The following is a 57,671-nucleotide window of genomic DNA, read 5'->3' as shown; positions in this document are numbered from 1 at the left end:
AAGAAATTCAATGTTGGGCTGATGGTCATATTACCGCTGAGGAAATTCAAAAAGATGAGGACAAACAAAAAGATTAACGATACAGGCGCTTCAAAAAACAGGCTGTTGCGAGCAACAGCCTGTTTCATTCGGAATTCAGAATTCCAATTTTATTCCATTGCATATTTTGTACCAAAGGTTGCAGCCAGTTCTTGAGAATGCCGTCTTCTTTCTCCCCTGCGCTTTGCTCGCAGTGCTGCATTTTCATGGAGCATTTTTTCCAAATCTGTTTCTGGATAAACAGACGGTACAGGAACAGGCTTTCCATTTTCATCAATCGCTACAAACGTCATAAATGCAGTGGCACTGACTCTTCTTTCCCCTGTTACTAAATCCTCGGTTACTGCTTTCGCAAAAACCTCCATCGATGTATGATGTGTCCATGTAACAAATGACTCGATTGAAATCGAATGGCCGACTTTTACAGGAGCCAGAAAATCCACGGAATCCGTCGATGCAGTTACAACAGGATTCCTAGCATGCTTCACTGCCGCTATTGCTGCGATATCATCAATATGCGCCATTAATTTTCCGCCAAATAGTGTACCAAAAGCATTTGTATCTGGCGGGAGTACATGTGTTGTTTTTATTGCTAATGAGTTTGAGCATGGTTTTGCTTCCATATTTTTTTCCTCCTGATGACTTTCCGCCGTTTACTATAAGTTATTCCTGCTTCCGAATGCCCTATAGCACTGGCGAAATTAGTCTGGAAATTGATTCTTTAAATCGAATACCAATTGTTCTTTGGTCATACAGTTTCTTCGTCATCTGTGTCGATAGCTCAATATCATCGTTAAACCTTTGAACTAGTCGTTCAGCTATTTCGGTATCATATAAAAATGCATTCACCTCAAAGTTGAGACGGAAACTGCGAACATCAATGTTTGCAGTCCCTACTGATGCAATTTTCCCATCAACAACAATTGTTTTTGCATGAAGAAAACCGTTTTGATAAATAAACACCTCAGCACCAGCTGTTAATAGTTCCCCACTGCTGGATAACGTTGCCCAGTACACGAATGGATGATCTGGTTTATTTGGAATCATAATTTTCACATCTACACCGGATAATGCAGCAATTCGCAATGCATCTTTCACACTTTCATCTGGTATAAAATAAGGTGTTTGAATGTAAATATAGTCCTTGGCCGCCATAATCATCTTAATGTAGCCATTTTTTATTTGTTCCCATTCCGTATCCGGACCGCTTGAAACTATCTGGATCCCTACGTCTCCACTTGGACTCGTGTTATAATAGCGATCATCATATAGAATATCATTTTTGGATGCTTGATTCCAATCGAGAATAAAGCGAGTTTGCAAACTTTGAACAGCCTCCCCCATTACACGTAAATGTGTGTCACGCCAATATCCAAATTTCCTGCTTTTTCCAAGATATTCATCACCAACATTGAATCCGCCAATATAGCCAATCTTCCCATCTATAATCGTTAGCTTACGATGATTTCGATAGTTTATTTTAAAATTAATGATAAGCTTAGATGGAAAAAATGACTCCACCATAACACCCGCGTTCTTTAATCGCTTTACATAGCTTCTTTTTAAAGAACGCGACCCCATATCATCATAGAGAACCCGGACATCAACACCCTCATTCGCTTTTTTAATGAGAACCTCTGCCAGACGCTGACCAAGCTCATCACTTCGCATAATATAGTATTGCATGTGAATGTGGTCCTTTGCCTTTTGCAGATCCTGAATCAGCGCTTCAAATTTTTCTTGCCCATCAGTATAAATTCCTATCTTATTATCTTGCGAAAAAATAGCATCATCATTCCGCAATAGAAGGTACACTAGGTCGCTATATTCACGCATCGCCTCATCATTAAAGTGAAAATCCTTATCCTCCAAGGTGCGCAGCTGTGATTGAACAGTCGTTTTTACACCCATCATGCTTTTTTTATCCCATGTGAAAATTCTTCTGTTGCTTATTGGCTTACCAAAAATTAAGTATAGAATAAATCCTGCGATTGGAATAAACAGCAATACCATTAACCATGCCCATGAAGAGGTTGGATCTTTCCTTTCCAAAAATACAATAGAAATACCCAATGCAATATTTAAAACGATTATAAGTCCGAGTAAAAACGACAGTATTCCCATCGTATCAATCTCCCTCTAAACGTATATTTCCACTATCTAATATAGCACAGAAATTTAATCCAGGTTAGTGATGCGCTGTTTTTTCAATGTTTCATGCATACTATTTAGCCTATCCAAGAAAAGATAAAACATAGTAAGGAATTTTTTCGCGTTTGAAAGAAACTCCGGATTAGTGCAATTACGGTATGTGCGTATACTCGCTCCGCTAATTTTGCTTTGCTACATTCCACAGTAGTAACATAAACAAAGTTTTCATTTTAACCAGTCCGGGTGAGCGGAGGGCGGTGACTCTTCGAAAATAGGATGTAAATGCTGACGAAGCATTCCTTGTCCTGTGGGAACAGCACGTGTCTGAAGTCTTGCAGGAAGTGGTTTTCTTTCGGAGAGGCTGAAGTCGTGCCCACGGAAAGCATCCGCCCGGAGCTATCCCGGACGGCGGGGCTTACACATACCTTAGCAGTTAGTTAGAAGTTTATATAAACCCAGGTTGAAATCCCTTCTCTTCCTATCCAATTCTATTATCATAGAACAAATAAAATACACGCCATGCTAGAAAATAATTAACATTTGGCGTGTATGTAAAAGGAGCGTTGCTTATCTTATAATTGCTCTAATGCCTGTTCCAAATCAGCCCAAATATCCTCCCACGCTTCCAATCCAACTGAAAGCCGAATAAGCTGATCCGTAATGCCCATTTGCTGGCGCACTTCGTATGGTATGCTTGCATGTGTCATTGTAGCAGGATGCTCAATTAACGTTTCGGCATCTCCTAGACTGACTGCAATCTTTATAAAGCCCAATTGATTCAATAGTAATTGTGCTTGGCTTTTATCTCCTTTCACTTCAAAGGAAATAATTCCTCCACCGCGTTTCATTTGTTTTTTCATAATCGAGAAATCCCGATTTTCTTCGTCTTCGGGATAATATACATTAGCGATTTTTCGATGCATCTTCAGCTGCTCGACAATTTTTTGGGCATTGTCACAGTGACGATCCAAACGAACTGGCAATGTTTTTAAGCCACGCAGCAATAACCATGCATCAAATGGAGAAATCACGCCGCCAATATCTTTTTGTGTTGTTTGCGAAACCATATCAATAAACGATTTTTTGCCAACTACTAAACCAGCAATTACATCTCCGTGACCGCCAATGTATTTCGTTGCGCTATGAAGGACAATATCGCATCCTAATTCCAATGGTTGCTGTAAATATGGAGATGAAAATGTGTTGTCCACCACAACTGGAATACCATATTCTTTTGCAACCTCTGCTACTTGCTTCAAATCAATTAAACGCATTGTTGGATTAATCGGCGTTTCTACATAGATGACAGTGGTTTCTGGCCGAATAAGACTGCGAAGCTCTTCCTTTGATTTCATCTCTGAAAAATCAGTCATTATATTATATTTTTCCCGCATCATCGTCAACAATCCGAATGTACAACCATATAATCCTGAGGAGCAAATAATATGGTCATTTGCTTTTGTCAATGCAATGAGAACAGCTGATACTGCCGCCATTCCTGAAGCAAATGCGAGCCCGGCCTCGCCCTTTTCCAAGCTTGCAACCCGTTCTTCAAGTACACGCACGGTTGGATTTCCCAGCCGTGAATAAATATAACCCGATTCTTCACCTGCAAAGCGGCGTTCTCCTAGCTCGGCAGTTTCAAATGAATAGGTAGATGTTTGAAAAATGGGTGTGGAAAGACTTCCAAGCATTTCTTTTGAATCATAGCCTTCATGGATAACAGCCGTTTCAAAACGTTTTTGTTTTTGTATCATCCGTAAACCCCCTTCTATAGATGTTACTTATACTCATATCTATCATATCGAATATAACTCACACAGGAAAGCGTTTTCTGGATCAAAGATAAGCTAAGTGATTGCTAAATTGGCAAATTCCATCTAACATAATAGGAATATTAACAAAAAATCCGCTTAGGAGGGATAATAATGGATAATCGGCATTCGAAAACTGGCATCATCTATACGTTCAGCGCCTACCTCTTATGGGGAATTATTACCATGTACTGGAAGCAAATTGAATATGTTCCAGCTGGAGAAATTCTAGCACATCGCATAGCATGGTCAGCTGTATTCATGCTGCTTCTCGTCATTATTCTTGGTAAATGGAACCACTTCATACAGGAGTGTCGGCAAATTATCAAAAAGAAAAAGCAATTATTCGGGATTACAGCGGCCGCGATTGTAATTACATTAAACTGGTTTCTATTTATTTGGGCAGTTGTTCAAGGACATATCCTGCAAGCAAGTCTTGGATATTATATCAACCCGCTTATTAGTATTTTATTAGGAGTTATCATTTTGAAAGAACCAGTGACGAAAAGTCAATTACTCTCCTTCATTCTAGCAGCTATCGGTGTGTTTTACTTAACATTCAATTTTGGCGTATTTCCCTGGATCTCCTTGCTGTTAGCAACCACGTTTGCATTATACGGATTGCTGAAAAAAACAGTGAATGTCAGCGCAATGTCCGGCCTGACAATCGAAACGTTGCTCATTACACCAGCAGCACTTATTTATTTATGGCTTATACCGAGCAGTTCATTTTCATTTACGCCATTTATCACGGTTACGAACTTATTTTTAATTGGGGCAGGTATTGCTACCGCTGTTCCTCTATTATTATTTTCTAGTGGCGCTAAACAGATTCCTCTAGCGATGGTAGGTTTTTTGCAATATATCACGCCTACAATGATGCTTGTAATCGGTGTGTTTTTCTATAATGAACCTTTTTCCCAGGCACATCTCATTACATTTGTTTTTATATGGACCGCCTTATTTATATATATGGCTTCTATTTATAAAAATTCGCAGCGTCGTTTGCGGACACACTAAAATACATCTTTAGCATCTGGTTAATCTTAAACATACAGCCAGTTTGTTTTAAACTTTTCAGAAAACAGCATTGACAGAAAATAAAATTCATTGTATACTCACAATAACTTAAATAATGCAACATCTCTTATCAAGAGTGGCGGAGGGAATAGGCCCTATGAAGCCCAGCAACCTTAAGGCATTAACTTGCTTGTAACGGTGCTAAATCCTACAGGTTAAAAGCCTGGTAGATAAGAGGAGGAACGGTTCGTACATACGCCCTCTTCTTAGGAAGAGGGCTTTTTCGTTATCTCTCTTCAAGAACATATAACATTTTAAGGAGGATTTTTATTATGTCACAATTTCAGCCAGAAACGGTATTACTTCATGGAGGGCAGCAGCCTGATCCAACTACAGGTGCACGTGCTGTTCCAATCTATCAAACAACTTCTTATGTTTTTCGCGATACAGAGCACGCTCAAAACTTATTTGGTTTAGCAGAACCAGGTAATATATACTCTCGTATTATGAATCCGACCGTTGATGCATTCGAACAGCGTGTTGCCCAGCTGGAGGATGGAGTTGGTGCTGTAGCAACATCGTCTGGAATGGCTGCTATTACACTAGCAATCTTGAATATCGCGGAAGCTGGAGATGAAATTATCGCGGACAGCAACTTATATGGAGGGACGTACAATCTTTTTGCAGCAACTCTTCCACGCTACGGAATTACAGTAAAATTTGTCGATGGTACAAAACCAGAAGAATTTGAAGCTGCAATTACCGATAAAACAAAAGCTATATTCGGTGAAGTTATCACCAACCCAAGCCTTTACATTTTTGACGTTGAAACTGTTGCTGACATTGCGCATGCTCATGGCATTCCATTAATTATTGATAATACATTTGCTCCTTATATCGCAAAACCACTCACTTGGGGCGCTGATATAGTCATTCATTCCGCAACAAAATGGATTGGCGGTCATGGTACAACAATTGGTGGAGTTGTCGTTGACGGCGGAAGATTTGACTGGAATAACAATCGGTTTCCTGGATTCACGGAGCCTGATGAAACGTATCACGGCTTAAAATATAAGGATCTTGGACCAACAGCATTTATTACAAAACTGCGTGTTCAATTATTGCGAGATATCGGTGCATGCTTGAGTCCGCAAAGTGCGTTTTTATTCCTGCAAGGACTGGAAACACTTCATCTAAGAATTGAAAGACACAATCAAAATGCAGAAAAAGTAGCTGCCTATTTACAAAAACATAAAGCAGTGGAATGGATTAACTTCCCTGGCTTGAAGGAACATCCATCCCATAATCTTGCTAAGAAATATTTCAAGAACGGGTATGGCTCCATTATTACATTTGGTATCCAAGGCGGTCGTGATGCAGGCAGAAAACTAATCGACAATGTGAAGCTATGGTCACATGTGGCAAATGTCGGAGATGCCAAATCCTTAATTATTCATCCTGCTTCAACGACACATCAGCAACTAAGTGCAGAGGACTTGAAGAAAAGTGGTGTATCCGAAGAGCTCGTCCGCTTGTCGGTTGGGTTAGAAGCTGTGGAAGATGTTCTGGCAGATTTAGAGCAGGCAATTGGTAAAGCAACAGGAGTTAATCAAGAAGCACAACAATCCGATGACAATGCAATTAACGGCTTGCTTTCTTCTCCATTTGATCGCACTGAAGGTGTACGCAAAAAGATTATTGCTTGCATCGGTATTGATCAGAATGAAACGAAATCATTAGAAAAACTTGGCTTTGAGATTGTGCCTGTAGAAAATGATCCTGCCAATGAATTATCTGTAATTACATCTCCTGTTGATGCATTATGGATTAACAATAAAGAACTGCCAGCAGCAGTTATTGAACAGTTGGTAAATAAAGAAATCAAGTTTATTTTCGCTGAGGGAGCTGCAAGCACAAATCAAACAGTTCAGCATGCAAATGCTGCGGGAATTATTGTTACGGAAGTCAATCCAGCTACATTAGCACTTCAGCTTCGTAGCAATAACACGCAAAATACTGTTACAGTTTAACAATTATACCGATCAGGTTTACTTCTTCATCGAAATGGGAATATACCCAAAGAGAGCAAACCAAAATTTAAATCGCCTTCTATCCAGAGGGCGATTTTTTAATTAAGCTTTTATTTTCGTTATTGTCGTATTTAAAAGAAACGATGGATTTGGATTAATGTGCAATTATGGGTTGTGCGTATACCCGCTACAGAAACACACTTCGCGCACCTTAGGGTGACCCGACGCTTCTTGAACTACATTCTGTGAAGTCTATATCTACCATGTAATAAAAACGGTGTGTAATTGAGAACAACTTCAAGTTTAACTTCTTATATTATTGATTAAACTTATAAAGGATGTATTCTAAAAAAATGCTCACAATAACAACAACTACCGCCTTGAAATGGTGGGAAACGAGCATTACATATAAAGAACAGAAGAACTTCAGATGATTTTCTTTAACTTAATTTTTACAGGATGATTGAAAGGGTATATAATTTATAAATCCTCTTCGAATAATTATAAAGCGGACAAATTAGCCTTTTTTCCATATTATATTAAGAGATAACTGCATAGGTGTGATGAACTTGAAAAAGTATGTTTATATAGCCCTTTCCCTTTTAGTTATTGGATTTGCAATGGTTTATTTTATGCAGCAGTCACAGAAGACAATTACGGAGCCTGCAACTGAGCATGAGCATGATATGGAACAAGAACAAAAAGAACAGGACGAGGACAATAAATCGGATGCTAATGAAGAGAAACAAGAACAAGAGAAAGAAACAAAACAACCTGGATTACCACCAAGTATATCTGGAGCACTACAGAGTACAGTTAGTTTCTTCAGCAATCAGGAAACAAAGATTGTTGCCATCGGGGATTCACTCACCCAAGGCGTTGGGGATGAAACGGAGCAAGGCGGCTATATTGGAATATTAGAAAGAACAATTAATGATGGGTTACAAACAGTAGAAATTGATAATTTCGGCAAGCGGGGAAACCGGACAGATCAATTGCTTAAGCGTTTAGAGAAGCAAGAAATACGTGATGCAATTGCGGATTCTGATTTAGTACTGATTACGATTGGTGCAAATGATATTATGAAGATAGCGAGAGAAAACATTATGCACCTCGTTATCGATGACTTTGTTGCTGAAATGGAAGACTATGAAACCCGAATTCGGCAAATATTCGATAAGATTACTGCATTAAATCCAGACACTCATATATACCTTGTCGGCTTTTATAACCCTTTTAAAAAATATTTTAAAGATATTAAAGAGCTCGATTTAATTGTTGGTAAATGGAACACTGCAAGCAGCAGCATTGCCAGTGAATATGAAAATATTACCTTTATTCCAACAGAAGATTTATTTAAAGTGACAAACACCAACCTGTTTGCCGAAGACAATTTTCACCCAAATTATGAAGGCTATTATTTAATAGCCGAACGAGTACTTGACTATATTACGTCTAGAAGATAAGGATGAACGCTATGTCAGATAGAAAACAGCGTTTGAAAAATAACAAATGGAAAAAGGCTTTCTACGGCTTACTGATTTTTAATGGTATTGTTATTGCAGTGCTTCTCGCACTCTTATTTGGACCTGTTCCGGAAAATAAAGTGCCTGTCCGCAATGGGCATGGCGATCAAGAAAGCTCTGAGTTTATTATACGAACTTCCAAACAGAATCTGAATAATCTTGTCAATGCATATATTGAACAATTACTTGGGGATTCAGAGCATTACTATCGTATCTCACTAGATGAAGACGTCCATTTAATCGGGGAACTGCCTGTATTTTCAACCACAGTCCCACTTTCCGTTCATTTGGAACCATTGGTTCAGGAAAACGGTGACCTTGTATTAAAACAAAAATCCATATCAGTTGGGTTATTAGAACTCCCAAACAAAAAGATCATGGAATATATGGCTGATTTACTTCCAATGCCAGATTGGGTTACTGTCAATCCGCAAGAGCAAGAAATTTATGTGGCTGTTACAGATATGGACATCCGCAGTAATTTTCAAGTTGCAGTTGAAAACATTGACCTGGAAGCAAACAATATTGCATTTCGGTTAAAAGTTCCTTATGAAACACTGGGATTGGAAATGCTCGGTCCATGGTAAATTCAAAGGGGCACCACACTCGCTCTTAGTTTACAGTTAAATAGCAAAAAGAACCATTTACATTTGTAGATGGTTCTTTTTTGTTTATTTTAAACCCAAGCGCTTAAATCGGGAAGATATTAGAAAAATAAATGATTGCTTCGTTACCGCTTGGTCTTGTATTACTTTTTCTGGCTCTTTCTGTTCTGAATAATCACCAAGAATGCCTTTATATATGAGCTGCATTCCTGGGTAGCTTCGAATATCTGCTGGTGTAATAAAGCTAATCGGCTTCCCAAATTGAAACCTCTTCATATCCCGCAGTACTGTGGCCACAAATTCGGAACAGAATAGCGCGAATTTCCGATTAATCTCTACTTCAAACATAACACCAAATAAACCAATGAAATTATATTTATAAAGCTGTTTCTTTGCTTCAATCTCTTTTATATTAAGAAGAATGCCTTCATATTCTTCTTCCGTAACTTTAAAACTGTATAGCTCACAGGTAGAACGCTTTAAAAATTCACTATGAATGTCTTCCTTAATAAATCCGCCGATAAACGGATTTCTCGGCTGTTTTCTTCCAAAGCTATACAATTCCTTCAATTGCGGATCAAAACCGATAGAGACATGGTTTAATGACTTCTTCGTATAAAAATTTATTGCTTTTGACAGATAACTGCCTGTATCGGTAAAAAGGAAATAAATAATCCTTTCACCCATGCCTTCCCCTCCTTTCCACTTATGGGCGATAAACAAATTGATTTTTTATTTGGCAAGTAGGAAAGCATAAAGCTTTCCTACTTGCATAAGTGCAACTAAGGCATTCGCCTGAAAGCTTAGCGAATGCCAAGTTTTCTAATAGTCTTTTGTACTACTATTACAAAAAATGGACAAATATACAAGTTATTTTTCATGTTGCCACTTTTACGGTGTGAATCGGTATATAAATTTTGAACAAATAAAAGCTTCAATCGACTTCTAATATTCTCCACGCTTTCCAAATTCCTGGTTACATTGTATTCAGCTCGGATGTAAAAGAAACTGCCGCTTAGCTTACTGGCAAAATATGTGCAGTAATCACCGCCCTACACTCTCCCGAACTGGTTAGTGCAACATTAACGTTTCGATAAACTATGCTAGTAATAGGAGGTGAGACAATTCTAGCGAAGGAAACACATAATCCATCATTATACATTAGTTCGCTTTTTATATCGTCTGTGCAAACAAGCAAAAGTTGTCCATAGGTGAATGGTCTACAATAGTAACTTCCTATTAATATAGCATATTATAGAACAATGAAATAGAAAACCTACAAAACATTACCAATTTGTAAATCATGCTGTCGGGTTCTTGCAAAATTGCGTCAAATAACGTAAGCTTACCATGATTACTATTTATTTTATTGGAGGAAAAGACCCAGAATGATAACTGTTACTAACGTTAGTTTACGATATGGTGATAAAAAGCTGTTTGAAGATGTAAGCCTTAAGTTTACTCCTGGAAACTGCTATGGTGTGATTGGTGCAAATGGCGCGGGAAAGTCGACTTTTCTAAAAGTGCTATCTGGTGAAGTTGAAGCACAGTCAGGGAACGTTTCTATGTCTCCTGGCGAACGACTTGCTGTATTAAAGCAGGATCACTTTGCTTATGAGGACCATGAAGTGATTGATACGGTTTTAATGGGACATGAAAAACTATATAAAGTTAAACAAGAGAAAGATGCTATCTATATGAAAGCTGATTTTTCAGAGGAAGATGGTATGCGTGCAGCAGAACTGGAAGGCGAGTTTGCTGAGATGAACGGCTGGGAAGCTGAATCAGATGCTGCTGTATTGCTAAAAGGTCTTGGCATTGAAGAATCGCTTCATACGATGAAGATGGCAGAGCTTACTGCTGATCAGAAAGTAAAAGTTTTACTTGCACAAGCGTTATTTGGCAGCCCAGATATTCTGCTGCTCGATGAGCCGACAAACGGACTTGATATTCAAGCAATCCAGTGGCTGGAAGAATTTTTAATTAACTTTGAGAACACGGTAATCGTAGTATCTCATGACAGACACTTCTTAAATAAAGTATGTACGCATATCGCTGATGTTGACTATGGAAAAATCCAAATTTATATTGGAAACTATGATTTCTGGTATGAATCCAGTCAGCTTGCTACGCAAATGGCACAGGATGCCAACAAAAAGAAGGAAGAAAAAATTAAAGAGCTGCAAGCCTTTATCGCTCGATTTAGTGCAAATGCATCAAAATCGAAGCAGGCAACATCTCGTAAAAAAATGCTCGATAATATTACGTTGGATGATATTAAACCATCTTCCCGGAAATACCCGTACATTGCTTTTACACCTGAACGCGAAATCGGAAATGATCTATTGCGTGTTGAGGGATTAAGCAAAACGATTGAAGGGGTAAAAATTTTAGACAATATCAGCTTTACGATGAATAAAGATGATAAAGTTGCCCTCGTTGGAAAAAATGATATCGCCAAAACGACTTTATTAAAAATTTTAGCAGGTGAAATGGATCCTGACGAAGGTACGTATCATTGGGGTGTTACAACATCTCAATCTTACTTCCCTAAAGATAACTCGAAATACTTCGAAAATGGGGATTTAACCCTTGTTGACTGGCTTCGTCAATATTCTCCAGAAGATGAGACAGAAACATTTTTACGCGGATTTTTAGGAAGAATGCTGTTTTCCGGTGAAGAAGCACTGAAAAAGGCGAATGTGCTATCTGGTGGTGAAAAAGTACGTTGTATGCTGTCGAAAATGATGCTTTCACACGCAAACGTACTAATGCTTGATGAACCGACCAACCATCTAGATTTAGAATCGATTCAATCATTGAACAATGGATTGATTAAATTTAAAGGGTCCATTCTGTTTACATCACATGACCATCAATTCATTAACAGTATTGCAAATCGTTTAATCGAAATTACACCAAAAGGTATTATCGATAAAGAGATGAGCTATGACGAATACGTACAAGATCGCAAACTGCAAAAACAAATTGCAGAAATGTATGCGTAAAATACCAAGAGAAGATATCCTAAGACGACGTCTTCTCTTATTTTTTTCTTTAGCTATATGATTTCTTTCTTATCTTATCGAGCATATCAACTGTCATACGATCCAGATCATACTCTGCCTTAAATCCCCATTCCTCTATTGCCGCCTGAGAACTGATTGAATTTGGCCAGCTGTCAGCAATTTGCTGTCTAACCGAATCAATCTTATACGTCAGTTTGAAATCCGGCAGCTGCTTTTGAATCGATTTCGATAAATCCTCCGGATCTGTAGACATTGCCGATATATTGAAAGCGTTTCGATGAATTAATTTATTTGGGTTTGCTTCCATTAATTGAACAATCGCATTTAATGCATCTGGCATATACATCATATCCATATAGGTGCCTGCAGCAATATAGGATTCATACGCATTATGTTTTACCGCTTCATAATAGATTTCAACTGCATAATCTGTTGTACCACCACCTGGCGGAGCCACGTAAGATATCAATCCTGGAAAACGGACCCCTCTTGTATCTACCCCATACCGCTGGTAATAATAATCACATAAAAGCTCACCAGCTACTTTATTAACACCATACATTGACGTTGGCCGCTGTAACGTATCTTGCGGTGTGTTATCCCGTGGTGTTGTGGGACCAAAAGCACCAATTGAACTCGGTGTAAAAAATTGTAATTTAAATTCCTTTGCAACCTCTAATGTATTGAGCAATCCTCCCATATTAATATTCCAAGCGACTTTCGGAAATGCTTCTGCTTTTGCCGACAAAAGTGCTGCCAGATGCATAATCGTATCTACACCATGCTTTTTAACTGCATTCACAACTTGTTCTATATCGGTAACATCCATTATTTCAAATGGTCCTTGTTCATCGATCCCATCAAATTTCCGTATATCTGTTCCAATTACTTGATCAGTCCCATAAATTTCTCGTAATTTTCCTGTCAGCTCGGAGCCAATTTGACCTAAAGCACCAGTAACCAGAATCTTTTTCATCGCATAATTCCCCTCTATGCAGATTCACATCTCGTACTTAAATCAAGCCCATTTCTTTTCCTACTTTTTCATACACAGCTACCGATATATCTAGCATTTCCTTTGTGTGTGCTGCTGTTGGCATATTCCTAACACGTCCTGTACCACGTGGCACTGTTGGGTACACGATTGATTTTGCATAAACCCCTTCTTCAAATAACCGTTTACTAAATTGCTGTGCAGCATTCTCGTCCCCGATAATACATGGGGTTATAGGTGTTTCACTGTTTCCTATCGTAAAGCCTAATTGCTTCAAGCCCTCTTTCAAATAATCTCCATTTTCCCAAAGCTTTTCATTTAATTCCGTGCTTTCCATAAGCAATTCAATTGCCTTTGCACTAGCGATTGCATCTGCTGGAGATACAGCTGTCGAAAACAGGAATGGACGTGAGCGTACCTTTAGCCAATCAATCAGGTTTGCTTTTCCTGCTACATAGCCACCAACTACTCCAACCGCTTTTGAAAGTGTTCCCATTTGAAAGTCTATGTTATCCTGTAAACCAAAGTGTTTAACTGTACCGGCACCTTTTCCAGTGACTCCAGAGCCATGTGCATCATCTACATACGTTATTAAATCATAGGATTCTGCAATTCCCGCAATTTCCGGGAGCTTGGCAATATCACCATCCATTGAAAAGACACCATCTGTAATAACCATTACCTTCTTATAATTGCCAGACGTCGTTGCTTCCTTAGCCTTCCGACGTAAATCATCCATATCTGAATGCTCAAAACGAATTATTTTTGCCTTGGAAAGCCTACAGCCATCAATGATGGATGCATGATTAAGAGAGTCTGACAAAATCGCATCATTTTCATCCATCACTGCTGATATAGCAGCCATATTACAATTGAACCCAGATTGGTAGGAAATGGCTGCCTCTGTTCCTTTAAAAGCAGCGATTTTTTCCTCTAATGTAATGTGGAGATTAAGCGTGCCATTAATGGTACGAACTGCTCCTGCACCAACACCATATGAATCTATTGCTTCTCTTGCTACTCGCTTTAAACGTTCATCTGTCGCAAGGCCAAGATAGTTATTAGACGAAAGATTAATTAGCTCATTTCCCCGAATCCGTATAACAGGTCCATTTGCTCCCTCAACTGTATCAATTTCATTGTATAGCCCACGCTGCTTTAAATCTTGAATACTATCATGTAAAAAGCTGTCTAATGTTTTACTGGTCATATGACAAAACGCCTCCTTAAGCACTTTAATACTTCCACATACAGCTTACCATAAGAACGCTTACATATTTTTATGCGCTTTCCCAATTTAATTAGATATTTTTCGCTAATTATTATTTTACTGTAATTTCCTATAGTAGTTTTACTCCATTTCTACTATACTAGTAAATAGAAATTTAACATCTTGGAGGAAGCTCGCATGCGAAAGATCTTACTGGGGTTATTCGTTATTATTATTCTTACGATTGGAATAGCAGGATATGCAGAATTAAACAATAAACCAAATGAAGTAATTGAAGAATCAAATCACTCCACCGAAATACAACTTTAATTATGAAATGATGATTGAGTTTATTATAATGAAAAATATGCAAATCAGGAAATTACATGTTTTTTTATCCGCAAAAAAAGGAAAGCACATAATAACAGTGCTTTCCTTTTTATTTATTGCTGCGGGCTAACAATTATTTAATAATAGTTACGTCAACTTCCTGTGCACCCCAGTTAATTGCTTCTTCTTTTGTTGGGACATGAAGGTCGATTTTATTACCTTTGATCGCCCCACCAACATCAGCTGCTGTTGCATAACCATAGCCTTCAACGTAGACCTCTGAACCTAAAGGTATTACATTCGGGTCTACAGCGATTACTTTGGCATTAGGATTAGCATTTAAATCCACTCCTGTAGACGTAACCCCAGAACAGCCATCACATTTAGCTGTATAGGCAGTTGCCGTTACAGAAATAGTTTCCCCATTAGGGCTTTCTTCTGAACTCTCTTCCACTTGCTCTGATTTAACTTCAGCTTGCTTTTCTTCTGTTTGTTTTTCTTCTGTTTGTTTTTCTGCTTCATTTTCCTGATTTGATATTTCTGTAGTCTCAGCTGGTTCTGAATCTTCCTGACTTACATTTACACCATTTATTTTTAGATCTTGTCCGATAACAATGATATCGTTTTTAAGATCATTCCATTCCTTTAATTCATCTACTGTTATGTCATATTCTTTTCCAATACTGATCAATGTATCCCCTTGCTTTACTGAATATATGTTGTTAATAAACAGTAGTTCCTTAGGGTGTATGACAGTAGATTTTAAATCATTTATTTCAGTTAACTCCTCAACGGTTGTATCGTATTTATCTGCAATCTCCCAGAGACTTTCTCCCTTTTGTACTTCGTGTTCTTCAGCTGAAACTGTTGTTGTAGCCGCGCCAGCAATAAAAATACCTGCAGCGAGTGCTGCTACTAGTTTTTTCATCTGATGTACCTCCTTAAATTCTGACATTGCCTATCGTACCACAGTAAAACTACAAATACAGTTACAGGACGTTTAAGAGTCTATTACAAGGATTACTATTTTCATATTTTTGTTACATTCCGTAATATTTTTGATACAAAAGACTCAAATTATCGTTTTTTTCTATTACATAACGGGTAAATAGACACAAAAAAAGAAAAGCAGCTTCTTTTACAAAACTACTTTCCTTCTCTATTGAAAGTTATTATCTAGTTTATTTAAATAAACCACCTAAAAAGTCGCTAAGCGATTGGAATAGTTCACTGAAGAAATTAGCAACCTTTTCCCAGAAGCTTGCATCCAGTCCTAATTCATCCGCTTTATCCGCAATTGAATTAGCAATATCCTCCAGCTGATTTTTCACCGCTCCAAAGTCAATGTTTAAATCACGCATTTTATCAAAAAGATTTACAAGCAATTGCCGATCTTCATCACTTAAACGAATTTCTAATTTATCCAATTGCTCGCTGACAATTCGTTCTACATCTTCTTTTGTTGCCGGATTTTGCTCAGCAATCATCTGTTTGATTTCAGTTAATAATGTGCTTACTTCTTCTTGGGTAACATCTTCATTCTCAGCAAGGTCTGTTGCTACATTCAGTTCTTCATTGGCTAATTCCATCCGTTCCTTATCAAGTTCTTCTCCCACTACATCGTATGCCTTATAAATCCCCGTTAGTGCTGAATGCCCACTAACCCTGACTGGTGAGACAACATCTACTGTTGCATTTTCTGCACCAGCAGTAAGCAGTGCATTTTCATACATCGAAGCCGTTACTTCGGTTATATTTTCTGGAGTAACAATATTAACGGTTAGTCCAGTGCCTTCATTTTCCAAAAGAATTCTTGCAGAAGAATACATGTTGGAATTGGGATTTCCATTGATAAAATCTGCATAATCTTGTCCAGTAACGTCATGCTCCTCGAATGTGTCTGTATCTGAAATATCCAATGCTTCCCTGACTTGAGCACGCTGTGAATCACTTAACTTTTCTCCATAAATAAGAATCGTATTCGATGCTGCTGATACTGGCATAGCAAATGCAATAAATAACGCTAGCGTCAGCAGTGACAAACGAACAATCTTTCCATTAAGTTTCATATTTATATATCTCCTTTTTTCTCATTCCTGTAATCTTCCAGAGTTTGTCCAGTAAATTTATCCAAATTCACAACCCGTAAAGTTCGGATTCCTTCCCATTGTCTGCGGGATTGCCAACTTTCAGTGAACCTTCAATTAAATGAAGGTTCACACCATCTATTATAACGCCTGATACTAATTTTGAACATCTTTTTTCAGAATCAATATGGAACAGTGAGCAGATAACTTTAAATTTATTTCGTATTGGTGTATATTTAGAGTATCGAAATAATTTTAAAGAAAGAAGGTTTTTGGAATCATAGATACTGACCAAGCGGCTAAACGTAATTTAGCTATTATGTGGTTCGCCAACTTTTTTGTTAGTGGTAGTATGACAATGGTAATTCCATTTATCTCCTTATATATTGATTCAATGGGGAACTTCTCCGACTCCTATGTACAAACCTGGTCGGGGCTAACGTTTGCAGTAACATTCATTGCTGCATTTATTTTTTCTCCAATATGGGGAAGAATAGGAGATAAATATGGCAGAAAGAACATTTTAATTATCTCTGCATTCGGGATTGGACTATCGGTATTTTTAATGGGGTTTGCCACATCTGTATGGCAGCTTTTTTTATTGCGATTGTTTATGGGTATTGTAACTGGATTTATTCCGATGTCCCAAGCATTTATATCTGTACAGACACCAAAAGAGGTCGCAGGAAAAGTGCTCGGTACACTTCAAACCGGAAGCATTACTGGAGCTTTAATGGGACCAATGCTCGGCGGTTCATTAGCAGATCTATTTGGCTATTCAAGCACATTTAAATGGGTTTCCATTACTATATTCATTTCCGGGTTCCTTGTAATGTTTGGAATCAAGGAATTGCAAATTAATATTGCAAAAGATAAAAGTGACTTTAAATCGTATAGCAGCAAAGAAGTATTGCAGCATATTTTAAATAAGCCAGTATTGCTTGTTGTGATGCTGCTTTCAACATTGGTGCAGATTGCACATTTTAGTGTGCAACCAATACTTTCTTTATTTGTTGCAGAAATTCACGGACCAGTTAATATTGCTTTCTTCGCAGGTTTAGCCTTTTCGGCAGCCGGTTTAGGAAATCTCCTCATGTCCAGAAGATGGGGAAAAATCGGAGACCGTGTTGGCCATATTAAGATATTAATTATCCTTTTATTTATGGCGGGAATTGTCTATTTTCCAGGTGCATTTGTAACGAACATCTGGCAGCTTGTTGTCCTAAGATTCTTACTTGGGGTTTCAATTGGGGGTATTGTTCCACTCCGAATTGCATACATCCGTCAGGAAGCACCATTATCGATGCAAGGAGAAGTGCTGGGCTATAATACGAGCCTGCGCTTCCTTGGAAATATAATTGGTCCAGCTCTAGGCGGCTTAATTGCTGCTGCATGGGGATTTTCCTCTGTATTCATGATAACAAGCTTATTGCTTATTGCTAGTGGTATCATTATGCTTGTGGCTTGGTATAAAAGCGAAGATTCACCTGAACATGCCCATTCCTTCTCATCAAGATAATCGGCATAAAGAGCTTAACTGGATGGAACAAAACAGAATAATTGATTTCCAGACCCAAATATGCTAAAACTAACTAAGTCTTAATATTTATAGAAAGAAAGTGATAGCAATGGGTATAGTCGTTGTCGAAGTTTGTGACGGTAATGCAATCACTACTTTAAATATAGAGGAAATTATTGAATCAGAATTTCCTGAAGTAGCAGTGCTAATGAATGATTGTTTATCATTTTGCGGATTATGTCGTGTAAGACCGTATGCACTTGTAAATAATAAACGCGTATTCGGTAAGACTCCTGAAGAATGCTTGGAGAAAATACGCGAGGAAATAAAAAAAGAACTGGCTATCTATCAATGATATGCCAGTTCTTTTTCTACTTTATATGACAAAATATTTCCTGGGAAATAGTTGAGATTATTCGGTTAAGCTAGCATTGAATATCGTAATCGAATCTTCTTTAGTTAATCGCTTGAAGTTGCCATATTCAGTGTTCGCACTAACCGTTTTATCAGCCATTAGTTCAACCGTGCTCTCATCAATAGCATAGTCGGCCAACGATGCTGGCGCCCCGATAGAATTCCAAAATTCCCGAAGCTTCTCAATACCTTCATATGCAATTTCCTGATCTGACTTACCTCTTGTACTTATACCAAATACACGAACTGCTAACTGCTTAAAGCGTGAGGCGTTATTCTCATCCAATACATGCTTCATCCAATTCGGAAATAATATCGCTAACCCTCCTCCATGAGGAATGTCGTGCACTGCAGATACCGCATGCTCTAGATTATGTGTCGCCCAATCGCCCCGGTATCCGATGTTCAGCATATTATTCAGTGCTAAAGTACCACTAAGCATGATTGTTGCCCGATGGTCATAACTCTCTGGATTATCAAGCAATTTCGGTGCTGTTTCCATGACGGTCAATAAAATGGATTCACAAAAACGGTCTTGCACCAGTGTGTTCGGCGTTTGATGGAAATAATGTTCAAGCACATGGGACATAATATCTACAATACCATAAACCGTCTGGTCACGCGGCACAGTGAATGTATGTACTGGGTCTAAAATGGAAAATACAGGATAGGTAAATGATGTTCCCCAGCCATGCTTCTCATTGGTTTCCCAGTTTGTGATAACCGAGCCGCTATTCATTTCGGATCCTGTTGCTGCCAATGTAAGAATAGTACCAAATGGCAATGCTCCGTGTGCATGCTCTTTCTTTGTCACAATATCCCACATATCCACATCTGTTTTTGCTCCAACAGCAATCGCTTTTGTACAATCAATTGTACTGCCCCCACCAACTGCGAGCAGAAAATCAATTTGGTGTTCCTTACAGATCGCTACGCCTTTACGAACAGTTGATATACGTGGATTCGGCTCTACACCGGGCAATTCATAAACAGTTGCTCCGAGCTTATCAAGCTCTTTCATCACGTGATTATATATACCATTCTTCTTAATGCTGCCCCCGCCGTATACAATTAAAATGCTCTTGCCGTAAGGTCTTATTTCATCTGCCAGCTTCTCCAGCTGCCCTTTGCCAAAAATTAATTTCGTCGGATTATGGTACGTGAAGTTTTCCAAAGTAGATTCCTCCCATGTTTGTTCAAGGACATTTCGTTATAAGTTATCCCCTTGCAGTGCAAGCATTCAAAAGCAGACCTGCTTATTTGGTATATGCTATGACATCCATTTCTACTAAAACATCCTTTGGCAGCCGGCTCACTTCAACAGTTGCTCTTGCCGGATATGGCTCTGTTAAAAAGCTGCCATAAATTTCATTTACCTCAGCAAAGTGATCCATGGAGGCTAAATAAATCGTAAACTTAACGACTTGGGAAAAATCGCTCTCTGCTTCTGTCAAAATTGCTTTTAAATTTTCAAGTACTTGTTTCGTCTGGCTTGCAATACCATCAACGATTTCACCTGATTTTGGATCAATCGGAATTTGTCCTGACACATAAACAAAGTCTCCTGCCTGAATTGCTTGTGAATACGGGCCAATTGCTGCTGGTGCTTTTTCAGTTTGAATTGCTTTTACCATTTGAATTCCTCCTATTGTGTACGTTTTTCAGAAAACTTGACAATCACCAAAGCTTTTGGTGACTGGCTTAGTTGCACTGATGAAGATAAGATAGTTTTACACTTTTTTATCTGCTTAATTCGATTTCTATCTTTTCTATAATCATACCAGTTTCTACATTATTCTTCACTCAGGAGCTAGTACATCTTTATATTGCATAACAGACCTGACATAGTATATATCACCATAACAAGCATCGAACTGTTTTGCTTCTTCCCTCTTGCATGTATATACCGATGGATCAGCAGCATTCTCATACATTTCTTGGGAAAATGCAATTGCAATATCCTGTGAATAACTTTCCGACTCTGCGTGAACATATTCGATAAAGCCGCGTCCGAAATTATACGATTGAATTGCCAGTTCCAGGTCACCATTTGCATCCTCTAAAGTCTGGGCAAAATAATAGACTCCTTGTTTAATAGAAATCTCAGGGTCTTTAATACATCCAATCTTTCCACAGTAGCTTTCCGAGGACTGCATCGGGTCATCGCCTCTTCCCCCTGATTCCTGCATCATCATTGCCTGCAGAACATCAACATAATCTTCTACGTCATACTTTTTTGCATAGGTTTCAATCAATGGCTTATAGCTCCGAACTTCCTCACTGATTAAGGTTGATGGTGACTGCGTAATATTGAAATCACCTTGTTTTTCAAATGTTAAAAATGATAATAGTAAAAATACGCCAATTAAAATAAATGTAACACTAACGATTTGCTTTATTATTTTACGCAGTTTTCTTTTTAGCTTCATACGTTATCTTTCCTTTTCCATTAGCAAAAACTTTACGAGCTTCCAGACAATTAAACCATAAATAAGATGTCCAATTATCCAAAATGAAAATGCCATCTTATCAGCCAAATCTGGGGTTCGATCAGAGAATTGTGTTGTAAAAAAGAGAAAATATCCAATCACGATGTTTACAATTATATAAGGCAACATTTGGTTTTGAAGCTTGTATCTTTTAAATAAATAATAGATACATAGTACAAGTAAAACAGAAACAACCAAATGAAGGCCAAATTCAGCAGCCTCTTGCATATTCCAATCCTTTATAACAGGAATATAATCAACATTTAATAAAAGAACATAAACAGTTTCTCCAGTACTTCGTTCCACTAGCTTCAAAAATATACCCAGTATAATACCTGAAATGCTTCCAATACTTATAAGCTTCCATAATTGTTTCATCGCTTTACTCCATTATCAATTCGCCTTCTTGAACAATTCTTTCTCCCGCCATTTACCAAAGCGGTAGTAACCACCAGCAATCACACTACTAATCACAAAGCTTGCTCCCATTCCAATTGCTATTCCAACTTCACCAAATACCTTTGAAAATAAAACAGTTAATGGGTACCGCAAAACCCAAAATGAAATAATATTCAGTGCAAGCACTTGATACATCGCACCTGCCGCACGAACAATTCCATTTAGAATAAAATTAATACCTAAAAACGGGTAGCACAAAGCAATAATTTGTAAGTACGTCTTACCGAACTCGACTGCTGTTTCATCCCGAATAAACAGTTTGACACCATATTCAGCTAAAAATACAACGACAATACCAATCGCCAGCATAATGGAGAAATTATACAACACTCCATACTTCGCAATTCGTTGCACGCGGGACCAGTTTTTAACGCCGATATTCTGTCCTGCCATGCTGCTGACCGCCGTACTAAGAGCGTGTGCCGGCAGCATCAATAAACTATCCAAGCGTTGTGCTGCACTAAATCCTGCAACAGCGCCACCGCCAAAACCCGTGACAACACTCATAATTGCTGCAGACCCTGCTGAAATAACGGACATTTGCAGCCCAGATGGAATTCCAAGGTTTAAAATCAAACCAACCTCAGCTTTATTAGGTAATGTTGGTACACTAAACGGTGCAAGCTTTTTAGATAAAATATATATCAAACCATATAGAAAAGCCACTCCCTGTGAAACTACCGTTGCATATGCGGCACCCTCTACTCCCCAATTAAACACACTTATAAATATTGGATCAAGCACCGTATTTAGCACAACAGCTATCATAACAAAGCGAACCGGCGTTTTACTATCCCCTAATGCGCGGAGAACTGTGCTAATAAAATTATAGCCAAACAGAAATAGAATCCCAAGAAAGTTAATTTGCAAATAAGCATTTGCTTGTTCTATCATAACTTCCGGTGTGCCAAGCAGGCTTAAAAAATGTTCTGAGAAAAAATATCCTATTGCACCTAGCACAATTGCTATCGTTGTTAAAATAACAACAAATGCGTTTAAATACCGCTTTAATCCGGCTTCATTATCTTTCCCTTTTTGCTGGGACAAAATAGTAAGTGCTGCATTATTTAAACCAATTATAAAGGAAAGTACTGTAAACAAAATTGTGCCTGATACTGCTACTGCTCCCAAAGCGTTTGCACCGAGCAAATTACCGACCCACAAACTATCGATCAGCTGATAGGATGTTTGCAATAAATTCGTAAACATAATCGGCCAGGAGAACCAGATTAATTGCTTGAATATATTCCCTTCTGTAAAATCATACTGCTTCATTATGTTAATCCTCTTTCTATTTTATATCATCATAGGTTAAGCATAGCGCATTGCCATGAGAAATCAAAGAAAGGTGATCAGATAAAATTCTGATCACCTTTATATTGGCTTTTATCCCGCAGATCCTGCTTTTTTCAGATCTCCACGCTGATTATCTTGGCCTTTACCTTTTGTCATAATTTGAATAGCTACTAATAATACGAAAGCAATAAAGCCAATTGTGTCGGAATAGCCTTCTGGATACATTAACAGCAACCCAGTAATAACTGAAATAATCCTTTCAAAGCCGTTAATTTTACGATACCAAAACCCGATAAGGCCTGCTCCAACAGCAATCATTCCAATCATAGCCGTAATGAGTGACCAGCCAATATCGACAAAACTTCCTTCTATCATTAATAGCGTCGGATTAAGTACGAACATATACGGTATGATAAAAGCCGCAATCGCCAGCTTTGATGCATTTACTCCTGTACGAATCGGATCTCCCCCAGATATCCCACTGGCTGCGAAGGCCGCGAGTGCCACTGGCGGTGTAATATCTGCAACAATTCCAAAGTAGAACACAAACATATGTGCAGCTAAAACAGGAATTGCTACATCCAGTTCTCCATTTAATGCAATGATTGCCGGTAAAGCAATTGTTGATGTAATAATGTAATTTGCTGTTGTCGGAGAACCCATTCCAATAATGATCGACGTAATCATTGTGAAGAACAAAGTTAGCATCAGCTGAATTTCAGGTGAGCCTGCAATGGTTCCAGCTATGCTGACAAGACCATTTCCTAATTTTAAACCTAAACCGGTTTTTGTAACGACCCCTACTATAATTCCGGCACAGGCCGTGGCTGCTGCAACTCCCAGCGCTGTTCGCGCACCTGACTCCAGTGCAACAATAAACTTACTCGGTGTAATTCGTGTATCCTTTCGAAACAAACTTACAATAATGGTCGCTATAATTCCATAAATTGCTGCACGTTCAACACTTATACCAATAAATAAAAAGTAAACAATTGCTAGTATTGGCAGTAATAAATGTATTTTTTTTAGTACAGATATTTTACTTGGGATTTCCTCCTTCGGTAATCCAAGAAGGCCCATTCGCTTTGCTTCAAAATGTGTCATAATCCAAATACCGGAGAAATAGAGAATAGCCGGGATTGTTGCTGCCTTTGCGATATTCCAATAGCTTTCTCCCGCAAACTCAATCATAAGAAATGCTGCCGCGCCCATAATTGGCGGCATAATTTGTCCCCCAGTGGATGCAGCCGCTTCTACTGCTCCTGCGAAATCTTTCTTATAACCAAGTTTTTTCATCATCGGTATCGTATATGCGCCTGTAGTAACCGTATTTGCTACAGAGCTTCCAGAAATTGTTCCATTCAGTGCACTGGAAAAAATCGCAACTTTTGCAGGTCCGCCAACCCGACGGCCAGCAATCGAAATCGCCAAGTCGTTAAAGTAGTTTCCAACTCCTGTTTGGACGAGAAAGGCGCCAAATAATAAGAATAAGAAAATATACGTAGAAGATACTTGTAATGGAGTACCAAGAATACCCTCTGTTGTAAAAAACATGGATTGAATTAATTGCTGAAAACTCAACCCGCGGTGTGCTAGGATTCCTGGCATATAGGGTCCAAAAATAGCATAAACAAGAAACAATCCAGCAATAATTGTTATCGGCATCCCAACAGCTCTTCTGGCAGCTTCCAAAACCAATAGTACTGCAATCCCGCCAATAATTACTTGAATGCCGTCAATGCCGCCTACCTGTTGAACTAAGGAATCATAGAACACAGGCCAATAACCGCAGACCACAATGGACAATGATGAAAGGGCATAGTCATACCAAGGGATTGTCTGCCTTTTTGTTTTTCTCCGGGCGGGAAATAATAGAAAGATAAGTGTTAATGCAAAGCCTAGATGGACCGTTCGTTGAATGTAAGCTGTATATTGCCCGAAAACCCCTGTATAAATCTGAAATAGGGAGAATGCAATTAATACAAAAAAGATTACTTTAGCGATCAAGCCACCGACATTCCGAGTATTTGATTCAGCATCATATTTTTGCATGAGTTCCTGTTGTTCTTCCAGCGTTAGCTGCTTTGGCTCTTTGTTTTCACTCATGGATCTTCACTCCTTTCAGATATTCCCATAGTGTGATTTTTTCTACCTTCACTGTAAACCAATCACCAGGATCAAAATAATCATTAAACCAGACCATATGCTCCTCTCCTGTGTTTGTCTCCCACAAAAATCGATTTTCCGAAACGGTTTTTCCATTACGAATTTTCATGGAAGCAAAGTAATTGTCTAAATTCTTTATATGGTATTTTCCATCTTCATAGACAAAGGTTTCACCTTCCCCTGCATTTGCAGGCATGCCAATACCAAATTCCTCAAAGATGATTTCGTATTGTTTTATATCCAGGTTTTCTGTAACGATATATTTTTCTGCAACATCTGTTAAATGAATGGAATGTGTAAAAATGATCTGAAATTTGTCACCTATTTCAATCGGCTTAAATGCCTCAAGCTGATTTGTGTTTTCTTCATAAAAAACGAGCGCGGTACTAACTGGGACAAACAGAAAAATGCTTATTAAACTTGCTATAAGGAAAATAACAATGATAATCTTTTTTTTATGTAACATAAAGTTTCACCTGGATCGTTGTTTCTATTTATTTAATAGGTTAGCCGTTACTGCTGTCTTTCTATTTGGCAAAAATAGCCGACAGCCATTCCCGCAAGAGGGTGGACAGCCGGCTATAGCAATCTATAAATACACAGTTAGTTTATTCGACGCTTATACCTTTTTCCTCATAATACTTTTGTGCTCCAGGATGTACATCAATTCCGATACCATCTAGAGCAGTTTCCAGTTTAATAAATTGAGCCTTGTCATGCGCCATACTATCTGCATTTTCATAAATAGCCTTCGTAATTTCATAAACGGTATCTTCTGGAACGCTATCTACTACTGCCAGCATCGCTAAAACTGCAACTGTATTTACTTCCTCATCCAAACCATACGTACCCGCTGGAATCGTATCAGCTGCATAGTATGGATACTGTTCAATCATTTCATCAATTTTATCCTGAGCAATCGGAACGATCGAAACGTCTACTGTAGCAGATAATCCTTCTACAGCACCTGTTGGCGTTCCAGCTGTAATAAAGGCAGCATCAATATTGCCGTCTTGAATTCCACCAGTTGATTCACTGAAATCCAGATTTTGCGGGTTAATATCGTCCATTGTCATTCCATGGACTTCTAATATTTGCTCTGCATTCACATATGTTCCCGACCCCGGCGCACCGACTGAAACAGACTTTCCTGCCAAATCCTCTACAGAAGTAATACCAGAGTCTCCAGTGGTAACAATTTGAATTGTTTCTGGATAAAGTGCTCCAATTGCAAGTACATTATCAATCGGATTTCCTTCAAAAGAGTTTATTCCTTCAACAGCATTTGACATAACGTCTGTTTGTACAAACGCCAGCTCAGCATCTCCCTCATTTAAAGCGATTACATTATCAGCCGAAGCATTTGATGAAACTGCATCCGTCTGAATACCTGTTGCCTCCGTGATATTAGTAGCCATTTCTCCACCTAGCGGGTAATATGTACCGCTTGTGCCACCTGTCAGCATTTGAAGAAACTCTTCTTCACTGCATGCTGACAGAAATAGTGCCATTCCCATCACTAATACAGCCGATAAAAACAACTTTATCTTTCTCATAAAAACACCCCTTTTGTTCTATATTTCAATAAATTTATATTAACTGAACCAATATTCAATGTCAAATAATTCTAAAGCATCATTTTTTTGACTATTTGAGTACAATTCTTTATTTGCAGTAAATTATTATTATATTCATGCTCTACAGTAAATAAAACAGGGAAAACCAGATAAGTCTGGTTTTCCCTGTTTTTTAATCATGTTCTATTAGGTTTGCCTTCATTCTGTTTTTATCCGTAAACAGTGCAATAATATCTTCTACACTTTCTTCTTTATGTAATGCTCCTACTCCTTGACCAGCCCAGAGTGATTGTAAATCCGAAATAGAAAATTCTGCTCCTGCTGCTCTTAAATCCTTTGTCAGTTCATTTTGAATTGGAAAAGGTAAAACATCCAGACCACTGGATTCAATTTCATTGATGAAACCATTTTTAATTGCTCTTGCTGGCCTGCCTGAGAACACGTTTGTTATCACAGTATCCTGATAATTTGCTTTTACTAACGCTCTGCGGTAGGTTTTGTTCGTACCTGCTTCTTTAGCCAGCAAGAATCTCGTTCCCATTTGCACACCACTAGCCCCCATCGCAAGCAATCCATCCAGTTGCTGCCTTGTATAAATCCCTCCTGCCGCAATGACTGGCAATGAGGTATTATCCAAAATTGATTGCATCAGAGCAATTAAACCAATATCACTTCCATTCGGGTACTTTTCGATATCAAACGTGCCGCGGTGCCCTCCTGCTTCAATACCTTGTGCAACGACGATATCATATCCCATATCCTCCAAAAGCTGTGCTTCACTAACATTTGTTGCCATTCCAATAAGGATGCTGTTATTTTCCTTTAGCCGCTCGATTAACACGGAAGAAAGGGCCCCGAAAGCTGTACTGACAATAGGAACCTTTTCTTTTATAAGCAAATACACTTTCTCATGTAAATAGTCATTTACTTTAACAAGATTCTCCTGCTTATCTATGCCTGTTTCTTTCCTTTTCTTATTTAAAAGTGCTTGCATTTCATCTACATCTGTTGTGAAGACCTCCAGGTTAGCAGAAAACAGATTTACAGCAAAAGGTTTATCAGTTAGCTGTTTCACTCGTTGAATAGCTTCCTTTAACTTGTTTGTGTGCATGTAACCTGCGCCAATTGTCCCAAGTGCACCCGTATTAGATACAGCTGCTACAAGCTCAGGCGTTGTAATTCCGCCAGCCATACCAGCTTGAATGATTGGAATCGTAATATTTAGTCTTTCCAATATGTTTGCCATCCGTAGCCTCTCCTTTGTCAAAGAACTTTAAATCATACCCCACTATCGGCATAAAGTATTTATTCTTTGTACACAATCGTTTATTTTAGTCTTATTTAAGCATATCATAGACAAAAAAATTAGACGAATTAATTACAGAAAAATAAAAATTTACATTTTTTTAATAAGGATTGCCGATTTTACAGTATCTTGCTTTTTTCGACAATAGTCCCACTTTTTAATCAAATTGTAAATTCAATTTTTCGTGTTATAATCGAGAAATGGTGGGTAAATATGCAATTTAGGTGCGAGTTCAAAAGGTAGTTGAAAATTACATAGAATAGTAGTTTAGGACGAGACCTATAGCGTACGGGCTTGCATTTCTGTGAGTTTCAGCACGTGTCGGCCATTGTTGGGTTCTCGTCTGAATGTGTCATTTTAACCAGACTTTTTGAACTGCCTTTTTAATCTATTTATGAAAGGAAGTTAGCAATCTATGAGTCAGTCGACAGAACATATCGAAAACACTAGAACCGCAATAAAACCTCCTAACCCGCGATTCAAAAATTGGAAAATAGTTTATCGAAAACTAAAAAAGAACAAATCAGCAATGTTTGGCGGTTTTCTTATTCTATTTTTTATAATTGTCGCAATAATCGGTCCATACTTCACGCCATATCAGCCAGATACGCAAGATATGCTGAATAAACTACAATCCCCATCAGGAGATCATTGGCTGGGGACGGATAACTTTGGCCGGGATATCTTTAGCCGAATTATTCATGGAACGAATCTGACATTAATCGTTGGCTTTTTCTCTGTTCTGCTAGGTGGTGCAGCGGGAGTGCTTATCGGAATTTTCGCTGGATATTATGGAGGCAGAACAGATAGTATCCTTATGAGATTAATGGACATCCTGCTCGCTTTCCCTAGTATTTTACTTGCACTTGCAATCGTAACTGTGCTTGGAGGAAGCCTGCAAAATGTTATTATCGCGGTTGCTATCTCATCTGTACCTGTATTCGCCAGGATTGTTCGTGGTTCTACTTTATCTGTTAAGAAGCTCGAGTATATTGATGCGATGAGAGCATTAGGAGCTAGTGATGCCCGGATTATTTTTAAACACATTTTTCCAAATATTACTTCACCAATTATTGTTCAGGCAACTCTAAATATAGCTACAGCTATATTATCTGCTAGTGGATTGTCTTTCTTGGGACTTGGTGCACAACCACCTACACCTGAATGGGGAGCTATGCTAAGTGATGGGCGCAACTATTTATACAATGCACCACATGTTGCTCTTTTCCCAGGGCTTGCTATTGTGCTTGTAGTACTGGCTTTCAATATGCTTGGTGATGGTTTAAGAGATGCATTCGATCCGAAGACAAAAGAGTAGAAAGAGGTGAAAGATCTTGTTTAAGTTTATTATCCGAAGAATTATCCAAACTATTCCCGTTTTAATCGGGGTTTCCATTCTCGTATTCAGTATGATGCACCTAGTACCGGGGGACCCAGCTCAAATTATGGCAGGTGAAAGTGCCCCAAAGGAACAGGTTGAAAATATCAGGGAAAGATTGGGTTTAAACGATCCATTACCAGTTCAGTATTTTAATTATATAAAGGATGCTGTACAAGGCGATCTTGGAAGCTCCATGCGAAGCGGACGGGATGTAACAACTGAAATCGGCGCACGTTTTTGGGTTACGTTAGAACTTGCAATCTATAGTACAGTTATTGCCGTATTTGTGGGACTAATTGTAGGAGTCATATCGGCTACAAAAAGGTATTCATTCGCCGATACATCGCTTATGATTATTGCATTATTCGGGTTATCCATGCCTAACTTCTGGCTTGGACTTATGCTTATCCAATGGTTTGCCATCGGTATTGATCTTCCTAGCTGGGTTCCATTCATTAGTGATACTAGTTGGTTTAAGCCATCTGGTTGGGGCAGCTTCGCTCAGGTCGTATTGCCAGTTCTAACCTTAGGCACAGCGAGTGCAGCCATTATTGCAAGAATGACACGTTCGAGCATGCTTGATGTAATTGATCAGGACTATATCCGTACCGCAAGAGCTAAAGGTGTTAAGGAACGAGTTGTAATTTACCGCCATGCACTAAAAAATGCATTGATACCTGTTGTTACCGTAGTTGGTCTTCAATTCGGGGGTCTGTTAGGTGGAGCTGTTCTTACAGAAAGTGTATTCGCAGTAAATGGTATGGGAAAATTAATCATTGACTCTATTCGGGCTCGTGACTTCCCAGTAGTCCAGGGAACCATTTTAGTCGTAGCACTATTATTTATTTTCGTCAATCTAGCAGTTGATATTACGTACCGATATCTAAATAAACGAATTGATCTAGACTGATCGCTTTGATTTGTTCGAATAGAATTTTTTGAACATTCTATTGTCAGAAAGGAGTTTCTTATATGACAAGTGCACCAAATTCCTATGAAAATATATTGGAAATAAAAAATTTACAGACCTCCTTCTTTACAAAAGATCTAGAGGTTAAAGCAGTTGACGGTGTTTCATTTGCAATTCCAAAAGGTAAAATTCTCGGCGTCGTTGGGGAGTCAGGATCAGGTAAAAGTATTACCTCTCTTTCCATTCTTCGCCTGCTTAAAGAGCCTGGAAAAATAGTTGGTGGTGAAATCAAGTTTAAAGGAGAAAACCTGCTTGATAAAAGTGAAGCTAGCATGCGGAAAATACGCGGTAATGAAATCTCAATGATATTTCAGGAACCAATGACTTCGTTAAATCCTACGTTCACAGTTGGTCAGCAAATTAGTGAGGCTTATAAAATTCACCAGGGACTAAATAAAAAGCAAGCAAAAGCACGTGCAGTTGAAATGTTGAAATTAGTTGGGATTCCTTCCCCGGAAAAACGTGTGAATCAATATCCACATGAGCTTTCAGGAGGAATGAGGCAGCGTGTAATGATTGCAATGGCACTTGCCTGCAATCCAGAATTGCTCATCGCTGATGAACCGACAACAGCACTTGATGTAACAATCCAAGCTCAAATTCTTGATTTAATCAAAGATTTGCAGGAAAAACTCGGTATGGGTGTATTATTAATCACACATGATCTTGGAGTCGTAGCAGAAACATGTGATTATGTTGCTGTGATGTATTGCGGAAAAGTTGTTGAATATACCGATACAAAGACATTATTTAAGGATGCTAAACATCCGTATACAGTTGGATTAATGAAATCTATTCCCCAGCACGACCAGGATATTGAAGGTGATTTGGCAGTTATTAGAGGTTCAGTGCCCAGTCCTGCAGAAATGCCTAAAGGATGCCGCTTTGCACCACGATGTCCATTCGCGACAGAATTGTGCAGAGAAAAATTACCTGACCTCGTTACAGATGAAGAGGGAAATCAAATTCGTTGCTGGATCTATTCAGATGAATGGGATGGCGATCCGGAGGTGAATGTTCATGCAGAAACAGAAAGAACTACTGAAAGTTACTGATTTAAAGCAGCATTTCCCAATTAAAGGTGGGATTTTAGGCCGTACCGTTAATCATGTAAAAGCTGTGGATGGCGTATCCTTCACCGTTTATGAAGGAGAAACATTAAGTATTGTAGGTGAATCTGGCTGTGGAAAGTCTACTACTGGAAGAGCCATTCTGCGGCTTGATGAACCAACGTCTGGCAAGGTTGATTTTGGTGGGAAGGATTTACTCGCATACAACAAACGTGAAATGAATAAAATTCGTAAAGATATGCAAATCATTTTCCAGGATCCATATGCGTCGATTAACCCACGTCACACAGTACGACAAATTTTAACAGAAGCGATGGAGATTCAAAATTCCGTACCCAAAAATGAGCGGAATGATCGAGTAATTGAATTAATGGAAACCGTCGGACTTGGGGCACATCAAGCGGACAGGCTTCCGCATGAATTTAGTGGTGGTCAGCGTCAGCGTATCGGAATTGCCCGAGCTCTCTCTGTTAATCCACAGCTGATCATTGCAGATGAAGCTGTGTCAGCGTTAGACGTTTCTATTCAAGCACAGGTTATTAATCTATTGAAAAAGCTGCAGCGTGAATTCAAATTAACGTATTTATTCATCTCACATGACCTGGGAGTTGTACGTCATATTTCAGATCGAATTATCGTAATGTACCTAGGAAAAATCGTTGAGATTGCTGATAAAAAATCATTATTTGAAAATACAATGCATCCATATACAACGGCATTGCTCTCTGCAATTCCAAGTACAGATGTGGATAAGAAAAAGGAACGGATCATCTTAAAAGGTGATGTACCTTCGCCAATTGATCCGCCAAAAGGCTGCAGGTTCCATACCCGTTGTCCATTTGCAACGGATTTATGCCGCACCGAAACACCAGAGCTTCGTAAAGCAGATGGAATGTTGGACGGACATATGGCAGCATGTCATTACATGGAAGACATTAAAGCCGGGAAGCACCAGCCTGCTACCGTTTAATCCTAATCATAGAAGCGTTCATTAATGCAGTGAACGCTTCTTTTTTTAGTTATATTTCTATATAATTTGACTGCAAGCAATCAACAAAAGGCCCCTAAGATACCTAATTGGTACCCTAGGGGCTCTTATATGTTCAAATACACGTTTTACTACTCTTGAAGTGATACTTCATGTAATTGCAAGATTCCAGTTGGCAGCTGTGTTAAGCCTTGAACCTTATCACTAACACCTAATAGGAATTGTTGGTGATGTATATAAAGCATTGGTGCAATATCAGTTAACTTCGTTTGAATTTCGCTGTACAGCTCAAGACGAGTGTCAGGGTCTGATTCCTGACGTGCTTCTTCTAACAATCCATCTAACTCATCATCTTTAGTGAATGTACGGTTTCCTGGTTCTCCAACATTCTCAGAATGGAACAATGGATATAACCCATAATCCGCATCCCCTGTTACTGTTGACCAGCCAAGGATAAACATATCATGCTCACCTTGCGCAGTTTGCTCAAGATATGCACCCCACTCAAGAACTTCAATTTCTACTTTAATACCAAAATCAGCAAGTTGAGCTTGTAGGTTTGTTGCAGTATCCATACGCTCCGGGCTGTCATTTGTCCAAAGTGTTGTAGAGAATCCGTCTTCATAGCCAGCTTCTGCCAACAATTCTCTAGCACGATCTGGATCATACTCCAGGCCCGGTGCATTTTCGTCATAGCCAAGTACTCCAGGCGCTAAAGGCCCAACTGCTGGTATACCATTACCATCATAAATACCTGTAATGATTTGTTCTTTATCAATTGCCAAGTTGATAGCTTGACGAACTAGTGGATCATTAAATGGCTCTTTTTCCATATTGAATCCGATATAAGATAAACTTACACTATCTTGTTTCGCCGGACTCGCACCATCCATCGCTTCAATTTGAGCAACATCGTTCGGGCTAATTGGGTCAGCAATATGTGATGTGCCTGTTTCTAATTCAGCAACACGTGTTAAACCTTCTCCAACAACTTTAAATGTTACAGAGTCGAGCAAAGCTTGCTCTCCCCAATAATCATCATTTTTAACCAGTGTAATTTGTGTTCCTGGCTGCCATTCTTCAAATTTAAAGAAGCCTGTGCCATATGGTTTTTCGTTAATAACACTTCCTGGATCTTCTCCAGCTTCCATCGCAGCATAGTCTTCCTCAATGACAGCTGGTGAAATGATACCTCCGCCATTATGCGCTAAGTGAGCTGGCAGTGGAGAAAATGGGTATTCTGTTGTAAAGCGAACTGTATAGTCATCTACAACTTCAATATCTGTAATCATTTCATAGAGAAATAGGCGTGGTGATGCTACTTCTGGATCTAATATACGTTCAATGCTTTTCTTAACTGCTTCAGCGTTAAAGTCTGTGCCATCATGGAATTTTATGCCTTCACGTAATTTAAATTCCCATACTGTATCTTCAACTTGTTCCCAGCTTTCTGCCAGGCTTGGTTGTACTTCCATATTTTCATCCTGTTTTGTTAGTGATTCAAAGATATTCGCTTGAACGTTACTTGAAGGAGTATCGTTTGAACCAGCTGGATCTAGCGAAACAGCATCTGACAGAGTTGCAATCATTAAGTCTTGTTCTCCTGCAGGAGCAGCATCTTCTGTTCCTTCGCCTGTTTCATCACTAGAAGAATCATTTTCATCTGGTTCACTCGCACATGCTACTAGAACACTCAGCAACAGTCCAAAAACCAATAATAATAATGACTTTTTAGAAAATTTCATATTTTCTGACCCCCTGTTTCTTTGTAATAGCTTTGTAAATTTATTTTAATATAAGCTATCTTTCAATATATTACCCTATAATTCAAAAATTTACAATGATATATATTAATGTTTCTATATAATTTGACTATTTTTATAGCTATTACGTTCTAGTAATATTATCACACTAAAAAGACTAAATTCTAACAATTAACGTTTTAATTAGGTAATTAGTATGTTTTTGAATCATTAAACCCAGGGCAGGAGCTACTATAGACCTTTCTGCATTATATGTCTTCTTACAAATTAACCAGTTTTCTTGACAATATTATGAAAATTCAATATGATATTATTTAAATTAATGCAGTCATATCTAATAGTAAGGTGGAAGGAAAGCAATGAATATTTCCGATTTAAAGAAAGAACTGCTTTCTTTATCTTCTCGTAATCTAAAAAACATCTCCATCGTTGTTCATAGTACAGAGGGAATAATCCAAATTAATGCAAATACACCAAGAAAAGCTGCAAGTGTCAGTAAACTATTTATTCTTGCTGAAGTACTGCAACTAATGGAAGCTGGAATAATTCAAAAGGATCAACGCATTTCTATTGCACCTGACGCAATGGTAGAAGGTGCTGGTATCATCAATTATTTAACGGATCACGATACGTACAGTTATCAGAATTTATTGGAGCTTATGATTATTGTTTCCGATAACACCGCTTCCAATATATTACTTGATACAATAGGTATAGAACGTCTAAATCATTCTATTAAAAAGCTCGGCTGTCAGCATACCGTAATGTGTCGTTTATTTATGGACCAAGAAGCACAGGCAAACGGAAAGGAAAACGTTACAACCGCAGCAGATATTGTTCACTTGCTTAAGCTATTTTCAAATGAAAATGGCCCCTATAGTGAAAATATACGCAAGGAAGTTCGCAGAATACTTAAAAATCAACAATTCAATCATAAATTACCCTCATTTCAGATGCATCAAGACAATCTAAATATCTACCATAAAACAGGAGAATTGCCTGGTACAGAGCATGATGCAGCAATTATGGAAGCAAATGGAAAAAAATTAGAGGTTGCTGTATTGACGGAAGGATGGGAAAATAATGGCATAGCACATCATTTCATAGCAGAAGTTGGCAGGCATTTAATGAACTATATAACCAATGGAACATTATCTAAAAAAAGTAAGGATCGGAGCGTGCGGCATGAAAGTTAAAATTGCAGTTTTTGGAAACGAAGAAACGATAAAACGTGTACATACACTAGCAAAGCGTGATGAAAATTTGGAAATCCTTCCATTTGCATACACACATTCGAGTGAAACTCCCGAATTAATTGAAAGGGCTTTCATGTGTGATGTTTATTTATTCACGGAAGCAATATCCTATCTATGCGCCAAGGAAAAAATTAAAAAGAAACGTTTGCCAGCTGTTCAGGTTGCTTTTGATGAGTACATGATACTTACCTCTTTCTATCGTCTTAAAAACGATTATAACCAAGTCCTTGATCGCATTTCAATCGATGTACTTGACGGACAGCATCTTGCAGAAGTCAGTAAAGAACTTAGCTTTAATAATAAACAAATCTATCATTATAGCTATGGTGATGATGAGTCGCCCGATATTCAAAAAATTACTAGCTTTCATCAAAATCTATGGAATGAAGGCAAAATTGACTATGTTCTTACATCAAGCAAAGAAGTAGAGATCCTTCTAAAAGAAGCTGGGATTCCAGGCAGCAGCATGATTATTCCAGAGGTAAATTTATTACATGCCATTGAATCTGCCAAATCACTTACCGAACTGAACCAGCATAAAAGCGCCCTTCTGGTAGCTGGATATATCCGATTGAAAAATCAGGATCAGCTTAAGCTACAAGAATTGAAAGCGCTAACTATCAAAATGCAAAATCTTTTGAGCCGATTTGCTGAACGAACCGATTCACTTCTCACCGATAAACACGACCATCAATTTGTACTGGTGGGAACGAAGAAATTGATTGATTATATACAAACTCATTACCGTGATTTCCCGCTTTTACGGGAATTTGAAGCTGAATTAGATATTCCGATTGATATTGGCTTTGGACTTGGCCTATCAGCAAACGAAGCCGAAGTGCATGCACGACTAGCTTTGGAAAAATGTAAAAATGAAAATCACAGTCTCTGTTATATTGTCAATGAAAGACAGGATACAATTGGACCAATAGGCATTCGCAGAGATATTGATACCTCACGTCTATTCCATGCATTGATTCATAAAGCACGATTGAACAATGAACTTTCCTATAATTTCATTGATTTTATAACAGACCGCAATAATGAACCATTCTCTTCAAATGACATTGCTGCCTACTATAAAGTTACGAAGCGGAGTGCAGAAAGGACTGTCAATAAGCTGCTATCTGGTAATGTTATTAAGGTATCTGGAGAGGAGCGTCCTTATTTAAAAGGACGACCAAGAAAGTTATTTTCTCTTAATAATTAACAAACCTATTCCTATATCAACAGTAAAATGAAGGCAGGCAGAAAAGCTACATCACTTTCCTGCCTGCCTTAAACTGCTATAAACTTAAAAGGTTGCGAATATCGTCCTCACTTAAGCTAGAGAGCATAGTTTCCCCTGGCTGGATAACCTGGTCGATCAGCTCACGTTTTTTCTGCTGAAGTTCATATATTTTTTCTTCAATCGTACCCTCTGTTACAAGTCGAATGACCTGGACCACATTCTTCTGACCGAATCGGTGCGCACGTCCTGTCGCCTGATCTTCAACGGCAGGATTCCACCATAAATCATATAAAATGACGGTATCAGCTCCAGTCAAGTTTAGCCCGGTTCCACCTGCTTTTAGAGAGATAAGAAAGATGCTATTCTCCCCATTATTAAAACGTTCACTCATCTCCACACGCTCTTTTGCAGGAGTTTGCCCATGAAGATAAAAATAGCCAAACCCTTCTTTTTCTAAACGTTCTTTAATAATTTCATGCATGCTTGTGAACTGAGAAAAAATCAGCATACGCTTTCCACTTTCAATTGCTGTTTTCACTGTTTCCATTAATTGTTCCAGCTTTCCAGAGTAGCCTTCATAATTCTCAATGAATAATGAAGGATGACAGCAGAGCTGGCGAAGGCGTGTTAATCCCGCAAGGATTTTCATCCGGTTTTGCTGGAAACCACTTTCCCGCATTGATTGCGCTGCTTCCTGCTGTACCTGTCTTAAATAGCCAACATATAAATCCTTTTGCTCCTTTGTCAGCTCGGAGACATGAACAGACTCAATTTTATCAGGAAGCTCTTTCAGCACATCCTTTTTCATTCTTCTTAAAATAAACGGCCGTGTAATCATTGCAATTTTTTCATTCGATAATTGTTTAAAGCTCCGCTGATTTGGCATCAGTCCGGGTAATACGACTTGGAAAATAGCCCATAGTTCATCAATTGCATTCTCAATCGGTGTCCCACTTAATGCAAATCGACGTGCAGCTTTTATTTCCCGTATGGCTCGTGATGTTTTTGTCGCATAGTTTTTAATATATTGCGCCTCATCCAAAATCATGGATTGAAATAAAAATTCGCGATAAATGTCAATGTCCTGCCTCAGCGTCGCATAGGAAGTAATCCAGACGTCCGTATCAACGGAAGCTTCAATCATGTGATGCCGTTCATCAGGAGTTCCAGTAAGCACAGCGACAGATAAATGCGGAGCAAATTTTCCAAATTCATTCTTCCAGTTATAAACAACTGAGGAAGGCGCAACAATTAGATGTGGTCCTGTATCTTCTTGTTCTTTTTCTGACGCAATATATGCAATGCTTTGCAATGTTTTGCCTAGCCCCATATCGTCCGCTAAGATTCCACCGAGATGATAACTGCTCAGCGACTTAAACCACCTGAAACCAGTCATCTGGTAATTTCTAAGTGAGGCATTCAGCTGTTTCGGCAGCTCATATACCTGTTCTTCTGGGGACTTCAACTGATGGAGCAATTGACGAAATGACGGATCGTAGTTCTTTTTCGTATCAATCAGCTCATCCAGCTGTGTCCCCCGGTATACCGGCATTTGAACGTGTCCATTCAGCAAATCATCTTTGTGAATGTGCATCTCGTCGAACAAACGCTTTATCGAGGTGAATTCTTCCCCTTCTAATGACAGTAACTCACCACTTCCCAGACGATAATAACGTTTCTTCTCGATTACCGCATTTAAAATGTGATTGATTTCGGAATCCTCAACTCCATTGATGTCAAAGCCAATTTCTAATAAATTCGAGCTTCCTTCCAAACGAACGTTCGTACTCGGCTGTGGTTCGTTATCAATTATCATTGAACGAACTTCGGATGTTAAAAACAGTTCCACTTCTTTATCTAATCTTGGCATAATATAATACAAAAAGTCATACAGCTCTTCTTCATCTGCTTCAATATAGAGCTCTTTCCCATTATAATGGAAATTTGCTTGCTCAATCAGCTGCATAATTTGCTGTTCCTTTTCTACTTCGCGAATAATAAGATGTTCATTATCCTTCCGTCCATTAAACGGATCAATCAGATGTTCACCATAATGGTATTCCAGTCTCCCAATAATCCAATCAGCTTTTATCTCTAAAAACAACTTCGCACGCAGTGGCACTTGAATAATTTCTTCTGTGATTGACTCTGCTACCTCTACCCCCCCAAGTTTTTTCAGCGATGGAAGTACTTCTGATAGAAAAACATCAGCTTGCGCTTTCGGAATCGGTAATTGCAAATCATTCATTCCAAACTTTGTAATCTCTTCCAGTACTTGTACCTGCTCTTTTGTTGGATAGTAGAAAACTCCTTTATGGAATATCATTTCATAAAAAGGAAAATACGTTGCATCGGTTGCATCTGCCATCTTCATCAGCAGGTCATTTTGATTGCTTTTTGTCAGAGAAAAGCGAAACGGCAGTGTATCCTTCTCCACCCCAACGTGCTGAAAGCTTTTCAGTTGTGTTTCTACTGTGAAATCTCTTTCAGAGAGCTTTTCAAGCAGCTCCTTCGCTGCAAGCGGCGGAACTGCAATATAACGTTTATCCCAACTATTTCCGTCGTAATGAAACCTGCTGTTTCCTTGATACATTTCCTCATTACGTTTAATCGCCAACAGCATTTCAAATAGCTCCATGTCCTTTTGCAAAAAATAATGCGTATCAGGATGAAAAATAAACTTTTTGGTAAAGTAGTATTCATTTCCTTGTAAGACGTTATCAAGAAATTGGTACGCATCCTTTACAACATAGCAATGCTTCTCCCCAGTCCGTAACTCAATTCGCAATTGATGTTCATACCCCCAGCTGCAGTAATATTCCACATGCATCGGAAGTTTATTTGGCAATATTTCTGGCTGTGATTGTTGCTGTGGCAATGTACGCAATGCCTGGATAAAACTATTTGTAAGTTCATAATTTGGTTTGGATGGTCCACTCGAAACAGGCTGCTCTTTATTCGCAATCTGCATTAACGCAGCTGCGATATGTTTACACGTACCAAAGGTTTCAAAAGCAGGGCAGTCGCAATACGTATCAATTGATCCATTTGTATAATCCTTCATATTGATTTCTACAAAGTAATCTTCTGATCCATGTACGGTGGCCGTCCAAACTTGGTAATTGATATCATATAAAAGATCGCTCACTTTATTTTGTTTATAATAATCCTTTCCGCGCTTATAAATAGTCGGCGGGAACAATTTTTGGATATTTATATCACTTATTTTTTTCAAAATACGTGTTACCTACCTTCTATAAGGATGTCAAAAAATCCGTTTAAAAATTTCTTTAGGTTTATTGTAAACGAGGGAGCTGCAATTGTGAAATTATCCTAATTATAATCCGCAAGCCCAGCATTCAGCAAAACCTAAATTGAATGTCAAGCATACGTCGTTTTTTTATGTCCGTCTTTTCGCTCTCATGTATAAGTAAATGTATAACATTATGGACAGCATAACTGATCCAGCTGAAACAATGTAAATAGATCCATAGCCTAAGAAATATGCAAGCTGGCCAAAGGCGATAGCTCCAATTCCAATACCTAAATCAAAAAATGAGTAGAAGGTTGCATTGGCCATTCCTTTTCGGTGGGCCGGGGCCTTCTCAACCGACCATGCTTGCAATGCGGGCTGCACACTGCCAAATCCAAGTCCATATAAACCAGCAGCAATCAGCAAAGCGACCGTACTTGGGAGCCATGCTAATAAGAGCATCGCAATGAAAATAAGTATTGTTCCAGGTAAAAATACATACAAATGACCTTTTCGATCATAAATTTGACCTGAAAACGTTCGAGATATCATTAAAAAGATAGCATAAACAAGAAAGTAGAGCTGTATACCTTCTACGTTTTTTTCGATCGCATAAATTGGAAGAAATGTTGCAATCCCACCAAATGTCGCAGTGATGAAAAATAATAGCACCGATGGCTGTAATGCTGTTTTTTCGAAAATATCAAACTTAACTGTAGTGGTTTTATGCTCTGAATAGTCGACTTTTCGATAGCGTATCCTCGAAGCGATAAGGAATGCAACAAGACCAAGCGCTGCACAAATTAAGAAAAGCTCTGAAAAGGAGATAATCCCAACTAACGTTAAACCGAGCGCTGGACCAAATGCTAATGCTAGGTTGCCGGACAAGCCAAAGTACCCCATTCCCTCTCCACGACGGGCAGGTGGAATTATATCGGTAGCAATTGTTCCACCTGCCGTGGTTGATAGCCCCCAGCCAATTCCTTGTACGATTCGAATAATAAATAATAGAACAATACTGGCAATAAAGGCATAAGCTCCTACAGAGAGAACGAAGACTGCTAACCCAACCATATAGACAAATCCTCTTCCTTTTGACTCAAGAGCATGACCTGCATACGGACGAAATATCAGGGCAGAAAATGTAAAAATCCCTACCACTATTCCGACTAGCTGATCACTGCCGCCCAATTCTTTTACAAACAATGGGAGCGTTGGAAGTGTCATTTGAAAGCCAAAAAACACAAAAAAGTTTGCTAAACAAATAAACACGAAATCACGTGTCCATATCTTCTCGCGAGTTTCCGCAGTATTTATTTTAGATTCCGGCCTCATAAACGACTTCCTTTCTACTTTGCTAACATCCTATTATACATGAGTCACTGCAAAATTAATATGCAAACAATTCGAGTTTCGAAATTTTTTTGAAGCAATTACGAAAAGGCACATATATGCCGCATATATGCACCTTTTCTTCTATAATTTCCAATCTGTTTTCACTAAGAGATTAATTTTAGCCCAATCGCCGCTCCTAAAACCATTGCTATAAATAAAATTCGTTTCCAGTCTTTTGATTCCCCATACAAAATCATTCCAAGTATAGCACCACCAGAGGCACCTATCCCTGTCCATACAGCATAGGCAGTACCCATCGGCAATGTTTCCATTGCATAAGAAAGAAATATAAAGCTTGCTCCAAATCCGCCAATTAACAAGAGAAAAGATTGCCAATTACGGTCATGATGCAGTTTATTAATCATAGCGACACCAAACATTTCAAATAGCCCTGCTAACACTAAGGAACCCCAAGCCATTAGGATACATCTCCTTTCTGTACCTTTTCATCTGTGACTAATTTCAATCCAATAACACCTGCTAATAAAAGTAAAATCAGCAGTATTTTGCTCAGTTTAAACGGTTCTCCAAATAATAAGATTTCGGAAAACACGGTACCAGCTGTACCTAATCCAACGAATACAGCATAAACCGTTCCAACAGGTAGCTTCCGCCCTGCCATTATCATTAAATAAAAGCTGACAAAGATGGCAATAGCTGTTCCAGCCCATGTCCAAAAATCATATGCATGCTTTAAGCCAATCACCCAAAACACTTCGAAAAAAGCTGCAATAAAAACCTTCACCCAATTCGCATTCATTAATAGCACCTCCATCCCCTATTTTTGCCAAGAAAACTTTCCTTCTGTAAAATGGCGTCTATAACCGAACAAGTCCATAAAAAACCTAAAAAAAGCCTCAGAGCAACTGCTAAACAGTTTCTCCCAGGCTTTTATCCTTCCGTGACACAGTTTGATTACTGTGGATTTTCTCTCGGACCAGACCAGTAGATGCTGCGGAACCCTAGAAAACCTTCTCTATGCAATTACTTTTGATTATACACAAATCCGAGACAATTTCAAGTAATATTTATTGACCAATCACGCCACATGCGATGCGATCTCCCGCATCACCAGCGGGCTGTGATGTGTAGTCGTCTGCATCAGAATGAATGACCAATGCAGTTCCTTCCTCAGTATACAATGTATTTTCGCTTTCTCTATCTAATGTAAGCTTATCAGCTGTTACTTCTGCTGTTACTGTTCCATCATCAGCCACTTCAATATTTTCTAAATCACCTGCATGCGGCCCATCTGAATGATCAAATCCATGCTTAGCATCTGTCGGATTATAGTGTGAACCAGCAGATTCGAAATCTGGAGGATCACATTTTCCAACCTCATGAATATGGAATCCTTTTGTTCCGGGTGGTAAATTTTCTCCTTCCAATTTTATGTTTACTCCCGTATCGGCAGGCGTTAGCGTTGCCGTTCCAACTACCTCACCTTCTGCATTTTGCAAAGAAACCAAGACCTCTTCCTCTGCTGTTGCATTTGGATCTTCCGCACCTTCTTCATTGGTCGCGTCATCCTCAGTCGGTGCATCATTATCGGTTTCTGTATCTGTCTCATCCCCCGTATTTCCACACGCAGTTAATACCATAGTTAAGATTAATGCGAAAACAATCATTACCCAACGTTTCATTTTGTCATCTCCCTTTTAAGGTTATATTACTAATGTTTCACAAACTAGCACGTAGTTAAACATATTCAGACAAGAATACTATAATTGTACTAGCTATGTTAGATGTGAAAATCAAAAGTCCTACTGCCGGGATTGGTATGATTTTAGTTGTATAATTCATATTCTGGAATAAGCATTGGATTATGTCTATTGGCTATCATTTCTTCAATGTGATCACTTCTATAGAAGATGTATTTGTTGTTTCAAAACAAGAATGAACACATACAAAACACGCCTTACAGGGGAATCTCCCTTGTAAGGCGCATTTCAATCGATTAAGATGCAACAGCAACTTCTTTTTGTACTTTATTCTTCTTGTTTTGAATTGTTTGTTTCAAGTATGGAAGAATCCATCTATCTAAACCATATCTGCCTGCATTATAACCAGCAGCCAGAAGGAATACAGTGATTACTACCATTTGTGCATTGGTGCTTACTGTTCCACTGAAAAGGAACGCAAAGTTCATTGTAATTCCCATTAAAGCTGCAAAGTTTGTAAAAATTCCTAGGATAAGTGCGATACCTACTAACAATTCTCCCCACATAACCGCGTACGTAAACAATTCAGCCTGTGGCAATGCGACAGCTTCAAGAAATGTTCCCCACCATGCTTGAACAGTTGCTCCTTCACCAGCAGAGTTTGCAATTGCTCCTTGAATAAATCCACTTGCATCAAACTGTCCGCCAGTAATTTTTCCATAACCTGCTGTCATCCATTGGTAACCAATATAAATTCTTAAGAAAGTCCAAATACCTGCAGCTACTTTACTGTTACGAATAAAATTCATAATCATTCCATCCATCTCCTTTTATATTCTTATTTGATTTGTTTACTTGTTCATCATTTCACAATATATTGTAAAGGCGTTTCCTTACTACACTTATATCATAACAGATATTTTTAGTTTGAAAATATCTTTGTGAAGTAATTCACATTTTAGAAACAAAGTTGTGAACATTTTTTGAACAGGTTTGATTATTATAGATATTCAAATTAAAGAAGCATCATAATCCTAACAAACTTAAGCTTTAGTAAGACGTCCCCCTTCTTTTCTTTTAGCAAATGTCAGAAATATTATTGACAGCGATAATTATAGGTCATATACTGTTCATATAGATATACACAGTATAACAGTCAGGGAGGTATTTGTTATGAAAGAGTGGAAACAGGCTTTCTGGTTAGCAGGGATTGAATGGAAGAATTTTGTACGTCATGCTGTTATTTCCTACATACTTTATTTCCTATATATCGTAATTATATTTGCTTTCCTCCCCATCTTAGAGGATGGTACAACAGTTGTAGGGGATATTTTGTTCATTATATTCTTTCTTCTTTTCCCAGTTTGGATGAAACCAAAAGAAACCAATATACAAAAAATCAGCGGAGACATTTGGGCATCTCCTTCCTTGATTATGCTTCAGCAGCTACCAATTAGAAAAGATGTTATTGTGAAGAGTCGATTTATCTTTCATTCTTTTTATTCTTTTCCGTTTCAGCTCACCTTATTACTATGCTTGTACATACTGACACCGGAAACTCGCAACCTGGAGCTTAGCGCTTATCTTGCTTTCGTCATTTTATGGCTAGCAATTGGTATATATATTGGATTCATCTTACCTGCAAGTGATGGAGGAGATATTATCAATTGGAAAACATTATTAGGATCTAGTCTCTTTTTTATACTTCTTGGAGCAGCGATCTTAACTCTCTTTCATGCTGTGTTAGATGTCGGATTTGTAGAATGGACGATTCGAATTGCCCAAGAGTTTCCGCTCTTATCAACTCTTGTATCCATCTTCCTCACTGGATTTGGCTTCTTTTATTGGCCTCGTTCATTGAAAAAAACGATGGAAAAGCTTGATTATCTTTAAGCTAATGTTTTTTAGAAAGGGGTGTGTGTGCTTTGCAGCTGCCGATTCATCTTTCCAACGAATCCCGTGAACCTATATACCATCAGATCGAACATCAGTTAAAGGCATTAATCGCTAGTGGGCATATTCAAGCAGGTACAGCACTTCCATCTATTCGGGGACTTGCAAAGGATCTTGAAATAAGTGTGATTACGATTCGACGTGCCTATCAAAATTTAGAATATCAAGGATTTATTGAAACGAAGCAAGGAAAAGGAACTTTTGTATGTGACATTGAGGACGCCTTGAAACAGCAAGTGAAGATAAGATCTGTCTATGAAACATTTGAAAGATCTGTAGAAACAGCAATGAGCTATAACTATACGACTGAGCAGATTGAAGAAATCTTCCATAACATTCTGATGAACTATAAGAAGGGAGAGTAAACGTTGAAACCTTTTGCAGAGATAACCCAGGTAAAAAAGAAAATAGATAATTTTCATCTTGGACCAATCAATTTAACAATTGAACCCGGAACAATTACATCACTTGTTGGCAATAATGGCTCTGGAAAAAGTACATTAATGAAGCTGATGATGAATCTAGCAAATACTGACAGTGGCAGTATTAATTTATTTAATCAAAATGTTTCTGGTGATGAAGAGCAATGGAAATCATTTGTTGCCTATCAGTCACAAAAAATGATCGGATGGGACGCTTTTACTGGAGAGAAATTAAAAGGTTTTATTGCCCCACTTTACGAACATTGGGATGAACAGCTTTTCCACCGCCTTGTTGAACGTTTTGCTGTTCCTTTGGATCAACGCTTTTCCAAACTTTCTCAAGGGTCACAGCAGAAACTCACACTTGCACTGACCATTCCAAGGAATACTGCTTTATTACTTTTGGATGAACCGACAGCATACCTTGATATTCCAGCGAAAACTCACCTTATGGACGTTCTAGTAGACTGGATGGAACAAGGGGAACGCTCCATTGTTATAGCAAGTCATCAAATTGAAGATATTAAGAAACTTTCTGACTATCTATTCGTATTACGTAATGGGGAGATGGTAGGGAACTTTGAAAAAGAAGCACTGACAGAACGCTACAAGCGTTATTGGTTACGCAGCGAACTAACTGAATCATCTATTCCTGGTGAAGTTTTTCGGGATCGTATTCAAGTGGTATCCAATCATCCAGAAGCAACGGAACACTATTTACGAGAAAAAGGTTTACAATGGACGAACCAATCTTCACTTGATTTGGAAGAGATTATTACGTCGTTACTGTCACCCACTAGATAAAGGAAGGTGTAATCGATGACTTTAGCTATTATCCAAGTATTTGTCATACAGGTTATCCTACCCGTCGCTTTTATTTTATCTTTATGGAAAACAAAATATCCAACCCGCCTTGATTGGGTCATCCAGTTACTATTTACCGTTGTATTTATTACATGGCTATTTCTTTCAGGGCGATGGGATTGGGTAGGAATATACCTGAAGTATGTATGGGTGCTTTTGTTAATTCCTGCTATTTATCTGTCTTGGAAAAATACCAAATCACTTCCGTTCCGTACGAAGCTTAACAGGAGCCAAAAATTTTCAAGAGGATTTAATATCGTATTATTACTTATTTTTGGCCTATATACGACTTCTAGTGTGAGTGGTTATTCCACAGAGGATGAACCCATTGATCTTGCTTTTCCATTAAAGGACGGGTCTTATTATATTGCACATGGTGGCAGCGCGACACAGATAAACTATCACAATGCCTATGAGCCTCAACAGTATGCGCTTGACATTGTAAAATTAAATCCCTTTGGTACACGAGCAAATGGTATTTACCCGAAAAAACTCGATAACTATGAAATTTATGGGGATGTACTCTACAGTGCATGTAGTGGAAGTGTAGTGGAAACAAAAAATAACTCACCTGATTTAATACCACCAAAATCAAACCCGGATCAACCAATGGGAAATTTTGTTGCTATCGAATGCGATGAGGCGGACTTTATTCTGTATAACGCTCATTTGTTGGAAGGAAGTATTACGGTTGCAGCAGGTGAACGAATAGAAGCTGGTGAACAGATCGGTCAAATTGGAAATTCCGGAAACACCTCCGAGCCCCATCTCCATATCCATGCTGAAAAAGATGGCATAGGAGTTCCACTTCTATTTGATGGAGTATTTCTAATCCGAAATGATGTAGTAAAAAAGAAAGGGTGAATCCATAACAATGGAAACAATGTTATCGGTAAAAAACTTAGAAAAGGCTTTTAAAGACAAGCAAATTATTAAAGACATTAGCTTCGATGTTCGTGAAGGTGAAATCATGGCAATTCTTGGGCCAAATGGGGCCGGGAAGTCAACAACAATCCGTAATATTATGGGGATTATGTATCCAGATGCTGGTTCGATTGAATTCCTAAATAGCAATGGGAAAGATATTCCGCGCAATAAAATTGGCTATTTACCAGAGGAACGCGGTCTCTATAAAAATGTCAACGTAATGGATATTCTGCTCTATTTAGCCGAGCTAAAAGACTACCCGCTAGACAAGGCAAAAGAGCGCGCGCTGGACTACTTGAAAAAATTTGACCTAGAAGGTAAGGATAAGGTTTCTGTTGAAGAACTTTCCAAAGGGATGGGGCAAAAGGTGCAGTTTATCGCATCTGTCATTCATGAACCAGAGCTGCTCATATTGGATGAACCATTTTCCGGACTCGATCCTGTAAGTCAAGAGTTGTTCAAGCAGGAAATTCGCAGCCTGGCGGAAAAAGGAACTGCTATCTTACTATCATCCCATCAAATGAATCTTGTAGAAGAAATGGCGGATCGTCTCTTTATGATTCACCGAGGACAGAAGGTGATTTATGGAACAATGGATGACGTGAAAACCCAATATGCCAATTTTAAATGTACCATTCACGGAAAAAATACTTACGATGACTTGGTACGCCTTCCCGGTGTTCAGCGCGTTGAGCAAGAGGATGACAAATCCATTCTCTATTTAGCAAGTGACATCCACCCTGCCAGCTGGCTAAAGCATTTACCAGAACAGCTCGTCATACACGAACTAACTATCGACCGGATATCGCTTCATGAAATATTTATTGATATTGCAACAGATAAAAACCTATTACAGGAAGCAGGTGAGCTTCATGCGTAATACGATGAAAGTAGCAAAATGGGAAATTAAACGAAATATGAAAAATAAGACCTTTCTAATCGGGCTATTTTTAACCCCTATCCTGATTCTTGCCTTCGGATTTATCGGCAGCTTGTTTGGTGGATCAGATGATGATAATCCTGCAGCAACAACCGTATACGTTAATGACCAAACAGATATTTATCCAGCATTAGAGGAAACGATTAGTCAAAGTGACTTGGACTGGGAAATGGAGCAAACAGATATTGATGAAGCAGATGTGGAATCAATCTTAGAAGCTAGCGAAAATACAGCATTCCTATTTATTAATGATCAAGCAATCGAGAAGGGTGTCGTTCCCGTTTATACAAGTGATGAGATTGACCAGTTCTTTATCAATCAAGCTCAAGTATTAACCACTCCACTGCAAGCATTAAAAATTGAACAGTTTGGTTTAACAGAAGAAGAAACAGCAAGTCTGCTGCAAGGAATCACTTTTGAAGAAATAACAATGGAGGGTACTGCTGCAAATGAAGATGGTAATGCATCAAAAGAAGTAGAAACTGAACTTGCAGCCGATCCGATGGAACGTGTGGTACCTGGTATTTTTGCTGGAATTATTATGTTTTCTGTTATTATGACGGGGATGGCAACCTTCCAAAGTGCATCACAGGAGAAGAAGGATAAAATCGCTGAAATTATTCTTTCGTCCTTAACACCATCTGACTTAATGCAAGGGAAAATTGTCGGCTATTTTGTTTTAGGTATCATTCAAGTAGTAGTTTTCTTTGTCGTCCTATTGCCATTTGCAGTCTGGAAATTAGATATTCCGATTATGGAATACTTACTTGTTCCCGAAACCATTTTACTTGTTTTCATTGCTATTTTAAGTTATCTGATGTTTGCATCCATCTTTGTCGGTATTGGTGCAACGATGTCAGATATTACAACTGCTGGGAACTTCCAGGGATTTGTGATGATGCTGCCATTTGCACCACTTGTTATTATGGGACCTGTTTTTAATGATCCAAGCGGGATTGTTGCACAAATTGGTACGTACATTCCATTTACAGCACCAGGCGTGCTTATTATGCGCCTCTCTACACTGGAACAGTGGCCTTGGATTGAGATTATTATCTCCCTCATTGTCATTATAGCAAGTGTCTGGATCTTCATGAAGCTTGCTGGAAAAATCTTTAAAGTAGGTATTTTAATGTATGGAAAAAATGCTACTCCAGGTGAGATCTGGAAATGGCTTCGCGCTTAATTTTTTTAGAGGCAGCTATGCTAATGGCTGCCTCTTCCATTACTTCCCGCTTAAAAATCCTAAACTCAAAACACCTCACACATGTTATACTAGTAAACATGTTTAACAGATCAATGAAGGAGTGCGAGTAAGAATTGCAAGAAGAAGCAAAATCAAATAAAAAAATCGGTATACCATTAGTCGTATCGATTATAGCTATATCCTTTTCTGCCATTTTTGTAAAATGGTCTGATGCACCTGCTACGATCTCAAGTATGTATCGTATGTGGTTTGCATCTATTTTATTGCTGCCATTTGTATGGAAAAGAAGAAAAGAGTTTCTGCTTATTTCCAAACGAGACTTTTTACTTTTGATGTTTTCTGGGCTGTTTCTAGCATTGCATTTTGCCCTATGGTTTGGATCGTTACAGCTAACAACCGTAGCAAGCTCCACCATAATCCTTACTTTGCAGCCGATTGTCGCATTAATTGGAGGCTTTCTTATATACAAAGAACGAACAACCATTTCTGCATTATTAACGGTTGGGATTGCGGTAATTGGTGCAGTCATGGTTGGCTGGGGTGATCTTGGCTTAAGCAAGGAGGCTGTGCTTGGAGATCTTCTGTCTTTCCTGAGTGTCATTGCTGTGGTTGGTTATCTGCTGATTGGACAAAATGTAGTAAGGAAGCTTTCTCACTGGATTTATAGCTTTACTGTTTTCCTATTTGCATCGATTACACTGACAATTTATAACCTTATTGCCGGAATTTCGCTCAGTGGGTATGAGTCACGTGAATGGGGAATTTTTCTACTGCTAGCTATTGTCCCTACTATTTCCCATGTAATCAATAATTGGCTGCTGAATTACGTCAATACTACAACCATTTCTATGAGTATTCTAGGGGAGCCAGTTGGGGCCACTGCATTAGCAGTCCTGTTATTAGGAGAGCGGGTAAATGCTATGCAGATTGCAGGAGGTATCGTTGTTTTACTTGGGGTGTTTTTCTTTTTGGTTCAGCAGCAAAAGCGTATTCCTGCATAAAGTGGAACTTCATTCAGCGGGGGGCTTTCCTCCCCCACTCAATGTTAATACCAATAGGGAGACCCCAAGGCTCTTGAACTAGCTGTTTTATCCCTACTCTTCACTTATTTTGGTTCTCTCACGCTTAGAGTTAGGGATATTAATTCCCTTAATGGTAAAAACAGCTATTATCTTTCTATCGTTCAGAAATATGTCGTTCTTTTTAAATGTAATATATATTATAATAAACTTAACATAATTTAGTATTTTTCTTATGAATAAAGGAGGCATTATTCATGTTAATCGCAATTATTGCTTTTTGTATAAGTCTTTGCATAAGTCTTATTATCGCAAGTGAGGTTTGGGACTAACTACTAAATCGATGTAGAAAATGAACATTTTAATTTTATATGGAATAATAAGCGGGCTTGCACAGGATGCCCGCTTTTTTATATAAAATACAAAAGCAGCCTTAACCACTAAATCAGCGCAAGCAAATTTACCATCATTCCCAAAACTACTCCGCTTTTGTTGTTGTTGAATAGTGTCCATTGAAAAAAACCTGAGAGCAGAGAGTCTTCGAAGAGATCTTCTGTGAAACTAACATCTTATTGCCAGTTGATTCATATACTATGGATGACGTTAGAAAACTTGGCATTTGCTAAAGGGTTTCTTAGGAGCCTTTTTGCGTTGGAAGGCTTCACTTAGACTTATAGTTTTTACCTTCGAGGAGGATTTGTGATGGAGATAATCGTCTTTCACGGTTCAACCCGTGTTCATGGAAATACAGAGTTTTTGGCACATCAGGCCGTACCAAAAGAGAAAGGAACGCATATTTACTTACGTGATTACACTGTCAGCCCTATTCTCGATCAACGCCATGATGTCAACGGGTTTGACCCAAATGAAGATAGCCATCAATGGCTCGTTGATCAAATGCTAGCTCATGAAATTATCGTTTTCGCTACTCCCATTTACTGGTATAGTATGTCCGGACCGATGAAAACGTTTATTGACCGCTGGTCGCAAATATTAAGAGACCCAGCATATCCACACTTTCGAGAAGCATTATCAAAGAAAAAGGTTTACCTCATTGCGGTTGGCGGTGATACGCCGACAATAAAGGGGCTTCCACTTGTCCAGCAATTTAATTATATTTGTCAGTTTTATAAAATGTCCTTTGAAGGTTATGTAATTGGAAAAGCAAGTAAGCCAGGGGAAATTCTTCAGGATAAACCAGCATTAAAGGCAGCATCATTACTTATAAAAGAGGAAGCACGTTGACTGTTCAACGTGTTTTTTTATTTGGCAGGAAGCTATAAAATTAGAATACTGTGGATAAATCAGCTGCCAAAACGGCCTCGTCCATAAAGAACTGAAGGTTAGCAAGACTTCCCTCACCTCATGACAGGATAAAGAAGATTTGCCGGCTGGCTAAGGCATGAGGTTTAATCGCACTATAGCCTTGTCGTGAAAGCAGGTACCAAAGCTTGCACTTTTGTTATTGACAGTACGTATATTTTCTAGTAATTACGGACAGGCTAATTATTAATTCTACGTACCTAGTAATCAATTAAAGTTTAGGTAGTTCATCTCTATTCACATGAAAAACAGGGAGTTATATTCTCGAATACTAGTTACTTAGCACGGTTTTTGCTGAAAAATGTTTAAATTCCCCTTGTTAAGGAAAGTATTAACTATTATTATTAATCTATGGAAAATTATTTTCGACAAAAGGAGGAGCAAATGAGGTATTTACGACAATTATTCATCGGCATTGGTTTTCTGATAATGGGATCACTTCTTGTTCCCGGTTTAACACATGCCAATGAAGGTCAATCTTATGAGGTTTATTCTTCGGTATTAAATGTTCGAAGTGAACCTGCTTCTGATGGTGAAATCATTGGCGTATTAAGTAAAGGGAATAATGTAATGGCATTCCAGGAGAAACACGGGTGGGTACAAACCTATTACGGCGGAAATGTAGCTTGGGTTGCGAAGCACCATCTAATTCCAATTACGAATACTAGCCAAGGGAGTTCAGCTAATACACAATCTGTAACAACGTCGGATTCGATCACAGTCACAGCAAATAGTGTACGTTTACGTTCAGGTCCTGGTACGAATTACAATGTTATAGGATCGTCATCAGCAGGAGATACATACAACGTAGTAGAAACAAACGGTGATTGGCATCAAATTAAATTAGGAAATGGTCAGGCAGGATGGATTGCTGCATGGTTAACGAACACCTCGTCAAATAGCGAACAAGCATCCGAACCGAATAATACAAGCAATAATACGAATAATAACGCGCCTGAAGTCACATCAGATTCATTAGAAGGCTACAATATCGTGCTTGATCCTGGACATGGTGGAAAAGATCCTGGAGCAGTTGGACTTAACGGAATCTATGAGAAGGATCTTGTATCGGATACAGCAGTTAAAGTAGCAGAACAACTGCGAAATGCCGGGGCAACTGTTATTGTTACTCGTAATGGTGATTATTTCGTATCACTTGATGAACGTGCAGACATTAGTAATTCCTATCAAACAGATGCTTTTGTCAGCCTGCATTATGATTCCTTTCCTACAATTGGGGTCAATGGGGTAACTACTTATTTTGGCAATGGCTCTGACCGGGGCTTAGCACAAAATATTCAATCGGCACTAGCTTCTACCGTAAGCTTGGATAATCGCGGTATTATGCAACGTAACTTCAGCGTACTTCGCGGTACAACTGCACCATCTGTTTTAATAGAGCTTGGATTTATTACCAATCCAAATGATTTAGCTACTGTTCAAACAGCTGCATACCAAAATCAAGTTGCAACAGCAATTACTGATGGATTAGTAGATTATTTCCATAGATAATATACCAGTTCAATATATTTCCTAAAACGTAAGGGAGCTATCCTATCGCAAGGACAGCTCCTTTATGTATTACACTTAAAAATATACTATTACAGCTCTAAATATGTGATATATACGGATACATTATCCACGGCTTTTTGGTTTAGGCTCTTTATCGTTTAACGGAGGAACTCCCTCTTCGGTTACCACCTCGATTGTTGTAGGCTGCACCCAGCTTTCTGAAGCAAAAAAAAGTATCAATGCCAAGGAAAGTAATGTAATTACCTTCTTCAACATCCTCACCACCTTTCCTTGTAAACCCCACTAAGTACACTATTAGCATAATTATAATAGCTTGCAGCTAATTTATATTTTCGATTATCAAAATAGTAATCTGCTAAAATCTTTAAATACTTATATTTCTCATATGGTAATTGTATCTCATCCAAGAAAGGCAATACTTTCTTTGTAATTAAACTTACGAATTCTCTATCTTCAATTCCATGTATCAAGTACCAGTACACTTTAAATTCATAAACATAAATGGAATCTAAAGGTGTTAAGCTCTCCGACAAATCGAGCCCTTTTTGCAGCCATTTATCTGCATTTGTATAATCCCTTTTTTGGTAAAATTCTTTCATCAAGCTTGATACAGGAACAATTTGGTCACTAATCGATTCACTGGCATGCAGTTCATAGCTCTTCAAATAGTATCCAATTGCTTCCTCTGACTTATTTAACAGAGAGTACACTTTTCCTAAATTTTGATTACATAGCGCGTATAGGGAATGTTCATTGGCAAGCTCTGCAATCGTAGCTGCTAATTGATAGCTTTCCTTAGCCTTATCCAGTTCATATGTCCTGCGATAGGATATCCCTAAAAGAATATGACATTCTGCACACCTTTTTAGGTTATATACCTTCTGATAATAGTCTAACGCTTTAGTAGCGTATGAAAATGTATGATGTGTCTGTCGCAGTTTACTAGCCGATAATGCAATTAAATAATACAGGTCATTTTCTTCATCCTTCAATGAATAGATAGGATATCTTAAATAATCTTCTGCACGCTGATAAAAGGATAATGCCTTTTTAAAAGATAACAAGGAAAAATGATAATCGCCCATAAATTTATACCAATAATAGGTTTCTGCTTCTGTGAAGCTATGCGATATACTGTGTAAATATTTATACTGCTTTTCCTTATTAGCTTTATCGTTAATTAGTATGTAATAGCTTAGCCTATGGATATCGATTATATTTCGATATGAGGTATCTGCAATATTCATGTGCCCTTTCATGTGCTGATACCCTTTTACAGCTTCCTTTCGGTTACCAACCAATAAATGACGAAACCATGCTTTAAAAAATTCGATACCATTATGTTCATCTGCTTCTAATTCCATGTTTAGCTTTTTCGATAATAAACTGACAACTTCCTGACGAGGCTCTACTTCTCCATTCTCTATTTTGGATAAGTAGGAAACGGAAATGACTCCATTTGATAATTCTGTTTGTGTCATTCTCGACTTTAGTCGATGATATTTGATTCGATGTCCAATCTTTTTATCCATATGCCCCTCCCCCTATAAAGATAATTATACAACAGAATATGCCCCTGCTACTGTAGAGCTTGGTCTATTTTAGCAGAAAATCTTAATTTTTTACATAATTATGGAAAATTTTACTGCGTATTCATTATTGACTATGAAATTTTGACGATTTATGTATTTTATTGGGAATAGTTGTGGCAGATTATTACGTTCATCGTATAAATAATTCAAATTAATCCGCATCAAAAAGATAACGCCCAGCTGAATTGCTGAGCGCTTTGGGCAGAGACATTTTTTCAATTTCACTAACTAGTTTTCACTTCATGGCTGCTTTCTATTTCTATATCGAAGTCATTTACATACACTGCATTTCCATTAATTCTAATCGTATAAGACTTTCCATACCTATCTACCTGTACTTCCACTCGCCCATCTCTGCCTATTTCATGTCCCTGCTCCACTACAAGCCTTAGAGGCTCTTTAAAACCTCCATTTATGTATTCAGCATAATATGCACCCATCACGCCAGATGCAGTACCAGTTACAGCGTCTTCCATCGTGCCTGAGTATGGTGAAGAGAAATGTCTGGCATGCATATCAGCATCAGCATGATATGTTTCTGTACAAAAGGGATGTACAGATGACTTAGGCATCTCTTTTAAAATATCAGGAAAAAATTCATTATTTGGCTTCATTTTCTTAAAAACATGTACACCTTTTATTGGTATTAACAAGGTCCATGTACCTGTACTGCCATAAGCAATTGGTAACTTATCATCTATATCCTTTGTCTCCAATCCGATTGATTTGGCTAAAGCTTCTTTTGATCCTTTGAAGCTTTTAAACTGTGGTGGTGCCTGGTTCATTGTTATCTTAATATCTTTCTTCGCATCATCGTCAATCGTAATAGGTAAAATTCCTGCCTTCGTTTCAATGGTTAAGTCTGTTTTTTCGCCTAATAGCCCCTTCGTCTTTAATGCATAAACCGTTGCCATCGTTGCGTGCCCACACAAATTCATTTCATGGCCAGGCGTAAAAAAACGTATTTTAAAATCCGCTGCCTCTGATTTAACCGGAAATGCCGTTTCATTAAATCCCACTTTAAACGCAATTTCCTGCATCTGTGCATCTGTTAATGCATCTCCGTTTAAAACAACTCCTGCGGGGTTTCCTTTATTCGGCTCTTTACAAAACGCATCATAATGATAAACCCTTACAGCCTTCATAATCATTCCTCCTATATGTGCAGCAGCCCTTGCTGATCTTTAATCCTAAGAACTGTGAAACGATTACCTTTTGATTACTTTCGCCAATCGAGTAAACTCCTCCACATCTTCTATACATAATTTAAGCCCTTTCTCCCAAAAGCCCTCCAGTTTAATATCCTCACCCAAATGTTTTCCCTTTCTCTAGGCATTGGTACACATCCAGAATCATATTTTGAAGTTTCAGAATATATTACGTAAAAAATTAGGCAGCTCATCTGAATAACTACCTATTGTCTACTATGGATTTATCTTCTTAAATTTATTTACGATAAAATATGCAACAGATGCAGCAAACAAGGAAATTATTAATGATAGTAAGATTGATGGTTGACCACTGCTAATAATTGTCTCCTGCGCTAGCATACCACTCTGATTCCAGGCTTCTGCAATGTCGGGTGTATAAGTGAACGTAAGCAGCATTCCAGACAAAATTTGCAACAATGTATACGCAAGAAGAAAACTCACCACAAAAGTAATATATTTTTTCAAGGTGTGCACCTCCATCGGGTTAATCTTGTATTTTATCAATATTTAATATTGCCAGCTGGAAAACTTACAAGCAACATCTATTTGTATATTATTTTCCTGCATATGTTTCCAAATGATTGTTTTTTAACGATTATTTTTAAAATGGCTTATAGTCCGTTCATAAGCCATTTTCATAGTTACTGTATTATTCTGATAACGCGATTTTTATATGGGCTAAGTGGTGCTCTTCGTGCCAAGCTAATTTTGCAATCTTTGTTGCAACTGTTATTTTACCGTTTTTCTGATGAGTAAACGCTAAATCTAATTGCTCTTCAGTTAAACTATTTCCTAAAGATACGATTCGTTCATTAATACCTTCCAACATTTTAATAGAACTCTCTACAGGAAGTGTTGTGTCCGATAGAATAGCCCACTGGTCTTGGTCAAAATTCGGCACTGTGGGATTATCATCTGTTAAAGCCAGCTTCAAACGTTGATACATGTTCAACTGAGAATCAGCAATGTGATGAACAAGCTCGCGAACTGTCCAGCTGCCATCACGATATGTTCTGCTTAATTCCTCATCACTTAATGAGTCAACAGTTTCTCTTAATCGAATCGTGTAAGTTTCAATTTCTTTTAGCCATTCTTGGATATTTTCCAATGTTACCTTTTTAGGAACTTGTAATTTCCCAATTGGATATTTGACCTCCATTTTTAATCCCCTTTCCCTTATTCGTTTTTTAAATGATCTATTATTAAATTATCTTCCTTATACTTTAACATAAATATCTAATTCCTTAAGTAATTGCTGTTCATGAAATTAGTCCTTTTTGCGAGATGGCACTGGTTGTTATTCCATTATAGTGCCCTATAATGGAGCGACTAAGGTCCTTTCTTCATTGTAACAACTTTAACATTTATCCCATTTGGTTTATGTAAAATATCTTCATCGTAAACAGCATAACCTATGGAACTATATAACTGTATATTCTTTGGTACACTCATACGAACTTTACATAAAATTGTAGATATCCCAACTTTATTAGCATAATCCTCTAAAGACTTTAATATCTTTTTTGCTATGCCTTGTCCTTGTTTTTCTGGAATAACTGATCAGTCATTTTTTAATTGAAATCGCACCATACCAACTGGTTTATTTTCTTCAGAAGCGATTAGCGCTTTTTCTCCTTTTTCTAATGCGTCT

Annotated in this window: 55 protein-coding genes and 2 riboswitches (2 of these 57 cut by a window edge); of the genes, 24 read left to right on the top strand and 31 right to left on the bottom strand. The window is 38.3% G+C overall.

What is annotated here, in order from left to right; all coding sequences use genetic code 11:
• Positions 1 to 77 carry the 3' portion of a helix-turn-helix domain-containing protein gene (locus NSQ77_RS12990; RefSeq protein ID WP_339226447.1) on the top strand. The gene continues 265 nt to the left of window position 1, outside the view, so 77 of the gene's 342 nt are visible here — the last part of the coding sequence; the start codon falls outside the window, past its left edge; it ends in the stop codon at positions 75 to 77.
• 72 nt (positions 78 to 149) lie between these two features.
• Here NSQ77_RS12990 and NSQ77_RS12985 read toward each other — a convergent pair whose 3' ends face one another.
• From NSQ77_RS12985 to megL, 3 genes are all read right to left on the bottom strand, one after another.
• On the bottom strand, positions 150 to 662 hold the full coding sequence (locus NSQ77_RS12985; protein WP_339226446.1) for an acyl-CoA thioesterase: 513 nt from the start codon (positions 660 to 662) through the stop codon (positions 150 to 152).
• Between the two features lie 61 nt (positions 663 to 723).
• Entirely contained in the window at positions 724 to 2,163 is a 1,440-nt protein-coding gene (gene cls / locus NSQ77_RS12980) for a cardiolipin synthase (RefSeq protein WP_339226445.1), read from the bottom strand.
• A gap of 599 nt (positions 2,164 to 2,762) precedes the next feature.
• Positions 2,763 to 3,947, bottom strand: coding sequence for a methionine gamma-lyase (megL, locus tag NSQ77_RS12975; RefSeq protein WP_339226444.1), 1,185 nt, complete (start codon positions 3,945 to 3,947; stop codon positions 2,763 to 2,765).
• 171 nt (positions 3,948 to 4,118) lie between these two features.
• Here megL and rarD point away from each other — a divergent pair, with 171 nt between their 5' ends.
• From rarD to NSQ77_RS12955, 4 genes are all read left to right on the top strand, one after another.
• Complete coding sequence (gene rarD / locus NSQ77_RS12970; protein WP_339226443.1) at positions 4,119 to 5,024, top strand: EamA family transporter RarD; 906 nt, start codon at positions 4,119 to 4,121, stop codon at positions 5,022 to 5,024.
• A 124-nt stretch (positions 5,025 to 5,148) separates the two neighbouring features.
• A riboswitch (SAM riboswitch) is annotated at positions 5,149 to 5,261 on the top strand.
• 95 nt (positions 5,262 to 5,356) lie between these two features.
• Positions 5,357 to 7,054, top strand: coding sequence for an O-acetylhomoserine aminocarboxypropyltransferase/cysteine synthase family protein (locus NSQ77_RS12965; protein WP_339226442.1), 1,698 nt, complete (start codon positions 5,357 to 5,359; stop codon positions 7,052 to 7,054).
• Between the two features lie 563 nt (positions 7,055 to 7,617).
• Positions 7,618 to 8,520: an SGNH/GDSL hydrolase family protein gene (locus NSQ77_RS12960; protein ID WP_339226441.1), complete on the top strand. Its 903-nt coding sequence runs from the start codon at positions 7,618 to 7,620 to the stop codon at positions 8,518 to 8,520.
• Positions 8,521 to 8,531: 11 nt separating this feature from the next.
• Entirely contained in the window at positions 8,532 to 9,167 is a 636-nt protein-coding gene (locus NSQ77_RS12955; protein WP_339226440.1) for a YpmS family protein, read from the top strand.
• An 84-nt stretch (positions 9,168 to 9,251) separates the two neighbouring features.
• On the opposite strand, the gene NSQ77_RS12950 is transcribed toward NSQ77_RS12955, so the two are convergent.
• Complete coding sequence (locus NSQ77_RS12950; protein WP_339226438.1) at positions 9,252 to 9,872, bottom strand: hypothetical protein; 621 nt, start codon at positions 9,870 to 9,872, stop codon at positions 9,252 to 9,254.
• A gap of 701 nt (positions 9,873 to 10,573) precedes the next feature.
• Between NSQ77_RS12950 and NSQ77_RS12945 the strand changes: the two genes are divergently transcribed.
• The gene (locus tag NSQ77_RS12945; RefSeq protein ID WP_339226437.1) at positions 10,574 to 12,193 is read left to right on the top strand and encodes an ATP-binding cassette domain-containing protein; all 1,620 of its coding nucleotides are present in this window, start codon (positions 10,574 to 10,576) and stop codon (positions 12,191 to 12,193) included.
• Between the two features lie 49 nt (positions 12,194 to 12,242).
• Here the strand turns inward: NSQ77_RS12945 and NSQ77_RS12940 are convergent, their stop codons facing one another.
• Positions 12,243 to 13,190, bottom strand: a complete 948-nt coding sequence (locus tag NSQ77_RS12940; RefSeq protein ID WP_339226436.1) for an NAD-dependent epimerase/dehydratase family protein — start codon at positions 13,188 to 13,190, stop codon at positions 12,243 to 12,245.
• Between the two features lie 37 nt (positions 13,191 to 13,227).
• Complete coding sequence (locus tag NSQ77_RS12935; protein ID WP_339226435.1) at positions 13,228 to 14,418, bottom strand: glycine C-acetyltransferase; 1,191 nt, start codon at positions 14,416 to 14,418, stop codon at positions 13,228 to 13,230.
• A gap of 198 nt (positions 14,419 to 14,616) precedes the next feature.
• Between NSQ77_RS12935 and NSQ77_RS12930 the strand changes: the two genes are divergently transcribed.
• Positions 14,617 to 14,748 carry a hypothetical protein gene (locus tag NSQ77_RS12930; protein WP_339226434.1) on the top strand — a complete coding sequence of 44 codons (132 nt, stop codon included), beginning with the start codon at positions 14,617 to 14,619 and terminating at the stop codon, positions 14,746 to 14,748.
• Between the two features lie 133 nt (positions 14,749 to 14,881).
• On the opposite strand, the gene NSQ77_RS12925 is transcribed toward NSQ77_RS12930, so the two are convergent.
• Together NSQ77_RS12925 and NSQ77_RS12920 are read right to left on the bottom strand one after the other, a co-directional pair.
• The gene (locus tag NSQ77_RS12925) at positions 14,882 to 15,676 is read right to left on the bottom strand and encodes a LysM peptidoglycan-binding domain-containing protein (protein ID WP_339226432.1); all 795 of its coding nucleotides are present in this window, start codon (positions 15,674 to 15,676) and stop codon (positions 14,882 to 14,884) included.
• A gap of 253 nt (positions 15,677 to 15,929) precedes the next feature.
• A complete protein-coding gene (locus NSQ77_RS12920) occupies positions 15,930 to 16,817 on the bottom strand; it encodes a DUF1002 domain-containing protein (RefSeq protein WP_339226431.1) in 888 nt (295 codons plus the stop codon).
• A gap of 337 nt (positions 16,818 to 17,154) precedes the next feature.
• Here NSQ77_RS12920 and NSQ77_RS12915 point away from each other — a divergent pair, with 337 nt between their 5' ends.
• Positions 17,155 to 18,354 (top strand): MFS transporter, encoded by a 1,200-nt coding sequence (locus NSQ77_RS12915; RefSeq protein WP_339226430.1) that lies wholly within the window; start codon positions 17,155 to 17,157, stop codon positions 18,352 to 18,354.
• Positions 18,355 to 18,463: 109 nt separating this feature from the next.
• On the top strand, positions 18,464 to 18,709 hold the full coding sequence (locus NSQ77_RS12910) for a DUF1450 domain-containing protein (RefSeq protein ID WP_339226429.1): 246 nt from the start codon (positions 18,464 to 18,466) through the stop codon (positions 18,707 to 18,709).
• A gap of 57 nt (positions 18,710 to 18,766) precedes the next feature.
• Here the strand turns inward: NSQ77_RS12910 and NSQ77_RS12905 are convergent, their stop codons facing one another.
• From NSQ77_RS12905 to NSQ77_RS12865, 9 genes are all read right to left on the bottom strand, one after another.
• The gene (locus NSQ77_RS12905; protein ID WP_339226428.1) at positions 18,767 to 19,942 is read right to left on the bottom strand and encodes an iron-containing alcohol dehydrogenase; all 1,176 of its coding nucleotides are present in this window, start codon (positions 19,940 to 19,942) and stop codon (positions 18,767 to 18,769) included.
• Between the two features lie 82 nt (positions 19,943 to 20,024).
• Positions 20,025 to 20,402 carry a RidA family protein gene (locus tag NSQ77_RS12900; protein WP_339226427.1) on the bottom strand — a complete coding sequence of 126 codons (378 nt, stop codon included), beginning with the start codon at positions 20,400 to 20,402 and terminating at the stop codon, positions 20,025 to 20,027.
• 165 nt (positions 20,403 to 20,567) lie between these two features.
• Positions 20,568 to 21,197 carry a lysozyme family protein gene (locus NSQ77_RS12895; protein WP_339226426.1) on the bottom strand — a complete coding sequence of 210 codons (630 nt, stop codon included), beginning with the start codon at positions 21,195 to 21,197 and terminating at the stop codon, positions 20,568 to 20,570.
• Between the two features lie 3 nt (positions 21,198 to 21,200).
• Positions 21,201 to 21,635 carry a hypothetical protein gene (locus tag NSQ77_RS12890; RefSeq protein ID WP_339226425.1) on the bottom strand — a complete coding sequence of 145 codons (435 nt, stop codon included), beginning with the start codon at positions 21,633 to 21,635 and terminating at the stop codon, positions 21,201 to 21,203.
• Between the two features lie 15 nt (positions 21,636 to 21,650).
• Entirely contained in the window at positions 21,651 to 22,991 is a 1,341-nt protein-coding gene (locus NSQ77_RS12885) for an MATE family efflux transporter (protein WP_339226424.1), read from the bottom strand.
• 111 nt (positions 22,992 to 23,102) lie between these two features.
• Positions 23,103 to 25,118, bottom strand: a complete 2,016-nt coding sequence (locus tag NSQ77_RS12880; protein ID WP_339226423.1) for a TRAP transporter permease — start codon at positions 25,116 to 25,118, stop codon at positions 23,103 to 23,105.
• A complete protein-coding gene (locus NSQ77_RS12875) occupies positions 25,111 to 25,644 on the bottom strand; it encodes a DUF1850 domain-containing protein (RefSeq protein WP_339226422.1) in 534 nt (177 codons plus the stop codon). The genes NSQ77_RS12880 and NSQ77_RS12875 overlap by 8 nt, the downstream gene beginning before the upstream one ends.
• 142 nt (positions 25,645 to 25,786) lie before the next feature.
• Complete coding sequence (locus NSQ77_RS12870) at positions 25,787 to 26,734, bottom strand: TAXI family TRAP transporter solute-binding subunit (RefSeq protein WP_339226421.1); 948 nt, start codon at positions 26,732 to 26,734, stop codon at positions 25,787 to 25,789.
• 193 nt (positions 26,735 to 26,927) lie between these two features.
• Entirely contained in the window at positions 26,928 to 28,001 is a 1,074-nt protein-coding gene (locus NSQ77_RS12865; protein WP_339226419.1) for a nitronate monooxygenase family protein, read from the bottom strand.
• 475 nt (positions 28,002 to 28,476) lie between these two features.
• Here NSQ77_RS12865 and nikC point away from each other — a divergent pair, with 475 nt between their 5' ends.
• The 4 genes from nikC (at position 28,477) to NSQ77_RS12845 (ending at position 32,452) form a co-directional block, all read left to right on the top strand.
• The gene (nikC, locus tag NSQ77_RS12860) at positions 28,477 to 29,379 is read left to right on the top strand and encodes a nickel transporter permease (RefSeq protein WP_339226418.1); all 903 of its coding nucleotides are present in this window, start codon (positions 28,477 to 28,479) and stop codon (positions 29,377 to 29,379) included.
• Positions 29,380 to 29,395: 16 nt separating this feature from the next.
• Complete coding sequence (locus NSQ77_RS12855) at positions 29,396 to 30,352, top strand: ABC transporter permease (protein WP_339226417.1); 957 nt, start codon at positions 29,396 to 29,398, stop codon at positions 30,350 to 30,352.
• A gap of 62 nt (positions 30,353 to 30,414) precedes the next feature.
• Positions 30,415 to 31,467 (top strand): ABC transporter ATP-binding protein, encoded by a 1,053-nt coding sequence (locus NSQ77_RS12850; RefSeq protein WP_339226416.1) that lies wholly within the window; start codon positions 30,415 to 30,417, stop codon positions 31,465 to 31,467.
• Complete coding sequence (locus NSQ77_RS12845) at positions 31,433 to 32,452, top strand: dipeptide ABC transporter ATP-binding protein (RefSeq protein ID WP_339226415.1); 1,020 nt, start codon at positions 31,433 to 31,435, stop codon at positions 32,450 to 32,452. Before NSQ77_RS12850 ends, NSQ77_RS12845 begins: the two co-directional genes overlap by 35 nt.
• 149 nt (positions 32,453 to 32,601) lie before the next feature.
• Here NSQ77_RS12845 and NSQ77_RS12840 read toward each other — a convergent pair whose 3' ends face one another.
• The gene (locus NSQ77_RS12840; RefSeq protein WP_339226413.1) at positions 32,602 to 34,215 is read right to left on the bottom strand and encodes a glutathione ABC transporter substrate-binding protein; all 1,614 of its coding nucleotides are present in this window, start codon (positions 34,213 to 34,215) and stop codon (positions 32,602 to 32,604) included.
• A gap of 377 nt (positions 34,216 to 34,592) precedes the next feature.
• On the opposite strand from NSQ77_RS12840, the gene NSQ77_RS12835 reads away from it, so the two are divergent.
• Both NSQ77_RS12835 and NSQ77_RS12830 read left to right on the top strand, forming a co-directional pair.
• The gene (locus NSQ77_RS12835) at positions 34,593 to 35,429 is read left to right on the top strand and encodes a serine hydrolase (RefSeq protein WP_339226412.1); all 837 of its coding nucleotides are present in this window, start codon (positions 34,593 to 34,595) and stop codon (positions 35,427 to 35,429) included.
• A complete protein-coding gene (locus tag NSQ77_RS12830; RefSeq protein ID WP_339226411.1) occupies positions 35,419 to 36,699 on the top strand; it encodes a hypothetical protein in 1,281 nt (426 codons plus the stop codon). The genes NSQ77_RS12835 and NSQ77_RS12830 overlap by 11 nt, the downstream gene beginning before the upstream one ends.
• Positions 36,700 to 36,775: 76 nt before the next feature.
• Here the strand turns inward: NSQ77_RS12830 and NSQ77_RS12825 are convergent, their stop codons facing one another.
• The 6 genes from NSQ77_RS12825 to NSQ77_RS12800 all read right to left on the bottom strand — a co-directional run bounded on the left by NSQ77_RS12825 (position 36,776) and on the right by NSQ77_RS12800 (position 43,844).
• Positions 36,776 to 39,955, bottom strand: coding sequence for a DEAD/DEAH box helicase (locus tag NSQ77_RS12825; protein WP_339226410.1), 3,180 nt, complete (start codon positions 39,953 to 39,955; stop codon positions 36,776 to 36,778).
• Between the two features lie 165 nt (positions 39,956 to 40,120).
• Positions 40,121 to 41,308 (bottom strand): MFS transporter, encoded by a 1,188-nt coding sequence (locus NSQ77_RS12820; protein ID WP_339226409.1) that lies wholly within the window; start codon positions 41,306 to 41,308, stop codon positions 40,121 to 40,123.
• A gap of 164 nt (positions 41,309 to 41,472) precedes the next feature.
• Positions 41,473 to 41,787 carry a multidrug efflux SMR transporter gene (locus tag NSQ77_RS12815; protein ID WP_339226408.1) on the bottom strand — a complete coding sequence of 105 codons (315 nt, stop codon included), beginning with the start codon at positions 41,785 to 41,787 and terminating at the stop codon, positions 41,473 to 41,475.
• A complete protein-coding gene (locus tag NSQ77_RS12810; RefSeq protein ID WP_339226407.1) occupies positions 41,787 to 42,128 on the bottom strand; it encodes a multidrug efflux SMR transporter in 342 nt (113 codons plus the stop codon). Before NSQ77_RS12810 ends, NSQ77_RS12815 begins: the two co-directional genes overlap by 1 nt.
• Before the next feature lie 118 nt (positions 42,129 to 42,246).
• A riboswitch (guanidine-I (ykkC/yxkD leader) is annotated at positions 42,247 to 42,345 on the bottom strand.
• A 51-nt stretch (positions 42,346 to 42,396) separates the two neighbouring features.
• A complete protein-coding gene (locus tag NSQ77_RS12805) occupies positions 42,397 to 43,011 on the bottom strand; it encodes a superoxide dismutase family protein (protein WP_339226405.1) in 615 nt (204 codons plus the stop codon).
• A gap of 314 nt (positions 43,012 to 43,325) precedes the next feature.
• Positions 43,326 to 43,844 carry a DoxX family protein gene (locus NSQ77_RS12800; protein ID WP_339226404.1) on the bottom strand — a complete coding sequence of 173 codons (519 nt, stop codon included), beginning with the start codon at positions 43,842 to 43,844 and terminating at the stop codon, positions 43,326 to 43,328.
• A 358-nt stretch (positions 43,845 to 44,202) separates the two neighbouring features.
• Here NSQ77_RS12800 and NSQ77_RS12795 point away from each other — a divergent pair, with 358 nt between their 5' ends.
• The 9 genes from NSQ77_RS12795 (at position 44,203) to NSQ77_RS12755 (ending at position 53,196) form a co-directional block, all read left to right on the top strand.
• Entirely contained in the window at positions 44,203 to 44,922 is a 720-nt protein-coding gene (locus NSQ77_RS12795) for a hypothetical protein (RefSeq protein WP_339226403.1), read from the top strand.
• A gap of 23 nt (positions 44,923 to 44,945) precedes the next feature.
• Positions 44,946 to 45,347, top strand: a complete 402-nt coding sequence (locus tag NSQ77_RS12790; RefSeq protein ID WP_339226402.1) for a GntR family transcriptional regulator — start codon at positions 44,946 to 44,948, stop codon at positions 45,345 to 45,347.
• A gap of 3 nt (positions 45,348 to 45,350) precedes the next feature.
• A complete protein-coding gene (locus NSQ77_RS12785) occupies positions 45,351 to 46,208 on the top strand; it encodes an ABC transporter ATP-binding protein (protein ID WP_339226401.1) in 858 nt (285 codons plus the stop codon).
• A 15-nt stretch (positions 46,209 to 46,223) separates the two neighbouring features.
• On the top strand, positions 46,224 to 47,132 hold the full coding sequence (locus NSQ77_RS12780; protein ID WP_339226400.1) for a M23 family metallopeptidase: 909 nt from the start codon (positions 46,224 to 46,226) through the stop codon (positions 47,130 to 47,132).
• Positions 47,133 to 47,142: 10 nt separating this feature from the next.
• The gene (locus NSQ77_RS12775; protein WP_339226399.1) at positions 47,143 to 48,075 is read left to right on the top strand and encodes an ATP-binding cassette domain-containing protein; all 933 of its coding nucleotides are present in this window, start codon (positions 47,143 to 47,145) and stop codon (positions 48,073 to 48,075) included.
• Entirely contained in the window at positions 48,068 to 49,321 is a 1,254-nt protein-coding gene (locus NSQ77_RS12770; protein ID WP_339226398.1) for an ABC transporter permease, read from the top strand. The genes NSQ77_RS12775 and NSQ77_RS12770 overlap by 8 nt, the downstream gene beginning before the upstream one ends.
• A 134-nt stretch (positions 49,322 to 49,455) precedes the next feature.
• Positions 49,456 to 50,343, top strand: a complete 888-nt coding sequence (locus NSQ77_RS12765; protein WP_339226397.1) for a DMT family transporter — start codon at positions 49,456 to 49,458, stop codon at positions 50,341 to 50,343.
• Between the two features lie 720 nt (positions 50,344 to 51,063).
• Positions 51,064 to 51,606 carry a flavodoxin family protein gene (locus tag NSQ77_RS12760; RefSeq protein WP_339226396.1) on the top strand — a complete coding sequence of 181 codons (543 nt, stop codon included), beginning with the start codon at positions 51,064 to 51,066 and terminating at the stop codon, positions 51,604 to 51,606.
• Positions 51,607 to 52,068: 462 nt separating this feature from the next.
• A complete protein-coding gene (locus NSQ77_RS12755) occupies positions 52,069 to 53,196 on the top strand; it encodes an N-acetylmuramoyl-L-alanine amidase (protein ID WP_339226394.1) in 1,128 nt (375 codons plus the stop codon).
• Positions 53,197 to 53,319: 123 nt separating this feature from the next.
• Here the strand turns inward: NSQ77_RS12755 and NSQ77_RS12750 are convergent, their stop codons facing one another.
• From NSQ77_RS12750 to NSQ77_RS12720, 7 genes are all read right to left on the bottom strand, one after another.
• The gene (locus NSQ77_RS12750) at positions 53,320 to 53,469 is read right to left on the bottom strand and encodes a hypothetical protein (RefSeq protein ID WP_339226393.1); all 150 of its coding nucleotides are present in this window, start codon (positions 53,467 to 53,469) and stop codon (positions 53,320 to 53,322) included.
• A gap of 5 nt (positions 53,470 to 53,474) precedes the next feature.
• Complete coding sequence (locus tag NSQ77_RS12745) at positions 53,475 to 54,749, bottom strand: helix-turn-helix transcriptional regulator (protein WP_339226392.1); 1,275 nt, start codon at positions 54,747 to 54,749, stop codon at positions 53,475 to 53,477.
• 284 nt (positions 54,750 to 55,033) lie between these two features.
• A complete protein-coding gene (locus NSQ77_RS12740) occupies positions 55,034 to 55,954 on the bottom strand; it encodes a PhzF family phenazine biosynthesis protein (protein WP_339226391.1) in 921 nt (306 codons plus the stop codon).
• 279 nt (positions 55,955 to 56,233) lie between these two features.
• Entirely contained in the window at positions 56,234 to 56,485 is a 252-nt protein-coding gene (locus NSQ77_RS12735; RefSeq protein WP_339226390.1) for a hypothetical protein, read from the bottom strand.
• Positions 56,486 to 56,669: 184 nt separating this feature from the next.
• The gene (locus NSQ77_RS12730; RefSeq protein WP_339226389.1) at positions 56,670 to 57,179 is read right to left on the bottom strand and encodes a YfiT family bacillithiol transferase; all 510 of its coding nucleotides are present in this window, start codon (positions 57,177 to 57,179) and stop codon (positions 56,670 to 56,672) included.
• Positions 57,180 to 57,349: 170 nt separating this feature from the next.
• Positions 57,350 to 57,574, bottom strand: coding sequence for a GNAT family N-acetyltransferase (locus tag NSQ77_RS12725; protein ID WP_339231009.1), 225 nt, complete (start codon positions 57,572 to 57,574; stop codon positions 57,350 to 57,352).
• Positions 57,575 to 57,580: 6 nt separating this feature from the next.
• Positions 57,581 to 57,671 carry the 3' end of a hypothetical protein gene (locus NSQ77_RS12720; RefSeq protein ID WP_339226388.1) on the bottom strand. The gene runs 128 nt beyond the window's last position, so 91 of the gene's 219 nt are visible here — the last part of the coding sequence; its start codon lies off the right edge, out of view; the stop codon is at positions 57,581 to 57,583.

This window comes from Oceanobacillus sp. FSL K6-2867 (genome assembly GCF_037963145.1).
Taxonomy (GTDB): Bacteria; Bacillota; Bacilli; order Bacillales; family Amphibacillaceae; genus Oceanobacillus.
Note: the sequence above shows the minus strand (reverse complement) of the source record. Positions and strands in the feature narration are given on the sequence as shown.

Coding starts and splice junctions, on each gene's coding strand:
- NSQ77_RS12740 (WP_339226391.1), bottom strand. CDS start 55,954: ATGAAGGCTGTAAGGGTTTATCATTATGATGCGTTTTGTAAAGAGCCG.
- NSQ77_RS12820 (WP_339226409.1), bottom strand. CDS start 41,308: ATGAGGCCGGAATCTAAAATAAATACTGCGGAAACTCGCGAGAAGATA.
- NSQ77_RS12910 (WP_339226429.1), top strand. CDS start 18,464: ATGGGTATAGTCGTTGTCGAAGTTTGTGACGGTAATGCAATCACTACT.
- NSQ77_RS12955 (WP_339226440.1), top strand. CDS start 8,532: ATGTCAGATAGAAAACAGCGTTTGAAAAATAACAAATGGAAAAAGGCT.
- NSQ77_RS12900 (WP_339226427.1), bottom strand. CDS start 20,402: ATGGTAAAAGCAATTCAAACTGAAAAAGCACCAGCAGCAATTGGCCCG.
- NSQ77_RS12915 (WP_339226430.1), top strand. CDS start 17,155: ATGTGGTTCGCCAACTTTTTTGTTAGTGGTAGTATGACAATGGTAATT.
- NSQ77_RS12810 (WP_339226407.1), bottom strand. CDS start 42,128: ATGAATGCGAATTGGGTGAAGGTTTTTATTGCAGCTTTTTTCGAAGTG.
- NSQ77_RS12830 (WP_339226411.1), top strand. CDS start 35,419: ATGAAAGTTAAAATTGCAGTTTTTGGAAACGAAGAAACGATAAAACGT.
- NSQ77_RS12815 (WP_339226408.1), bottom strand. CDS start 41,787: ATGGCTTGGGGTTCCTTAGTGTTAGCAGGGCTATTTGAAATGTTTGGT.
- cls (WP_339226445.1), bottom strand. CDS start 2,163: ATGGGAATACTGTCGTTTTTACTCGGACTTATAATCGTTTTAAATATT.
- NSQ77_RS12770 (WP_339226398.1), top strand. CDS start 48,068: ATGCGTAATACGATGAAAGTAGCAAAATGGGAAATTAAACGAAATATG.
- nikC (WP_339226418.1), top strand. CDS start 28,477: ATGAGTCAGTCGACAGAACATATCGAAAACACTAGAACCGCAATAAAA.
- NSQ77_RS12780 (WP_339226400.1), top strand. CDS start 46,224: ATGACTTTAGCTATTATCCAAGTATTTGTCATACAGGTTATCCTACCC.
- NSQ77_RS12940 (WP_339226436.1), bottom strand. CDS start 13,190: ATGAAAAAGATTCTGGTTACTGGTGCTTTAGGTCAAATTGGCTCCGAG.
- rarD (WP_339226443.1), top strand. CDS start 4,119: ATGGATAATCGGCATTCGAAAACTGGCATCATCTATACGTTCAGCGCC.
- NSQ77_RS12930 (WP_339226434.1), top strand. CDS start 14,617: ATGCGAAAGATCTTACTGGGGTTATTCGTTATTATTATTCTTACGATT.
- NSQ77_RS12775 (WP_339226399.1), top strand. CDS start 47,143: ATGGAAACAATGTTATCGGTAAAAAACTTAGAAAAGGCTTTTAAAGAC.
- NSQ77_RS12835 (WP_339226412.1), top strand. CDS start 34,593: ATGAATATTTCCGATTTAAAGAAAGAACTGCTTTCTTTATCTTCTCGT.
- NSQ77_RS12865 (WP_339226419.1), bottom strand. CDS start 28,001: ATGGCAAACATATTGGAAAGACTAAATATTACGATTCCAATCATTCAA.
- NSQ77_RS12795 (WP_339226403.1), top strand. CDS start 44,203: ATGAAAGAGTGGAAACAGGCTTTCTGGTTAGCAGGGATTGAATGGAAG.
- NSQ77_RS12805 (WP_339226405.1), bottom strand. CDS start 43,011: ATGAAACGTTGGGTAATGATTGTTTTCGCATTAATCTTAACTATGGTA.
- NSQ77_RS12885 (WP_339226424.1), bottom strand. CDS start 22,991: ATGAAGCAGTATGATTTTACAGAAGGGAATATATTCAAGCAATTAATC.
- NSQ77_RS12920 (WP_339226431.1), bottom strand. CDS start 16,817: ATGAAACTTAATGGAAAGATTGTTCGTTTGTCACTGCTGACGCTAGCG.
- NSQ77_RS12965 (WP_339226442.1), top strand. CDS start 5,357: ATGTCACAATTTCAGCCAGAAACGGTATTACTTCATGGAGGGCAGCAG.
- NSQ77_RS12880 (WP_339226423.1), bottom strand. CDS start 25,118: ATGAGTGAAAACAAAGAGCCAAAGCAGCTAACGCTGGAAGAACAACAG.
- NSQ77_RS12845 (WP_339226415.1), top strand. CDS start 31,433: ATGCAGAAACAGAAAGAACTACTGAAAGTTACTGATTTAAAGCAGCAT.
- NSQ77_RS12935 (WP_339226435.1), bottom strand. CDS start 14,418: ATGACCAGTAAAACATTAGACAGCTTTTTACATGATAGTATTCAAGAT.
- NSQ77_RS12800 (WP_339226404.1), bottom strand. CDS start 43,844: ATGATTATGAATTTTATTCGTAACAGTAAAGTAGCTGCAGGTATTTGG.
- NSQ77_RS12895 (WP_339226426.1), bottom strand. CDS start 21,197: ATGAAGCTAAAAAGAAAACTGCGTAAAATAATAAAGCAAATCGTTAGT.
- NSQ77_RS12890 (WP_339226425.1), bottom strand. CDS start 21,635: ATGAAACAATTATGGAAGCTTATAAGTATTGGAAGCATTTCAGGTATT.
- NSQ77_RS12745 (WP_339226392.1), bottom strand. CDS start 54,749: ATGGATAAAAAGATTGGACATCGAATCAAATATCATCGACTAAAGTCG.
- NSQ77_RS12730 (WP_339226389.1), bottom strand. CDS start 57,179: ATGGAGGTCAAATATCCAATTGGGAAATTACAAGTTCCTAAAAAGGTA.
- megL (WP_339226444.1), bottom strand. CDS start 3,947: ATGATACAAAAACAAAAACGTTTTGAAACGGCTGTTATCCATGAAGGC.
- NSQ77_RS12985 (WP_339226446.1), bottom strand. CDS start 662: ATGGAAGCAAAACCATGCTCAAACTCATTAGCAATAAAAACAACACAT.
- NSQ77_RS12870 (WP_339226421.1), bottom strand. CDS start 26,734: ATGAGAAAGATAAAGTTGTTTTTATCGGCTGTATTAGTGATGGGAATG.
- NSQ77_RS12925 (WP_339226432.1), bottom strand. CDS start 15,676: ATGAAAAAACTAGTAGCAGCACTCGCTGCAGGTATTTTTATTGCTGGC.
- NSQ77_RS12840 (WP_339226413.1), bottom strand. CDS start 34,215: ATGAAATTTTCTAAAAAGTCATTATTATTATTGGTTTTTGGACTGTTG.
- NSQ77_RS12960 (WP_339226441.1), top strand. CDS start 7,618: ATGAACTTGAAAAAGTATGTTTATATAGCCCTTTCCCTTTTAGTTATT.
- NSQ77_RS12755 (WP_339226394.1), top strand. CDS start 52,069: ATGAGGTATTTACGACAATTATTCATCGGCATTGGTTTTCTGATAATG.
- NSQ77_RS12760 (WP_339226396.1), top strand. CDS start 51,064: ATGGAGATAATCGTCTTTCACGGTTCAACCCGTGTTCATGGAAATACA.
- NSQ77_RS12875 (WP_339226422.1), bottom strand. CDS start 25,644: ATGTTACATAAAAAAAAGATTATCATTGTTATTTTCCTTATAGCAAGT.
- NSQ77_RS12945 (WP_339226437.1), top strand. CDS start 10,574: ATGATAACTGTTACTAACGTTAGTTTACGATATGGTGATAAAAAGCTG.
- NSQ77_RS12950 (WP_339226438.1), bottom strand. CDS start 9,872: ATGGGTGAAAGGATTATTTATTTCCTTTTTACCGATACAGGCAGTTAT.
- NSQ77_RS12850 (WP_339226416.1), top strand. CDS start 30,415: ATGACAAGTGCACCAAATTCCTATGAAAATATATTGGAAATAAAAAAT.